Here is a 57,671-nt window from a genome sequence, read left to right on the forward strand (position 1 = left end):
GCCACCTCCCATGCCGATTCTTGTACCGAGATGATCACAAGCAAGTAATGGCATGATGAGTAAATCTAAATTTGAAACCGATTCACCTCGTCCAGCCATGGGTTCTTTCATCCCAAGAGGATGATGGGAAAAACGTTTGTTTTTATATTGGTTGGCGCTGATTTTTACCCAAACCAATTTTTGATTCATATTACAAATCATCGGGAGATAAACTTGTTTTTTGTTTCTGAAACAGAATTCTAAGATTTTATGTGTGTGAATTTCACCAAATGCATGTAAGTACAAACCAATTTTTGCTGCGGATTGAAATGTACTGAATTGCCGAAGCTGGTTTAAAATCTGTTGCTCGGCTTGTTTTTGTTGAAACTGAGAGAGTTGTCTTCTTTTTAAGCGAAGCTGTTTTCTTAGTGTATTTAGTTGATGACTCATGCTGTATAGAAAGTCGTTTTGATCGATAAATCATAACTGATTTGGAATCTCAATTGTTTATCAATATTTTCCTCTTTGGGTATTGAAATGCACTGGAGGCTGCCATTATTTGTTTTCTATCTTTTTTGAGTGGTTCTAACTACAACGCAAGCAACGGCTGAGATATTAGTCGTCCTTTAAATACATTGATTGAAAATTACAACTAGTCCGCTTTAAAACTTCATAATTACATAGTGGATTCATATCAGGAATGGTTAATCTTTGTAGCCTAAAAAAGTTGGATGGCAATTTTCCGATACTGCTAAATGCAGATAATTTCATGCAACTCGATTAAATTGTGCAAATTAATGCGTAAAATAAAATTAATGAGAACTGTCCTACAAAAAATGTATAATTGATCGAGAAATGATCTAAAATGCCCAGCAGATTTAACATCTTTAGATGTCAATTTTATGAATGTTATCTAGTTGTGATTGACTTGAAAGACATACACAAAATTTGCAGAACTGTTTTGAAGGGGAAAGCTATGTTGGAATCAAGAAATCTTATTGTCCTAGATCAAACGCTTATCTTAACGAAAGAGGGCAAAAATGATTTAGTATATGAAAATGACACATTACTAAAAGTCAAAATGATCTCAAATCAACATATTGTTGTGGAAGATGATCAACAGATTAGTTTTGTATTAAAACAGCAAGATGAAAATGTGATTTGGTCTTTTGTGTAAAAAGTTAAGCCTACCGGTTCAAATTATAAGATAAGCATCTTATCCTTGTGATGTTTGGATGCTTATCCTATTTAAGACATCAAATAGATTTTTTCAATTCTATTAAGATAGGACAACATTCATTCTCCGTGGTTTTACATTCATCTAACCATGTTGATAGGCGTTGTTTCAATCCTTGTAACTCTTGAATGCGCTCATCGATCTTATTCAAACGTTGTTCTATAACGTGGCGTACTTTTACGCGATCCTCTAAATTTAAGGTAAGTAACTCTTTAATTTCGTTAAGTTGTAAGCCAGCATCTTTAGCTTTTTGAATAAAACTCAAGGTTTCTATATCTTGTTGATGATAGTAGCGATAGCTTTGCGTACTTTCAGGTATACGCATTAAGCCAATCCGTTGATAGTATCGGATCGTTTCAACATTTATTTGGCATGCTTTTGCCAGTTTACCAATAGTGAGGTTCATTCACTGTTCCTCAGGAAAGTGATAAAAGTTGCTTGACTCTGTACCTAGGTACAGACTTTATCCTAAACCTATCAGAAAATAAAAGATAGGTGTAGCAATGGCGCATCAACAATCTCCATCATGTTGTTCAGGTAACAACTCAAAAATTATTTATGAATATATTGATCCTGTATGTGGGATGCAGGTTGCCGAAACATCTGAGCATTATTTTGACTATCAAGATATTCGATATTTATTTTGTTCGGTTGGCTGCCAGCAGAAATTTAGCGTGCACCCAGAAAACTACTTAAACGTGGATAAAGCTGAGCAAAATGCATCATCTTGCTGCTCTGAAGAAAAGCAGCAAAAGCAGTCAAGTTGCTGCGATACTCAGAAAGAAGAACTTACAGTTACAGAAACATCTTCTTGTTGTGCTCCAAAACCTGATGCATCTAAGGCAAGTACATGTTGTGATCATAAAACTCAATTACAGCCGACTAAACCAGAAGTGAAAAAATCTGCGTGTTGCGGTGGTGGACACGCACATCAAGTTACCGATGGAGAAACAGAGATTGATCCTGTTTGTGGTATGTCAGTGAAGACAACAACCGATTTAAAAACAGATTACCATGGCAAAACATATTACTTCTGTAATCCTTCTTGCTTAGAAAAATTTAAAAATGATCCAGAATTTTATTTGATCCCTGTCGATCAGCGTCCTGTGCCTGAAGGGGCTATGGATATGGATTATACCTGTCCGATGGATCCCGAAATTGTACAAAAAGGACCGGGAACCTGTCCGATTTGTGGTATGGCATTAGAACCAATGCAACCGACTTTGGATGAAGGTCCAAATCCTGAGTTAGTTGATTTTAGCAGGCGTTTTTGGACGACCTTGCCACTTAGTTTATTGGTTGTTGTTTTGGCAATGGGATCGCATATTCATGCTTTTATTTCTCCCCATATTCAACCATGGATTGAATTAATTTTAAGCTTACCTGTCGTACTTTGGGCAGGTTATCCGATTTTACAACGTTGTTGGGTGTCATATAAAACAAGACATCTCAATATGTGGAGTTTGATCGGTGTTGGTGTACTTGCTGCATTTATTTACAGTGTCGTGGCAACGATTTTCCCATCACTGATTCCAGTGGAAGCAAAAACAGGGCATGGTGTTGCCGTATATTATGAAGCCGCTTGTATGATTGTTTCACTGAGTTTATTGGGACAAGTTTTAGAACTGAAAGCGCGTTCGCAAACAGCGAATTCACTAAAAGCTTTATTACGTTTACAACCGAGTAAAGCGAAGTTAGTTCAAGATGATCAAGTGGTTGATGTTGATATTGCCATGATCAAACAAGGTGATGTATTACAAATAGCTTCGGGCGAGCAAATTCCTCTGGATGGTGTGGTGATTGAGGGGAAAACCTACGTTGATGAATCCATGATGACAGGTGAGCCCGTACCTGTGAAAAAGGAAAAGGATGATCAAGTGATCGGTGGAACCATCAATCAACAAGGTTCAATTCGTATCCAAACGACGGCTGTAGGTACCAATACAACTCTGGCAAAAATGATCCAAACCGTCGCTGATGCACAGCGTTCCAAAGCACCATTACAACGGATTGCTGACGTAGTCGCAAAATATTTTGTGATGGTGGTTCTCGCAATCAGTGTTTTGACATTTATTGCATGGATGGTGTTTGGTAAAGCGCAATTTGATTTGGCGTTAATGTGTGCGGTAGCAGTTTTAATTATCGCATGTCCTTGTGCTTTAGGTTTGGCAACACCGATGTCTGTGATGGCAACAACAGGTCGAGCCGCACAGAAAGGTGTTTTATTTAAAGATGCTGAAGCGATTGAAGCTTTGAGTAAGGTAAATACCCTAATTATTGATAAAACAGGGACATTAACTGAAGGAAAGCCAAGCTTAAAGAAAATTCAGCCATTGTCTAAGACATATACTCAAGCACAAATTGAATTGTGGATCGCATCCATTGAACAATATTCAACACATCCGATTGCGCAGACCTTAACCAAATTGGTTGAACCTACGCAATTATTAAATGTTATTGATTTTGAGGATGTTACGGGTTTTGGAGTAAGAGGGCAGATCGATGGTAAGACCTTGTATATTGGTAGCCAAAAACTTGTGGATCAACTTGGTTTAACCTTTAGTGAGAGTCTAACTAAGCAACTTGATCAGATGAGATCACAAGGTGATGTGATTAGTTTTCTGATGTCTGAACAAGAAGTGATTGCTTATGTATCGATCCATGATGCAATTAAACAAAATGCGAAAGCAGTGATTGACCAACTCCATGCAGATGGTATTGATGTCATTATGGCAACAGGCGATCATGAGAAAAATGCGCAGATGGTAGCAGAACAACTTGGGATTAATCAGGTCTATGGAAATTGTGATCCAAAGCAAAAACTTGAGATTGTGAAACAGGCGCAAGCCCAAGGGAAAGTTGTCGTGATGGCAGGTGATGGTATCAATGATGCGCCAGCACTTGCACAAGCTAACGTGGGTATTGCGATGGGAACAGGAACCGATATTGCCAAGCAAACTGCTCAAGTGACATTGGTAAAAGGGGATATTCAGGGCGTTGCACATGCGGTTCATATGGCAAAACTAGGCGTGAAAAACATGAAGCAAAACCTTGCTTTCTCATTTATATATAATGGATTGGGAGTACCTGTTGCAGCAGGATTATTCTACCCGTTAACAGGCTTATTGCTCACACCGATGTTTGCTGCTGTCGCAATGTCGTTAAGTTCCTTATCGGTTGTTGTGAATGCTTTGAGATTAAATCGCTCATAATACAAAGCTAAAATGTAAATAAACTCTAATTTTTTAGAGATAGGAAAAGCTGTCGTGATGGTGATCGACAGCTTTTTTATACGTTGTTTTGACTATTTTGACGGGATCAAAGCAACTCTGGTCAATTTTATTTGCGAGGGATTTACTTAGTGTAAGAATAATTCACAGGAGTGATAATGATGTTTAAACAACAAAAACAATTTAAATTGGGACATTTATTCAAATCTATATCCCTTACAGCTTCTTTGCTAACGCCGCTATTACTAACTACGACTGTTCAGGCAGCACCAGCCGAGAAGTTGGATCTCACACTATCCCAACACTCTCAAAATAAAATTAAAACGTTGTTAAATGATCCAAAAATTTGGCAGCAAATTCCAAAACAAGTGACCCTATGTGTTTACTCACCCAATGGTGAGCATGGTGAGGCATTCCAACAAGCCACCAGTTATATGAGTGAATTACCACGTATTGTGCGCATTGCAAAACAGTATGGGGTCAATATGAACATCACTCGACCTTCTAATTTACAACTTAAAATTGATATTGATTATCCTAAATTAAAGCAAACTGCTTCGACGATGGTGACGCTCAAAGTGTATACCAACGAAGGCGTATTAACTGAGGATTTTCGTAGCAAGCGTTGTGATGGAGCAGGGATTAGTAATTTAAGGGCGCGCCAGTTCAACTCTTTTGTTGGAAGTATTGATGCGATTGGAGCACTGCAAAACTATAAGCAATTAACTTCAGTAATTCAGTTGTTAGCAGATCCAAAATTTGATGAAAAAATGGTAAATAAAGATTATGAGGTGGTCGGAATTGTACCGCTTGGCGCAGCGTATATTATGGTCAGTGACCGAAATATCAATACGTTGGCAAAGGCTGCAGGGCGAAAAGTTGCGGTGTTTTCCTTTGATCCTACACAGAAAAAATTAGCACAAAATGTCGGTGCACAGCCTGTATCAGTAGATTTGGCGACAGTTGGCCCTAAATTTAATAACAAAGAAGTTGAGATTATTGCTGGTCCAGCAATTTTATTTGATCCTTTGGAATTGCATAAGGGCATGACCGATAAATCAGGTAAAGTGGCTGGAGGAATCATTCGTTTTCCTGTGGTTCAGGTAACAGGAACCTTAATCATGCATCGAAATAAGTTTCCTGCGGGAATGGGACCGATTGCACGCGAGATTATCTCTAAACAATTACAACCTGCCTTTGATTTTGTAGACAAAATTGAAAAAGATATTCCTGAAAAATACTGGATGGATATCCACGAAAGCGATAAGCCTGGTTATATGCGATTAATGCGTGAAGCGCGTATTCAAATGACCAAAGAGGGGTATTACAATAAAGAAATGATGAGACTACTTAAACAAGTTCGTTGTTCACAGCAACCGACTCATTTTGAATGTTCTTTGAATGATGAGTGATTTGAAATGATGCAAAAATAAAATGCTCCAGAGATGCCGCTGCATGGTCGTTACCCTGAACCCGATGAGTTCAAGGTGGAGGTGACGCATATTTAATGGGTTTCCTACTCGGAGGTAGGCATACACTCAAAATATACAGAACACATCCATAAATTTAAGTATCGGCAGGGGACTAGACGTACTGGCGAACACCCTAGAGACAGTATTAAGTATAACTGATCTTTATACGATGACAATCCTTGTGGATCACATATCTGTAACGATACTTACTAATTGATGGGACTTTGTGCAATTTTACTCAACAGTTTGTTCAACATCTTCTAAAATAGTTTGCAGCAAACGTTCGCAGTGCGCATATTGCTGTAAAGACTTGTTTAAACTAAAAACTTCCTGTGCCATTTGTAGAGCCACCATAATCACCAATTTATTATGTTCGACTCTCGGAGCACTACGACGCATATCATGAAATTTCTGATTCAATAGTTCCGCTGCACGCTCTAACTCTTCACGTTTATCCTCAGTCGTATTGAGGCGAAAAGTCTGCTCAATTAAACGGAGTTCAACGACAATAGTTTCACTCATGATTGTGACTCCTCTTGAGGTTCAGCAATAGGGTGGGCAAGCTGTTGGATTTCTTGTGCATTTTGATCTTGGGCCGTACCCAGAATCGCTAGACGCTGAATAATGGCTTCAACTTTCGATTTAGCCAGTTCATTCTTCTGCAATAGTCGATCACGATCTTGTTGTAGATCTTGGATCTCTTGCATGTTGTTACGCTGTTGGGCTTGTAACTTTTCTTTGATTACGCGTAAATCATTTCGCTCAGCCAAGATTTCTTGGAAACGATTTTTCAGATCAGTGGTACTTTTTTCCAAACGACTATAGCGCTCGGCTAAAGTTGTTGCATCATTATTCAGTTGTTTGAATTGATCTTGTAACTGAGTGAGTTGTTCAGTTAAGTTATCAACTTCATCCTGTTTTTGCGTGATGATGCTATTTTTTTGCACAATTTGTGCATGGTGATCAGTTGCAGCTAATTGTTTAGCTTCAGAAAGCGAGTTATTTTCTCGCTCTAAATGACTTAAGCGTGTTTTTAAAACACCAATATGCGCTTGTAGACGCTGTAATTGTTCTAACATAACGAAGGTCGCACAGAGTTGCAATCAAAGGTAATATATACAGCAGTATAGAGATTGGATAAACGAATGCAAGACGATATTTCAGGTTGGAACGAATGGAATGCTCATTTTGAGGGGATTGAAGAAATTTCAAGTCCAAGTGAGTTACATGGTTTGCTAACAGGTATAGTTTGTGTGACACAAGCACCAACTTCAGATGAATGGTCACAAATCTTAAACACCCTCAATGTACCTCCACTTTCACCCGAAGCCCTCAGAAGTTTGACTGATGAGGCCGAAGATGTAGCACATGCTTTATCCGATGATGAATTAGATTATTTACCAATGTTGCCAGATGACAGTCATGTATTGGCTGATCGAGTTCAAGCATTGGCAGATTGGTGTGCAGGAGTTGTACTTGGTTTTGGTTTAGCTTCGGGGCATATTCGAGGCGAAGAGCAAGAACTGATTGAACATTTACAAGATGTTGCAGCTGTTGAATTTGAAGATTCAGACAATGATGAAGAAGGCGAAGAAAGTTATCAGGAGTTGTATGAGTTCGTACGCTTAATTCCTGTTAGTCTTTCGATTGGACGAACAAAAGTTCCTGTTGCTGAAAGTTCATTATTGAGAAACTTCCATGCAAAAAGCCGTAATCAAGATGAGATGGTTTCAGATCCACAAACGATCGTTGAAATGTTTACGCCACATCGCCCAAGTTAATTGCATTAATTTTATAGATCCCTCTTCGGAGGGACTTTTTAGTCGTAGGATAATATGAAACTAACTCAAGCAGATTTTAAACAACGTCGAGATCGCCTTGCGGAACAAATGGGCAGTAATAGTATTGCGGTCATTGCGACACGAGCGGAAATGTACCGTAATCGTGATGCAGATTATAAATATCGTGCAGACAGTAGTTTTTATTATCTTACTGGATTTGCTGAACCTGAAGCTGTTGCAGTGATCGAGACTTTTGCTCAGGGTGAGGCATATCGTTATACGCTATTTTGTCGTGAACGTAACCGTGAAATGGAAATTTGGAATGGTTACCGAGCAGGAATAGAAGGTGCAGTCGAACAATATCAAGCAGATCAATCATTTGCCATCCATGAGTTGGATCAGAAAATTGTTCCTTTACTTTTAAATAAATCGAAACTCTTTGTTCGACTAGGACAAACGAAAAAGTTTGATGCTGAAGTGGGTGGGTGGTTACACAAAGCAAAAGCAATGCAACGTCAGGGTGGCGATGCACCTCAGCAAATTATTCAAATTGATTCGATTATTGATGAAATGCGTTTGAAAAAATCGGCGCAAGAAATTGAACTGATGCAGATCGCATCCAATATCAGTGCAGAAGCACATACGCGTGCGATGCAAACTGTAAAGCCAGATATGATGGAGTATGCACTTGAAGCAGAACTCAATTATATCTTCGGTAAAAATGGTTGTGTGCCTGCTTACAATAGTATTGTAGGCGGTGGTGAAAATGCCTGTATTTTGCATTACGTTGAAAATAATAAGCCGTTAAAAGATGGTGATCTGGTTTTAATTGATGCGGCTTGTGAGTATGAATGCTATGCCTCAGACATTACCCGTACATTCCCTGTAAATGGTAAATTTAGTCCAGAACAAAAAGCACTTTACAATATTGTTTTAGATGCTCAGCTTGCTGCGATCGACGCCACGCGTATTGGCAATAATTATAAATATCCGCATGAAGTTGCTGTAAAGATTTTAACTCAAGGTTTGGTTGATCTTGGTTTGCTGCAAGGTGATGTAGATGAGCTGATAGAGAGTGAAGCATTCCGTCAATTCTTTATGCATGGTACAGGTCATTGGTTAGGTATGGATGTGCATGATGTCGGTTCTTACAAAATTGATGAAGACTGGCGTGCTTATGAAGCTGGCATGGTGGTTACCGTTGAGCCGGGTTTATATGTTGCACCAGACGATGAAACGGTTGATGCAAAATGGCGTGGTATTGGGATTCGTATCGAAGACGATATTGTAGTCACTGAAAATGGACCGTTGGTGTTAACCAAGAATGTGGTGAAAACCGTTGAAGAGATTGAAAGCTTGATGGCAAGTCATTAAGTAGAGATTGAGAAAAAGGCTTATCGATTGATAGGTCTTTTTATTTACCCTAGGTTTTACTTAAATTTTTTCTAACTGATTGAAAAAATATCTTTGTGGAATCTTCTTGAGAAATTATCCAATTTTAGGATAAGCCGTCAGCTGGACCTACTTTTGTTTCGGCAAAAGTAGGCAAAACCATTGTCATCCGCAAAACTCGTTGATTGCCGTCAGCTAATTTAATGAGTCGCAGAAACAATACCTTATTAATGGAGTCCTGTCTCAAACAGTTGCGGATGACATTTCCGAGTATCATATTATTTTATTGTCGAACTCAAATTATTTAGTTTGATGCTCAAAACAACTTTTGAAGATCATTTATAAAAACACAGACCAAACAAAGTACAAATTCCCTTCCTGAGTTGAGTTAGAGTAAGATAGTCCCGAAACTTAAGTCATGAAAAACTGATAAGGAATAATATTATGCAGCAACAAGTCATCATTGTCGGTGGGGGTATGGTTGGACTCAGCCTTGCTTTAATGTTGGCAAAATCTAATATCGCAGTAAAGCTATTAGAAGCTGTGAAATATCCAAATTATGATGACGAAAACCTTGCGCCTTATCATTCTAGTTTTGATGCGCGTAACACCGCTTTGTCACGCCGTAGTGTGCAGATTTACCAAAAACTAGGTTTGTGGGATGCATTACAACAGCATGCGACTCCGATTTTACAAGTGCATATTACCGAGCAGGGCAGCTTTGGCAAGGCTCGCTTAGTGGCAGAACAAGAAAAAGTAGAAAGCTTTGGGCAAGTAATTGAAAATGCGTGGTTAGGTCGAGTATTGCTGACTCAAGTGCGCCAACAACCACTCATTGAGTTGATTGATGGGGTAAAGGTTACGGCTTTAACTCAAAATGCTGAGTTTGTTTATATCGAAGCGCAGCGTGGTGAGGAAAACCTACAGCTCAAATCAAAATTACTGATCGCAGCAGATGGTCGTGATTCGTTCTGTCGTCAGGCGATTGGCGTCGGTGTAGATGAACATGATTATGACCAAGTGGCGATTGTCACCACTGTGCAAACTTCTAAACCACATCAACAAGTTGGCTTCGAACGTTTTAGCGCCTTGGGACCGTTAGCACTTTTACCGTTACCGGGTGAATACCGCCGTTCAGTGGTTTGGCCTGTGAAGAAGGGTACGGAAGCTGAATGGTTAGGTGAAGAAAACGATCAGCACTTCCTTGATGCCCTACAGGAAACCTATGGTGATCGTGCGGGTAAATTTGAAAAAACTGGTAAGCGTTTTAGTTATCCATTGTCTCAAGTCTTGGCACATAAACAAGCAGTTGGGCGCGTAGTGTTGATGGGCAATGCTGCACACACCATTCATCCTGTTGCAGGACAAGGTTTTAATCTGTGCTTGCGTGATGCAGATGTGCTGGTTCGTTTCTTAATGGAACAATTGGCGAAGTCTGATGATATTGGTCAGCCAGATAATTTACTCGCTTATGAACAAGCACGTTTAAAAGATCAGCAACGTGTGATTAAGTTCTGTGATTCCGTGGTGCGTGGTTTTAGCAATCAAAATCCAATTTTAAAATTAATACGTAATACAGGATTGGTTGCCTTTGACGTGATTCCGGGCATTAAGCCGTTGGTTGCCAATTATGCAATGGGGCTAAAAGCATGAGTGAAATGTTAGATGTTGTCATTGTAGGAGGTGGCTTGGTTGGTGGCTTAACCGCCTTGCTATTGGCACAAGGTGGTGTGCAAGCAACAGTATTGGACGCTGCCCCTGTACTGGATCAAGAAAAAACACTTGCGGTGATGAATCCACGAGTACTTGCACTCAGTCAGGCCACTATTCATTTACTGAAAACGGTTAATGTTTGGGAGGATTTAGCCCGTCAGATGCCATATTCAGGTATGCAGGTCTGGAATAAAAATGGCTATGGCGAAATCAATTTTGGACATGCATCGGAACAGCGACCACATGCAGATCAAGCATTGGGTTCAATGGTGGAGCCGAGTGTCCTGAATGTTGCGATTCAACAAAAAATGTTGCAACAGCTTAAAGATTATCGCACTCAGGTGAAAGTGATTCGTATCGAGCAAATTCCACAAGGTTGGTCGATTCAGCTAGCAGATGGTACTACGCTGAAAACCAAACTGTTGATCGGTGCTGATGGGGCAAACTCGTTTGTACGTGAACAAGCTTATATTGATTTGGATGTCTTAGATTACAAACAAGCTGCAATCAGTTGTGCGATTAAAACCACTCAACCGAATCAATATGTGGCACGCCAAATTTTCCTACCAACAGGACCATTGGCTTATTTACCAATGGCGAGTTTGGACGCGCAAGACAATGGTTATTGGCAATCGATTGTGTGGACATTACCAGATGATTATGCTGATGAATATTCAGCACTCAGTGATCAGGAATTTATGCAATTGCTGACCCAAGAAAGTTTGAAAATGCTTGGTGAAGTGGTTGAAGTACGTTCAAGAGCACAGTTCCCATTGAAAGCTCGCGCTGCGCAACGGTATATCAAATCAGGTCTAGCATTGATTGGAGATGCAGCACATGTGATTCATCCTTTAGCTGGACAAGGTGTCAATATTGGTTGCTTAGATGCAGCGGTGCTTTGTGATGTTTTGCTGCACGATCTAAAACGTGGTGTGTGGGCAAATGAGCAGACTTTGTTACGTTACGAACACCAACGTAAAGGGCAGAACGACGCCATGATGCACAGCATGTCAGTGATAGGTTGGTTAGAAAGTTCAGAGTTATTCCCTTTTGTTTGGGCGAGAAATTTCGGTCTGAAACAGGTCGAACAACTGGATTGGCTCAAAGATGGTTTCATGCAGCAAGCCAATGGTTTGGGGGCGTTGAAAGAGACACGTTATGCATGCTAAAAAACAGTAGATATTTTTTAGACAATCATTTATAAATCAGAGTGAATTTGGTTAAAAAAAGCACAAATTGATAAATATTTTGCTTTGATAAATGAGAAGAGCTTGTTAAATTTCATCAAGTTCTGATGACCAAATAACGATGATGAAGATTTAGTCATTGTGGGGAGAGTAATATGACGGAAATGAATGATTACGACGAAAACACCGAAGATGCTGCTGTAGATGATGAGGAGGCGAAAGCTGCCGAAAGTGGTGCAGACAGTAGCGAAGAATCCATTGCAAATGATGCTGATCTCGCAGAAGCTGAAAGCCTCACTGTTACTGCTAAACAGAAACAACGCCAAGCTTTAGAAGATGAAGTTGCTGCGTTTCTAGCGCGTGGCGGACGTATTACTGAAGTTCCACCAGGCGAAACCCACGAATAAATAAAAGATTAAAAAAACACCACGATTGTGGTGTTTTTTGTTAAGTCTTGAAAATAACTAGAGGAGCAATGAAATTGCGATGCTCCACATCATACAACCAATCATAAAATCTAAGACCTTCCATGCCTTTGGGTTAGTAAATAATGGTTTTAACAGTCTAGAGCCATATCCCAGACTAAAAAAGAAAATCCATGATGCAACAATACTACCGAGCGCAAAACTGATCTTGTCCTCAAACTGTGTTGCTACAGATCCAATTAAAACAATTGTGTCTACATAGACATGTGGATTCAACCAAGTGAAAGCAAGACCTGTTAAAAGCACTTGAGTCAAGGTCTGCTTTTGATGGCTCATAAGTTCTATGCTTTGAGTGTTTTTAAAAGCTGCATGAAATGCTTTAGCGCCATAGACCAGTAAAAATGTTGCACCTAAATATTTAGCAATTGTTATTAACAGTGGTGACGTAGCCATGATCTCGGCAAAACCCAATACACCTAATGCAATTAAAATGGAGTCAGAAAGTGCACACAATAAGCATAGCCAAAATACATATTGTTGCTTTAAACCTTGTTTGAGAACGAAAGCATTTTGAGCACCAATAGCGACAATAAGACCGCTACCAATACCAAAACCTTTCATAAATACGCTAAGAGAGAACATAACAAATAAAACGGAAAATCTAGATGTGAGAATTATCTGACTTTTAAAGGTAAAATAAGTAATATTAAGAATAATTAGGTTTAGCTAAAAATAATTTAGGTGGGTGAGTGTTAGATAGTAAACAATGTGAAGCATTTCTTGCTGTAGCTGAAGCAGGAAGTTTTGATGCGGCAGGAGAACATTTATACATTACACCTTCTGCAGTATCGTTACGTGTACAAGCTTTAGAAAAGTATTTAGGACAAGTTTTAATTATTCGCGGACGACCATGTGTGCTTACTCAGGCTGGGCAAACTTTGTTGCAGCATTTGCGTCATACTCGGTTAATGGAACAAAATCTTTTACAAGGTTTGATGGGAAAATCTTCTGAATCGGAATTTTATAAGATTGCTTTGGCATCCAATGCGGATTCATTGGCAACATGGTTGTTGCCGAGTATTCAGTCCACATTGTTTAGAGAAAAAATTGTTTTAGAGCTTAAAATTGATGATCAATCGCATACCCATACATTATTAGAAACAGGACAGGTGAATGCCTGTATCACTGCCGAAGAGCAGGTTATGTCAGGTTGTTTAGCACAACCCCTAGGCAAAATGCGTTATAAAATGCTGGCTTCTGCCGACTTTGCAGCTCATTGGTTTAGGAAGGGTGTAAATAGAGAAAGTTTAAGAAAAACACCAGCAGTTATTTTTAATCATAAAGACTTAATGCATTCAGAGATTTTATTAAATGGGTATGGCTTACCGATGCAAAGTTATCCCTATAGTTTTATTCCAGCAACAGATGCTTTCGTCAAAGCAATTCAATTAGGTTTGGGCTATGGCATGGTGCCCGAGTTGCAGATTCAACCACTACTCGAAAATGGAACACTTGTTGATATTATGCCTGATGCCCAACTTGATATTCCATTATATTGGCATCATTGGAAACGACAGTCTAAACAACTGGATGTATTGACAGAATGTATTGTTCAAGCGGCTAAGCAAGCGCTGAAATGATGGAAATTTTTGATAATAGAGCAAGGTAATATCTCGTGATAATTACTTTGCATCCATGTTTAGAACTAAGCTTGAGTCAACTCTAAAGCTCGTTGATATGCTACTTTCTTTTTAATTCCAGTTAAATCTGCGGCAAGTTGAGATGCCGCTTTTACGGATAAATCTTGCAGTAAGCGTTTTAATAGCTCATCCAATTTATCTTGTGCCATATCTTTTTCAGTGGTTGCACCACCAACAACGAGGACAATCTCACCTTTCTCTTGGTTGTGATCATTTTGAATGAAATGAAGTAACTCTTTTAAAGTCATTTTTTTGATGGTTTCAAAGGTTTTGGTGATTTCACGGGCAAAACCTACTGGACGATCTTCGCCAAAAACTTGGACCATATCTTGAATACACGCCAAAATACGATGTGGAGCTTCATAAAAAATGAGTGTTTGTGTTTCATCTTTGAGTTTCTCAAGTTGGCTAATTCGTTGAGACGCCTTTGATGGTAAAAAACCTTCAAAACTAAAGCGATCACTCGGTAAACCAACTGCACTTAATGCAGCAATTGCGGCACATGCACCCGGGACTGGAATCACACGAATCCCATGTTCTTGAGCTGCACGAACAAGTTTAAACCCTGGATCACTAATTAAAGGTGTTCCAGCATCGCTGATTAAGGCAACTGTTTCTCCATTTAACATTCTTTGGAGAAGTTGATCAATTTTGTTACTTTCGTTGTGATCATGGCACGCAGTGAGCGGAGTTGAGATATTATAGTGTTTGAATAATTGAGCAGATTGTCTAGTATCTTCTGCTGCAACCACCGAGACTGATTTTAAAATATCGATTGCACGAAACGTCATGTCATCCAAGTGCCCAATCGGGGTTGCTACAACAAATAATTGAGCACTCATAAAAGGTAACTCCATAATGTATTCAAAAAAATATTGGCTGCTACTGAGTTTGGCAGCATTGATTAGTCCAGCTTATGCGGACGTGTTGGTCATTCTACCTGAATCAGGTCCTATGGCGCGAGCTGGTGAAAGTATTAAACGCGGTTTCATGAGTGCTTATACAGCATCGGGAAGTAAAGAAAAAATTATTTTCGTGGATTCTGCAAAAAGTAACGTAAATCAAATTTTTAAAACTAGGGTTAATAAAAATACGAAATTGGTTGTTGGGCCATTAGGCCGATCTGATATTGAGGCGGTGATTAAACTAAAACCGAAAGTTCCTGTGTTAGCACTAAACGATGTGAATACACAAACTGAAAATGTATGGCAATTTAGTTTGGCTAAACAGCATGACGCTGAAGCTTTAAATAAATTACTCATCAAGGATCAAATCCAAACTTTATTGGTATTGCGTGAAGCTGGGACTGAGTCTGCGACAGAACTATTTATGATGTCACTCATGTCTCAGTCACATGCTGCGATTGAAGTGATTCATGAATTACCTAAAAAACTACCTAAAAAAACAGGATTGTTACTATTAGGGGATCATGAGTGGATGATGGAGCTTGGTTCATTACCAAAACAGAATATTTATGCAACTCCGATGAGTATCGAAGAGGGGAAATCTATTCCCATCGGATTACGTTTCTGTGATACCCCCGCTTTATATAATGGACAATGGGCTGACCTAATTGAGGCTTACAAAGAACAACCAGAGAATATGGCATTTCAACGTTTGTTGGCATTTGGTGGTGATGCATGGACGCTTAGCCAGCAGTTCCTAGCCGGTGCTGATAACCAACAATTTTCTTTTGTTGGACGAACGGGGGCTATTGAGGTGAATTCGGGCAAAATCAATCGACAGCCTTATTGCTTTGAACAGCAGAAAAAACACATCCAAATTTTAAAATAAGATATCTCACGCATGGAACAGCAAACAAATTCTATGGGGCAATGGGCTGAGGAAGCAGCAAAGACATTGCTCCATTCTCATGGGTATCAATGTATCAGTCAAAATTATCATTCACGTTTTGGTGAAATTGATTTAATCGTTAGGCGTGGTCAAGAACTTGTTTTTGTTGAAGTAAAAGCCAGATCCTCTGGGAGTTATGCTCATGCTTATGAGGTGATTACCCAAGCGCAAAAGCGTAAAATTATTAAAACAGCCAAATTCTTTTTACAACGTTATCCTAGTTATTATGACTTTGATTGTCGTTTTGATGTGATTTGTTTTGATTTTCCACAGAAAATTGCAAAAACAGTACAACCAGATTTTTCAAAATTGAAGTATGATCAGCAATGGATTGAACATGCATTTACTTTAGACTAATTCTGGCAATATGATCTAAAAGTAGGTGTGGAAGATTGAGCAAATGTGTGAATAGGGAGTCTTGCCAAGTGTTAAAACGTTTATCGATCACGTTACTTTGCGCTGCAAGTTTATCGGGTTGTGCGAGCTTTATTTCTGGCGGAACAGGGACTGCACCTGTTGGCACAAATAGTGGTGATCGTAGTCTAGGACAAGTTTTTATTGATTCTTCAATCAAACGTACTGCAAATGTTAATTTATACAAATTAGATCATCGTTTTAGACAGTCTCGCATCAATATTGAAAGTTTTCACAGCAACGTGCTTTTGACAGGTCAAGTGCCTGATCCATATTTAAAGCAACTTGCTGAGGATAATGTACGTGCAATGAGTGATGTCAAAGCGGTACATAACTATATTACAGTAGGCGATAAAGTTGGTTATAGCACGATCATGCAAGATGGTACGGTCACTGCAAATACACGTGGCTTGTTGATGAGAGCGCCTGTCGTATCGGACAGTAAGGTTTTAGTTCATACTGAAAATGGCGTGTTGTATGTGATGGGGCGTTTAAATACGGCTGAGATTAGAGATTTAGATGATGTCTTACAAAAAGTCGGCAATGTGAGTAGAATTGTGACTTTGGTTGATAATATCGACCAAACAGCAGGGACTTCAACGGCTCGAGTAGGGACAGCAACAACACAGTCTCTGGTTGAAACACCTGTAGCGATTGATCCTGATCAAGCTGAGCCTGTGACTATTACCCCAACTAATCCCTAATTTATGAAACAACTTATTCAACAAGTTCAAGAAAATGTTATACGGGCGAAAGACTTTTATAAAGAATTTCGTCTGTATGATTTTGCAAGTTATTCGATTAACTATTTAACACCTAAAGATACTTTCGAAAAGGAAGAACACCTTGCTTATGGATTAAAAGCACGCCAACGTTTAGATCTATATCGAAGTAAAAATGCCAAGCCACAAAAACCGCTGATTGTCTTTGTGCATGGGGGATCATGGCAGCATGGCAATAAGCGAGATTATTTGTTTATCGGTGAAACATTTGCCCGTGAAGGCTATGATGTCGCTGTGATCAATTATCATCTTGCGCCTGAGCATATTTTTCCTGCTTTTATTGATGATATTGCACAGGCTATCCATTATCTGAATCAGAATCAAACGAAGTTAAAGATCTCAACAGAAAATCTGATTTTGATGGGGCATTCCGCTGGTGCATTTAATGTGATGTCTGTGGTTTATTCTGCTCAAGCGAAGAACTTTAAATATAAAGATCAAATCAAAGCGATTGTTGGATTGGCTGGTCCTTATCATTTTGATTATAAAGGTGATCCACTTGCAGAACATGCCTTTGATCTGAATATTTCTTATCAACAAGTTATGCCATATTATTTTATTGAGCCTAATCAAATTAAGCATTACTTGTTAATAGCTGAACAAGATCAATTAGTAGAAAGAAGAAATACGCTTGATTTGGATATTGCACTCAGGGAAAAGGGTAATCATAGCCATATTTCGATTATTCCCAAGACTGGGCATATTACCATTGTTGCCACATTGGCAAGTTTGATGAGCCATTATTTCAAGACGAAGCGGACTATTTTACATTTCTTGGACGAAGCATTGAATCCATGAAGTCATAAGAAAAGCATCGATTAGGATGCTTTTCTTTTTTCAGTCATCTGCATAATCATGCTATGAGCAATACTTCCTTTAAATGGGATCTGTGGTAACTGATCGAATTTAAAAAACTGAGCATCACTGATCTCTTCAAGTTGTAATTGGATCTCTCCAGACTCATATTCAGCATGAAAGGCAATCATCAAATTGCTCGGGAATGGCCAAGGTTGGCTAGACATATAACTTATATTTTTAAGCTTTAGGCCAACTTCTTCCATCGTTTCACGTTGTACTGCTTCTTCTAAAGTTTCACCAACTTCTACAAAACCAGCGATTAAACCATACATATTGCCTTTGTTATGGGCTGATTTAGCAAGTAATACTTCATTGCTACCGCGTGTGATAATGGTGATTATACAAGGCTGAACACGTGGATATTGATGATAACCACAAGCTGGACAAATCATGGCATATTCTTTGGCATGAATTTCAGTACGATGACCACAGTGACTACAGAACTTATGATTACGACGCCATTCAAGCAGTTGTACAGCGCGACTGGCCTGTAGGAAATCTGATGTTGACCAAGTCTGAATCAAATCACGGATAGGAACAAGTTGAAAGCCTTCCGGGATGATTTCGCCTTCTAACAGGTCACGTGCAATGACATGATCATTTGGATGTATGGGAAGATCACTTGCTAACTTTTCAACTTTAGGCAGTTGAAAATTTTCATCGACTAACAGTTTTTGGTGTTGGAAAATATAAGCAAGTGATCGTTGAGACATTAGGCTGCTATCGTTTGTAATTGCTGACTATTTGATAATGCCACATCAAACATAGATTGCAATACAGGTTGTTTATTCCTTAAGTTATCCACCAACAAATCTAAACCTGCTACGACATTGAGTAGACAATTGATTTGTTCAGCATCTAATGCTTGGTTCTGCGCAAGACGGTGTTGAGCAAAATCTGCTGCACCTAATAATGCAGTTTGTTGTGCGGTACTACCTAAGAATTGGGCTGCACCTGACAGTTCTTTGAGATAGTCAGGCAAAGCTTCAATGCTATGTGAGGTCGGATCTTGGGCATATAAGCTGAGAGTCTGCGTAAGCGTCTCGATTAATGTTTTCGTTTCAGTCAATAAAGCTTTATGTGCTTCATCTAAACGATCAAGTGAGATTTGTAGATTATTCACACGAAGCTGTAGACGGCTAGAGGTATAATTGCGCTCTAAAATACCAATTGAATTCATTGAAGCTAAAATACCATTCATTAATTGTTGAACTGAACTAGCGTCGGTCAGGAAATCAGAATGGCTTAGTTTTTCAGCTTGTTGTGTGATCTCTTTTGCAGCTTCATTTAAATTGAGAACTTTGAAAACATTGGCAAGTTGATTGAGCTTTTGCTGAATCTCTTGAGTTTTCTCTGTGGACATGTTTTGGTAGTTGTACTCAATTTCATTACGAATTTGGGCCATTTCATCCGTCATCAATCGGCTAACGGTATGAATGGTTTCATAGTCTGGACCATAAAGATGACGACTCAATACTTGAAGCTGGGTGTCACTCAGTAACTCGTCACCAATATTGAGTTGATCACGAATGTGATGCGAAATATTGTTTTCTTGGCTGATACAAATCGATAATACATCCGCAAGATCACTGAGTTCAGCTGTATATGTAGACGGCTGGTTTAAAAACTTAGCAATATTGGTTTCGATTTGAATAAGCGTTCGTAACCGAGCTTCGGTAATAGAAAGCTCATCAATTAAACCTAAAGCAACGTTGACTAATTGCCAATATTGTTGACTTGGTAGCTCGGTAGATAATCCAGCTAGATAAACACCTACAAGTTTAATGCCTTGTAAATCAAGAGGAGTTTCTGTCTGTTTAATCAGTTTATGCAAACATAACTTATAAAGCTGATGGATGTATTGAGATTTCTCTAGTGTTGGAGCAAGTGGCAGATTAAAACGAGGACTAATCAGACTCAGTAGAGGCTGAATTGTTTGACCTTCTTTGGTTAATGGCTTGCCCAAAGCTAGCTCTAAACGATTCAAGGTATCGAGTAAGAACTGAGGAACTTTAACTTCGCGTAAACAAATAAACTCAATATAGCGTTTCAGCATGGTCGTACCTTCACTCAACGCAACCACATCACTGGTTTTAATTTGTTGAGGTTGGGCCATGATCTTACGCATAAGTTCACTTGAGTATTGGGTAATTTGCGATAAATGTGGCATATCAATCAGTGCAAGTACCTGAGTGCATTGCTCAAACTGATTGAGTGCATCATCTATTCCGAAGGGTAAAGCTTGTTCTTCGGCAAGGGTATTGACCGCTGTTTCTACCAATTTAATCGAATTGTCGATTTCATTTTTTATTATTAATAATGCCGTTGGGTCGAAATGAATCGAGGTTTGGTAAGACATATGACCTACACCTTTCCTGAGTTGTTATATCCATGGACCTCCTTTTGAGGAGGTCTAAATCACTTACAGTTAATATAACTTAACTTTGAAGGCTTGAAATATAAAAAGCGACATTGATTCAAAAATTTATTTTGCGAAAAGGCAAGGTTCTCCGTGTTTTTCTTCAAATTGTTTGACCCACGTCTCATGTTCATTTAACTCATGTTCAGATGGACGAATCACAGCTAAGTCAATTTGGACACGTTGACGTGTGGTTTTATTTTGATTTTGTTCATGTTGAGATAATGCATCGATGTCAAATGAAACCTGTCCACCTGTCATCGCAAGGTAAACATCGGCTAAAATTTCAGCATCGAGTAATGCGCCATGGAAGGTACGATCTCGTGCTGGGATCTCATAGCGTCTAACCAATGCATCCAAAGAATTCTTTTGTCCAGGATGCTTATTCTTTGCGAGTGCTAAGGTATCTGTAACTTCACATACCTCTGAAAGTAAAGGTAAACCAACACGTTTAAACTCCATATCGAGGAAGTTCATATCGAATGTTGCGTTATGCGCAATGATTTCAGCACCTTTTAAATAAGCAAACAGGGCATCTGCAATTTCAGCATACTTTGGTTTGTCTTGTAGAAATTCATCAGTGATACCGTGCACATCAACCGAGTCGCCTACAGGTTTTTCTGGATTAATATAAATATGAATCGAACTACCCGTGAGTTTACGATTGATCATCTCAATCGCTCCGACCTCAATGATACGATCACCATCTTGATAATAGAAACCCGTGGTTTCAGTATCGAGGATAAGTTGACGTGGGCCTTGCAACTTTAATTTAGCTTCGGTCACAACAATGTGTGGATGTTGATTCGTTACCACTGATTCCATAGTTTGAACTGGATTTTCTGCTTCAGCTTCATCTAGCAGAGTCACTGACTCATTTTCAGTATCTAACTCATCATTCATTTCATCTGTATCGAGGTCTAAACCCAAAGGATCATTCAAAAGCCAATCGGCTTCAGACTTTTTTATATCAGCGTTAGCCTGTGTTGATGCTTTGAGTTGTTGAGCAGTTTGTTCAGCCCCTAAGTTTGCGAGTTGATCCGCCATTTCATTGCCAGCATGACCAGCATGACCTTTGATCCAATTCCATTCGATATCACGATTGGCGCAAACAGCATCTAATTTTTTCCAAAGATCTGGGTTTTTTACATCCTTCCAGTTTTTCTTCTTCCATCCATGAATCCATTCGGTAATCCCTTGTTTTACATAATTAGAATCTGTCCAAATGATAAGGTGTGCATCGATTGGGCAAAAAGAAATACCTTCAATTGCAGCTTGTAGCTCCATACGGTTGTTCGTTGTTTCTGCTTCACCACCGAACAGTTTATGTTCTTCTTGTTCTGTAATGATATATGCACCCCAACCACCTAAGCCTGGATTGCCTTTGCATGCGCCATCAACATAAAGAGTGATTGTTTGTGACATATTTGAACCTAAACAATATATGAGTAAAAAACTTGATCTATTTTGCAATAAAGTCAGCAAAAATAGCCGAAGAGAATATTAGCACTCCCTCGAATATCATGCATTGTAAAGCTAAAATCAGATGTTGTGAGTTACAAAACTCATGTTTTTTAATTTCTTGTAACATTTCCATGCAAATCACGTTAAATTATTGCCTTGTCTATGTAGCAGGCTTTACTACAATGGCTATCAAAGTAATAAACTAGCGTAAGTTGACTGGAAGATTTTATGTCTAAATCGAGCACATTGGTGTCGCGTACATCTGCAACATCATTATTCAAAATCACTGTACTCACTTCTGCTTTAGCTGCGCTGGGAATTACAACGGGCTGTTCTTCGACACCTCATTCTGCAAAAACCTCATCTTCTAAGCAACTTGGATCGGGTTATTTAGATGCGAGTAGCTTAGACTCGCTTGAAGATCTGTTATCTGCCACAGATATGCGTGCAGTAGAAGGTGATCGTCTACTCGTGTTGAAACATGGTGATGTGTGGAAGCGCATGACTGTGGGTTTCAAAATGGATTTGAATCGTTGGGACTCGCGTATTGAAGCTCAGCGTGGTTGGTTTATTTCGCGACAACCGTATTTGGATCGATTGAGTGCACGTGCTAGTCGCTATTTGTACCATACTGTTAAAGAAGCTGAACGTCGTGGCATGCCAACTGAATTAGCTTTGTTACCTGTTATTGAAAGCTCTTATGATCCAGCGGCAACAAGTAGTGCGGCTGCGGCAGGTCTATGGCAGTTTATCCCGAGTACGGGGCGTATTTATGGTTTACAGCAAACGAGTCTTTATGATGGCCGCCGTGATGTGGTGGAGTCTACACGCGCTGCCTACGAGTTCCTTGGGAGTTTATACAACCAGTTTGGTTCTTGGGAGTTAGCTTTAGCTGCTTATAACGCTGGTCCTGGTCGTGTACAACAAGCGATTAATCGAAATCGTGCTGCAGGTCTGCCGACTGATTATTGGTCATTAAAATTACCACAAGAAACCATGAACTATGTGCCTCGCTTCTTGGCAGTTGCACAAATTATTAAAAATCCAAGTGCGTACGGGGTGTCATTGCCTCCAATTGCGAATCGTCCACACTTTCGTGAGGTGTCATTATCTGGACCTATGGCATTGAGTGAAATTTCTACAATCACGGGTCTAAGTCGTGCTGAGTTATATGCATTGAACCCTGCACATCGTGGTGAAGTGATGGACCCAACGAGCCCGATGCGTATTTTGATCCCAGCAGATTTAAGCCCATCTATCGATGCTCGACTTCGTTCAAATAAATCATCTGGTGGTTTCTGGGCGAGTAAAACGCCACCACCAGCGATGAATACTTCATCAAATACAAGTACAACAGTTCGTACAACGACAAGTACGACTGCACCATCAAGTAACACCACAGTAAAAACAACACCAACGATGACGGCGAGTAGTACCACTACTCGTCCAAGTTCAACGACGACGAATACTAGAATCTCTACACCAAGAGGGTCTGATGCATTGGCTTCTTTTGCAGCAGCGGCAGATGTTCCAAGCGCACCACGTATTCCAGTAGCGGTTACACCAGCAGCCAATGTAAAACCAGTAAGCACCGAGCCACCGATTTCGGGCAAAGAACGTGAGCAAATTCTTGCAGCCATGAAAGCCGAAGGTCAGCAGAAATCAGTTACTCAAGTTTTAGAGCCGCAAGCCACACAAGCTGAAAAAGATCAGGTCGTTGCTGAAATCAAGGCAATTGCACCAAAGGGTACGGAGATCGTCGATCCGTTTGATGGAAAAATTAAGTTAACAGCGATTCAGACTAGCCAATCTGTAGCAGATGAAAAAGGACAAGAAGTAAGCAAAGGCTTTGCTTATCCAAGAAATCTAGTTGAAGATAAAGTTACTGCCAATAGCGAAGATGCAAAACGTAACCAAGGCAAACCTTATATTAGTACAGATACAGAAGTAGTTGTCGTCGCACCAAAAGGTAAGCGCAGTACTTATGTGGTACAACCAGGTGACACGTTGGCTGTTATTGCCCAAAAAAATAGTGTGAACTGGCGTGATATCGCAAAGTGGAATCAAATTGATCCTGCTGGTACTTTATTTGTGGGTACGAGCTTATATTTATATGATGCAAAGCCACAAGCTGAGACTACAAAAGCGACAGAAACTAAACCAGAAAGTTATGTGGTACAGTCTGGTGATAGTCTCACTAGTTTAGCCAGTCGTTTTGATTTAACGATCAAACAGTTGGCGGACTATAATAATTTATCTATTACGGATGGATTGTTGGTCGGTCAACGATTAACCTTAAAAGAACCAAAGAATAATCCCCGTACATCACAGCAAACTGCTCGTGCAACTGAAGCAAAAGCTGCGACCTCACAAAAAGTTGCGACTAAATCATATACGGTTAAACGTGGTGAGTATTTGAAACTCATTGCAGATCGTTATGCGTTGTCAAATCAAGAACTGGCAGATTTGACTGAAGGATTGTCGGCAACAAGTAGCTTGATGGTTGGACAGCGAATCAATGTCCCATTACAAGAAGTGGGGCAGACCGAAGAAACAACCAATACCAAGAATACTGTAAAACATGAAAATGTTACGGCATCAACCAGTTACAAGACAGAAAATTATACGGTGCAGCGTGGTGATACCTTGTCGAGTATTGCTACTCGATCAAAGATCACACTGAATGAGTTGGCGGAGTTAAACAATTTAAAAGCCAATAGTGGTATTCGCCTTGGACAAAGTTTGAAGATTCCTGCTGGCTCAACGGTGCCAGATCAGTATGTGGTTCAGTCAGGAGATAGCTTGAATGCGATTGCCAGCCGATATAATTTACAAGTAAGTTACTTGGCTGACTTGAATGGTTTAAAACCGACTTCAGGTGTGCGTATTGGACAGCGTCTGAAATTAACAGGTGAAGTCGCAAGTGTTGAAGCGCCAGCACCTGCGGAGCCAACGAGAAATAATTCTGCTGCTACAAGCAGTCGCAATACAAATACTGAGCAATATACCGTGAAAGCAGGTGAGTCTTTAAATAGTATTGCGAACCGTTTGGGAATGACAGGCCGTGAACTTGCTGACTTAAACCAGCTGCGTGCCAATACAGGTTTACAGCGCGGTCAAACCATCTTGATCCCGAAAACAGTAACTGAATATCGTGTTAAACGTGGTGATACTTTAATTGGGTTGGCAAGTCGCTATGGGATGCAAACCACAGCATTGGCTGAAATGAATGACTTGGCTCCGAATACACAGTTACGTATTGGTGACGTGATTAAAGTTCCAAATCTATAAGGATATATATGCACTTGTCTCATGGAAGAGCACAAACTCTCATCCTTTTATTTGGTCTAGGGTTGGGTAGTCAATTTAGTTTGGCTGCTCAACAAACGACGCCTTTTTTGGCAGTACATGCAACGCCTCAGTACACCCATTTAAAAGTGATGCCTTATGCAAATGTTGATGCACCTAAAGGCGGAATCTTAAGCCAATCAAGTAATGGAACCTTTGATAACCTGAATAGTATGAATGGCAAAGGCAGTTCAACGGATGGAGTCAATTATCTATTTGATACCTTGATGGATTCTTCGTTAGACGAACCGAATGTCATGTATCCATTGCTGGCAGAAAAGGCAACCTACGATCCACATAAGCCTAAATTTGTTATTTTCTATCTGAATCCTAAGGCTCGGTTTAGTAACGGTGATGTGCTGACTGCTGAAGATGTTAAATTTACTTTTGATACCTATCAGCAAAAAGCCAATCCTGGACTAAAGATGTATTTGTCTGATTTGGAAAAAACAGAAGTTTTATCTAAGTATCAAGTCAAATTTACTTTTCGATCTGATGATAATGCAGAAATGCCACTCATCGTGGCAAGTTTACCGATTTACTCCAAAAAAGACTGGCAGAATAAAGATTTTACCCGTGTAACGATGCAACCAATTTTAGGGTCAGGTCCTTATTTGATTGATCGGATTGATGCTGGGCGGAGTATCACCTATAAACGAAATCCAAATTATTGGGGTAAAGACCTTCCTGTCAATCGTGGACGTTATAATTTTGATCGCCTTAGATATGTGTACTATCGTAATTTAGATGTAACCTTTGAAGGGTTTAAATCTGGACAGTTCACACTGCATGAAGAGAATACGTCTCGTCGCTGGGTAACCGAATATAAATTTCCTGCTGTCCAAGCGGGACTTATCAAAAAATATAATGCAAATTTAGCCAAGCCTCTAGATTTTCAGAGCTTTGTATTTAATACAAGGCGAAAACCCTTAGATGATATCTATTTGCGTAAAGCTTTGAGTTATGCCTACGATTTTGAGTGGCAAAATAAGGCTTTGTTTTATGGACAATATCAACGTTTACAGAGTTATTTTGCAAATAGTGAGTTAGCTGCAGTTGGACGACCATCATCCGCTGAGCTTTCGGTCATCAATCCTTATTTATCAAAATTAAACCCATTGATGCAAAAGGGTTTTTTGGCTGATTGGAAATTTCCTGCATCAGATGCTAGTGGTTTCAACCGGAAGAATCTACTATCAGCTCGCCAAATCCTACAAGATGCGGGGTATTCGGTTCGCAATGGTCGTTTACTTGATCGTCAGGGTAAACCCATTGAAATAGAACTGCTAATTCATCAAGATGGTTTACAACGTACTTTGATGCCTTTTGTTCGCAATTTGAAGCGTTTAGGTATAACGGTAAATATTCGGCATGTTGATGTGCCACAGTATATAGAAAGAATGCGTCGTGGTGATTTTGATATGACCACGATGCGTTTACCGCAAACCATTACACCAGGGAAAGAACAAGCTCAGTTTTGGGGAAGTAAAGCGGCTGATGAAGAAGGGAATTATAATTTTGCAGGTATTAAAAATCCTGCCATTGATCAAGTAATCCAAAAAATTATTGCTGCTGAAAATCGTGAACAGGTTGTATTACATACGCGGGTATTGGATCGCTTATTGCGGGCAGGTTATTATCATATTCCAACTTATGGTAAGCCTGAAATATGGTTGGCATATTGGGATATGTACCAACAACCGAAGCAAAAACCAAAATTATCTATTGGTTTGGATTACTGGTGGGTAGATGCTGAAAAAGCGAAGAAAGTAGATCAATATTTACGTAGGAAATAATCAGTCTGGACAATAGGGATAAGATTGATGAGAACATATATATTAAAACGGCTATTACTGATTATTCCAACTTTGTTTTTTATTTTGTTGATTAATTTTGCAGTGATCCAAATTGCACCCGGTGGACCTGTCGAACAAGCAATCCAACAGGCACAAAGTTTTCAGGGAGTGGGTTTATCTGGAGGGGAAACTGCACAAAGTTCTCAGACACAGTATCAAGGTGCGCGTGGCTTAAGTGCAGAAATGGTTGAGCAGATTAAAGCTCAGTATGGCTTTGATAAGTCTGCACCAGAACGCTTCTGGTTGATGCTTAAGGGCTATCTTTCTTTTGATTTTGGGACAAGTTTCTTTAAAGATAAACCTGTTACTCAATTGCTCTATGAAAAAATGCCTGTGACGATTTCGTTGGGTTTATGGAGTACGCTGTTAATTTATCTAGTGTCTATACCTCTTGGCATACGCAAGGCCAAACAGCATGGCTTAATCTTTGATAAATCGACCTCGTTGTTATTGGCAGTGGGTTATGCTGTTCCATCTTTTGTCTTTGCGGTATTGCTCATTGTATTCTTTGCGGGTGGGAGTTATTTTCAGTGGTTCCCGCTACAAGGGCTGGTATCTGAAAACTTCGCTCAACTGAGCATGCTCGATAAAATTAAAGATTACTTCTGGCACATGAGCTTGCCACTATTGAGTATCGTATTGGGTGGATTCGCAGGTTTAACCTACCTTACAAAATATTCCTTTATGGAAGAATTAAATAAGCAATACGTACTGGCAGCACGTTCAAAAGGATTGACTGAAAACCGCGTGTTATATGGACATGTTTTTCGTAATGCCATGCTGATCGTGATTGCAGGATTACCTGAAGCATTGGTGGGGATTTTCTTTGTGGGTAATTTATTCATCGAGATTATTTTTAACTTAGATGGACTGGGGCTATTGGGGTTTGAGGCCATTGTCCAGCGTGATTACCCTGTGATTTTTGGTACGTTATTTTTATTTACCTTGCTTGGTTTAATTTTACGTTTGATCAGTGATGTGTTGTATCAGGTGATTGATCCTCGAATTAACTTTGATTCACGAGGAGTCAAATAATGTCACCAGTGATGAAAAGCCGTTTAACGCGTTTTAAAAAAAATAAATTGGGTTTCCGATGTTTTATTCTTTTTACCATTATTTTTATATTATCTCTGGCCGCAGAGTTTATTGCCAATGACAAGCCGTTATTGGTGAAATATCAAGATAGCTTTTATTTCCCTGTTTTTAAAGACTACCCTGAGACGACTTATGGTGGGGTATTTGAGACTGCAACGGATTATCAAGACCCTGCTGTACGTGAGTTAATCTCTGCACATGGCTGGATGATTTCACCGATTGTTCCATTTTCATACCAAAGTCCAAATTTGGAATTGACAGTGCCTGTCCCGTCTAAACCCACAGCACAAAACTGGCTGGGTACGGATGATCAAGGGCGCGATGTGTTGGCGCGAGTGCTGTATGGTTTGAGGGTGTCGTTGTTATTTGGTTTTGCTTTGACAATTTGTGCCGCAGTTTTAGGCATCATTGTGGGAGCGGTTCAGGGCTATTATGGTGGTTGGGTCGACTTGCTTGGACAGCGTATTCTTGAGGTGTGGGGTGGATTGCCAATGTTATTTATGGTGATGATCCTCGTGAGTATGTTTACACCCAATGTATATTGGCTATTTCTGATTATGCTGTTATTCGGCTGGACAGCTTTAGTGGGGTTGGTTCGTGCAGAGTTTTTACGCGCGCGAAATTTTGATTATGTGCGCGCTGCCCGAGCATTGGGCGTTAGGGATCGTACAATTATTTTTCGACATATTTTACCGAATGCCATGAGTTCAAGCTTGTCGCAATTACCATTTATGTTGACAGCGAATATTACAGCATTAACTGCACTGGATTTTTTAGGTTATGGTTTGCCACCAGATGCAGCTTCACTTGGTGAATTATTACTACAAGGGAAAAATAATTTAAACGCACCTTGGTTGGCATTGTCGGGCTTTTTTACCCTCGCAATTGTGTTGTCATTATTGATTTATATTGGGGAGGCAACACGTGATGCATTCGATCCAAGACAATGATTTAAAAAAAGATCATGTACTCAATGTTAAACAATTAACTGTTACGACAGAGACAGGCCAAGTTTTAGTTGATCAATTGAGTTTCGATTTAGCTGCGGGTGAAACAGTCGCAATCGTTGGTGAGAGTGGTTCAGGGAAATCAGTTAGCAGTTTGGCCTTGCTCGGATTGTTACCGAGCCATTTAAATATTCAGGGTCAAGCATGTCTGAACGATCAGGACTTATTGGCTTTAGATTCAATCGCATTACGTCAAATTCGTGGGCAAAAAATTGCCATGATTTTCCAAGAACCAATGACTGCTTTAAATCCTTTACATCGTGTTGAGAAAATCATTGGTGAAACATTATCGTTACAGGGGTGGCCAAAAACAAAAGTAAGAGAAAAGGTCATTGCCTTATTAAATGATGTGGGCATACCCGAACCTGAACAAAAATTACGTCGTTATCCCCATGAGTTGTCTGGTGGGCAAAGACAGCGCGTGATGATTGCTATGGCATTGGCACTTGAGCCAGACATTCTGATCGCCGATGAGCCGACAACAGCACTGGATGTAACTTTACAAACACAGATTTTAAACTTGCTTAAACAGTTACAGCAACAACGTAATATGGCAATGATTCTGATCAGTCACGACTTGAATCTTGTTAAGCGCTATGCAGATCATGTCATTGTCATGAATAAGGGAAAAGTAGAAGAGCAGGGTGCGATCACGGAAATTTTTACCCGACCTCAAGCGAATTATACACAACATTTATTGGATCATGATTTTGGCCAAGCCATCCCATATGTAGAGGGACAGGTTATTCTTCAATTAGAACAATTAGCCGTAAGATTTCCAATTAAACAAGGGCTGCTGAATCGCGTAAAAGATTATTTTACCGCAGTTGAGCCATTGAGTTTGAGGTTAGAGCAAGGAGAGTCTCTAGGCGTTGTAGGAGAAAGTGGATCAGGGAAATCGACTTTGGCCTTAGCAATTACCCGTTTGATTGAAAGTGATGGGCAAATTGTTTTCTTGGGGCAGGATTTGAATCAACTGAATGAAAAAAGATTGCGCCCTTTGCGAGCAGATTTTCAGATTGTGTTTCAAGATCCATTTAGCAGTTTGAACCCACGTATGACGATCGGGCAGATTATTGGTGAAGGATTGGCACTGAAAGTATTGGATCAAGCACTGGTAGATCAACAGATTGAAAAGACGTTGGAAAAAGTGGAATTGCCGATAGACTTTAAAAGTCGATATCCGCATGAGCTTTCTGGTGGGCAACGGCAACGCGTTGCTTTGGCACGCGCTCTAGTTTTACAGCCGAAATTGATGATCTTGGATGAGCCGACTTCAGCATTGGATCGCACAACACAGCGGGCGATTGTAAAGTTGTTGAGACGACTGCAACAACAAGAGCAAATTAGTTATATTTTTATCAGTCATGACTTACAAGTCATCAAAGCGATTTGCCAAAAGGTGATGGTGCTAAGACACGCAAAACTTTTGGAATATCAAACTACTGAGCTACTTTTTTCACAACCTCAAACTGAATATACCCGTCAGTTGATTGCCGCAAGTCAGTACTAGTCTTGTAATTAAATTGACATATGGTATTGTCAAATTATAGGAAGGTTATTTGACCACATGAATAATTAGATGAAGTTAGGGTATAAGCCCTAATTGGGATAGCAGAGGATGACCATGAGTCAGATCGCAGACAGTATTAAGATTCGTAATACGACATTTAAAAATCGCATCATCAAAGGGGCGATGAGTGAAGCATTAGCCAACCATGATGGACAGCCGAATGAGTTGCATATTGGTTTGTATGAGGCATGGGCGAAAGGTGGTTTGGGTTGTGCGATTACGGGCAATGTCATGGTCAACATTGCTGCAAAGAATGAACCTGGTGTTGTTGCTATCGAAACCGAACGCGATTTGGCTAAATTACAGCAATGGGCTGCGGTAGGTAAAAAATACGGTATGGTGCAATTGATCCAATTGTCTCATCCAGGTCGTCAATGTCCTAAGGGATTAAATAAAGAAACTGTTGCGCCATCAGCTGTTCCTTTTAGTCCAATGTTAGCCACAATGTTTGGTACGCCTCGTGAACTCAGACATGACGAAATCTTAGATATTATTCAACGCTTTGCAACAGCTGCTGCAATCTGTGAGAAAGCTGGTTTTGAAGGCGTGCAGTTACATGGTGCTCATGGCTATTTGATCAGTCAATTTTTATCACCACTGACCAACAAGCGTACTGACGAGTGGGGTGGTTCTATCGAGAATCGTATGCGTTTCTTGTTAGAGATTTATAAAGCTGTTCGTGCAGCGACATCTGATGATTTTATTATTTCTGTAAAACTCAACTCTGCCGATTTCCAGCGTGGAGGAATCACCGAAGAAGATGTGATCAATGTATTTAAGTCTATTGATGCCGCTGGCATTGATATCATTGAAATTTCAGGTGGTACTTATGAAGCGCCAGCGATGGCAGGTGCGAAAGCAGAGAAACGAAAAGCAAGCACGATTGCACGTGAAGCTTATTTCTTGGAGTTTGCTGAGAAAATACGTCAGCACGTGTCTTGTAAGTTGATGGTTACTGGTGGTTTCCGCACTGTAGAAGGGATGAATGCTGCGCTTGAAAGTGGTGCATGTGACTTTATTGGTATTGCTCGTCCACTGGCCGTTGAAACAGATTTAACTGATCGTTTGATCGCAGGGCATGACGTGCGCTACGCCGTAAATCAAATTAAAACGGGTATTCCTTTTGTCGATAAAATGGCAATTATGGAAATCATTTGGTATGCAGCACAGTTCAAAGCGATTGGACAGGGCAAAAAACCAAATCCTAAATTATCACCATTACTGGTATTCTTAAATTATGCAAAAGGGAATATTAAAGCGGTGGTCAAAGGGCGCGTGAATTCTCGAAAATCAGCATAGTATTTGGGACTCTTCGGAGTCCTTTTTAATTTTTTATAAATAAAAAAGCCACTGTCGGTATGATGCAGTGGCTTTTTTGAATTTGGCGTCCCTACGGGGATTCGAACCCCGGTTACCGCCGTGAAAGGGCGATGTCCTAGGCCTCTAGACGATAGGGACTTCTTGAGGTGGGTGTATATTAGGGTTCTGTCACCAAACTGTCAAGAAGGTGAGGAGACAGTTTGTTCAAAATATAGCAAAACAGTTCAGCCGTCTTTTGAGTATCGTACAGAGCAGAGTGTGCTTCTTTACCATCAAACTCAATACCCGCTTGAATACATGCTCTTGCTAAAACTGTTTGACCAAACATGACCGCACTCAGTGTCACCGTATCAAAGACTGAAAAGCTATGAAATGGATTCTGATTTTTAGTGCCAGAACGCGCAATCGCGGCTTGTAGGAAACCAAGATCAAAGTGAGCATTATGACCAACCAATACCGCATGTGTGCAATGTTGCGCTTTTCGTATTTCATTGAGTGATTTGAAAATACGGCGTAATGCTGAACGCTCATCTTCAGCCATTGCAACGCGCATAGGGTTAAATGGGTCAATACCAATAAAGTCGAGTGAGCGACGGTCTAGATTAGCCCCTTCAAAAGGGTTGATATGCGCCTGAAATGAGGGACCCGGTACAAATTGTCCATGTTCATCATAGACAATTGGAATACAGGCGATTTCAAGTAGGGCATCAGTTTGGCAGTTGAAACCTGCTGTTTCTACATCAACAACAACAGGTAAAAAACCACGAAAACGCTGACCAATTACGGGAGCTTTGTTTTCTTCTGTCACACTTTTCTCCATTGCAGTGTTTTGCCTGCATGAAGTGGAATAATTTTTTGGTCTTCTAGGTAATCAAAAGACTCAGCGACGGTGTGTTCTTCTTTGACCAAGGTAATGGTTGACGTATTACGTGGTAAACCGTAGAAGTCAGCACCAAATATGCTGGCGAAGCCTTCTAAACGTTCTAACTTGCCTACTTGATCAAAAGCTTGAGCATATAGTTCAATCGCATTTGGTGCGCTATAGCAACCTGCACAGCCACATGCATTCTCTTTAGCATTTTGTGCATGTGGAGCACTATCTGTACCTAAGAAGAATTTCGGACTGCCGCTCGTTGCCACTTCCAATAAAGTTGTTTGGTGTGTTTGACGTTTTAAAATTGGTAAGCAATAAAAATGCGGTTTCACGCCTCCTACCAACATATCATTACGGTTAAACAATAGATGTTGGGGAGTAATCGTTGCGGCAACATTACGATCTTGTTCAAGAACAAAATTTGCTGCATCGCTGGTTGTGATATGTTCAAGTACGATTTTAAGTTTTGGAAATTGTTTGAGTAGTGGTGAGAGAATTTCGTCTAAAAATCTTTTTTCACGATCAAAGATATCAACATGGTTGTGAGTTACTTCACCATGTAATAACAATGGAACTTGATGCTCTTCAAGCTGTTCAATCACCGCATAAACTTTGCGAATGTCACTTACACCACTATCGGAGTTTGTTGTTGCCCCAGCAGGATAAAGTTTGATGGCATTGACATGATCAGATGCTTTGATTTTTCGAACTTCATCAGGAGAGGTGTGATCAGTAAAATACAGCACCATACGTGGATCAAAATGAAGACCTTCTGGAACATGGGCAAGAATACGCTCACGATACGCTAAAGCTTCATCCACAGTTTTGACAGGTGGAACCAAATTTGGCATACAAATTACGCGGGCAAATTGTTTTGCTAAATCAGGAACTGTACGTTTTAAAGCTAAACCATCACGCAGGTGTGCGTGCCAATCATCGGGTTGTAAAAGAGTAAGTGTATTCAAGGTGCACTTCAAACTTAAAAATAATACAAATAATAATGCATAAAGTGTGAAAATGGTAACTACAATTACGGATAAGTGGTTAAGTAAAGTTCATGACAAAATGAGAATTTGTGTTATTTTTATGCGGCATAAGGATGCCGAATTATAAGAAGAGTAAAAAGGATGGAAAATCAATATGATCTTGAGCAGTTAAGGAGGTCCAAAGAAGCACTTGAACAGCTTGTTGCTCAGCATTTTAAATCAGGACGGACACATCATGCTTTACCTCCAAAATTAGAACATGATTTTTGGAAGTTTAATCTTGAGCGGACACGTATCAACGCCATTCAGTTTTTTGGTCAGGGCGTAATTACTTATACGATTTTTGTTCTGCTGATTTTACCGTCTAACTATATCGTCATCCAAGGCACTGAAGATTTTCTCTCAGACTTTGTATATAGCATACTCAGTTTGATTGTCGTTGGTTTGGCTTTATTTCTATTTTGGGCATTCGCTCGATTCAGAAAGTTTAGCCGCCTATTTTATCCAGCAGTCTGCACACTGGTTTTTTGTACAATTGTTTTTACATCTATTTTGATGATGAGTGTATCCAATGTCGTACTTCAAAATCAGGCAATGGTGTTGATTGCTTTTCTGTATATGCTTGGTTTTATTCTTAGCGGTATTAAACCATTACATATGCTGATCATAGGAACTTGTGCGGCAATCGTTATTCTATTTTTCCTCTATTTATTTGATGTTTCTTATGATTTATTGATGATTGGTCGAACCTTTATTGGCAGTATTTTGTTGGGGTTTTCGATTAGCGTGATGTTGACTTCGAAAGAGCGTCGGATTTTTATAAAATCAAAAATTTCTGAGATTGATGAGAAAATATTACGCTTGCAGGCTTCAGAACTTTTACATTTAAGCCAACATGACGATCTAACCAATGTTTCCAATCGCCGTACTTTTGAAGAGATGTGTATATATTATTATGACTTAGCATGCCAAGAACAAAAACCACTGGCTGTGTTATTTATTGATATTGATTATTTTAAAAACTATAACGATTTTTATGGACATCAAATGGGCGATCATGCGATCTCTGAGATTGCCAAGACAATCAAAGGTTCCATTCGACATATGGATTTTATTGCACGTTATGGTGGGGAGGAGTTTGTGGTACTTTTACCTGAAACACCTGCACAAGGTGCATATGCTGTAGCTACAAATATTTATCGTGCAATTGATCGGTTGATGATTCCACATGCAAAGTCCTTGGTATCTAATCATGTGACGATCAGTTTAGGTATCACCGTATTCAACGGTAATCGAGCGATTAGCCAAGAGCTGCTCATTGATACGGCAGATAAAGCACTCTATAGAGCAAAGCAATTGGGACGTAATCAGATTTATTATCAGCCTTTACCTAATCTTCAAGAGCATCTACAAAAATAAAAAACCGAATATCAGTGTTGATATTCGGTTTTTTTAATATTTTTGGATGATACAAATTATTCTAAGAAGCGAACTGTTACACCAGCACGTACTTTATTACCAAGATCATTTGCGTCCCAGTTGGTTAGACGAATACAACCATGTGAAGCATTTTTAGAGATCATTGATGGATTTGGAGTACCGTGGATGCCGAATGATTTTTTGCTCAGACCAATCCAAATGTTACCTACAGGGCCATTTGGACCCGGTGGCAGTGACAATGGTTTAAGGTTTTTACCTTGGACAAAGTTAGATGGTGAGTAGCTATACCATGGGTTTTTAGCAACACCAGTTACTTTGTAAGTACCTGTTGGAGAAGGAGTGCTTGTACTGCCAATTGTTGCAGGAAACGAAGCGATCATTTGATTGCGACTGTTAAATAAATACAGTTGTTTTGCACCTTTGTGTGCAACGATTAAATGAATATCTTCAGGTAAATCATTACGGACATTGGCTACAACAATTTTTTCACCCACCTTGTTAAAGTTTGCTCTAGGATTAAGCTGTCTTAGAAAACGCTCATCCATATGGAACTTTTCACCTAACATTTCAGTTACGCGGGTGTAATACAATCCTTTCATTTTCGCTTGTAAGGCATAGTCTGTTGGAATTGATTCAGCATAGGGACCTTTGAGGTCCGCTTCTGTAATTGTATATTCAACATAAGCAGGTTTAGTTTGTTTCGCTACTAAGGCATCCCACGTTTCTTTGGTGAGTTGTCCTGTAGGTGTTAAACCATTCATCTGTTGAAATGATGCAATTGCTTTTAACGTGTTTTGACCATTCGAACCATCGATTGCACCTGGTGAAGCATGTGCGTTATTCAACATAACATGAGCACGCGCATACACAGGTAACTGGCGTCTAGGCATGTCTTCATACCATTCAGCCGAATTAATTGCATCCATAGTCCAAGATGCAGGAACTTCAGGCGCTTGAGATGGTGTTTTAGTCGCTGTTGTCGCTGTGTCTAGCGTAGCTTCGCGTGCTGGTGCAGCTGTTACAGGTACTTCAGGCGTGTTTTCTATTGTTTGAGCAACATTGGCTGCTGGATTTGGGCTAAGCTGTGGCTCAGATGCAGCAGAAGAAACAGCACTACTGCTTGATGCGGTATAATCAATTGCCAAAGGATCAATCGGATCTTGGACTGCGGAAATTTTTTGCGGTTTTAATGGTTGCTCAGTTGTTGGCGCAGCAAAAGCAACATTAGCAAGAATACAACTTAAACTCATAGCGAGTAATGAGCGAACAAACATGTAATTCAACCTTAAGAATTATTCATATTGAGATATAAGACTTTGCAAGTATTACAGAAAATACTCAAGCTTGCAGTAGCAATTTTGTGACCAGACAATTTTTTCGTCATCAAAATGGATCAACGGTATACGTGGTTATATATCTTAGGTGATTTTTGTTATCATGCCTTTCACATGAAAGATTATAGAGATTGGTAATGACAACGTTGAAAAATGATCGTTTCTTACGAGCTTTGCTACGTGAACCTGTAGACACCACGCCAGTATGGATGATGCGTCAAGCAGGGCGTTATTTGCCAGAATATCGAGAAACTCGTGCAGAGGCAGGGGATTTTCTTTCTTTATGTAAAAATACGGATTTTGCTTGTGAAGTGACATTACAGCCTTTACGCCGTTATGCACTTGATGCTGCAATTTTATTTTCAGATATTTTAACTGTACCAGATGCTTTGGGTTTAGGCTTATATTTTGAAACAGGTGAAGGTCCGAAGTTTCATAAAACAGTGCGTACTGAACAAGATGTCGCGAATTTACCTAAATTAAATGCAAAGTCTGATCTTGCTTATGTAATGAATGCTGTCTCAACAATTCGATCTGCTTTAAATGGACAAGTACCATTGATTGGTTTTTCTGGTAGTCCATGGACTTTGGCAACCTACATGATTGAAGGTGGATCGAGTAAAGAATTTCGTTTTACCAAGCAAATGATGTACGCACAACCTGAAGTGCTACATGCATTGCTTGATCACCTTGCAGATTCAGTCATTGATTATTTAAATGCACAAATTGATGCGGGTGCTCAGGCAATCCAAATTTTTGATAGTTGGGGTGGCGCACTTGCGCATCGTGAGTATGTTGAATTTTCATTGAATTATATGACCAAGATTATTGCTGGGCTTCAACGTGAAAAAGATGGACGTCGTATTCCAATTATCGTTTTCACCAAAGGTGGGGGACAATGGCTGGAAACTATGTTAACGACAGGTGCTGATGCTTTTGGTCTTGACTGGACAACACCGTTGTATACAGCTCGTGATGTTGTTGCTGGTCGTGCAGCCTTGCAAGGAAACTTAGATCCTGCGGTACTTTATGGCTCTGCTGCTTCTATTGAGAAATCTGTTAAAGCGATGCTTGATGATGCATATCAAAATGGTGAAAAGACAGGCTATATTGCAAATCTAGGTCATGGAATCACACAGTGGGTTGATCCTGCTCAACCCAAGATTTTTGTTGATACAGTGCATGAATACAGTGCGAAATATTTGGGTTAAATGATTAGAGGCTGAAATGCCATCAAATCCTAATCATTTTTGAAAGGTTTATTTTGTGCCGTTATTTTTAATCTCACTCGATTTCATGACTAAGGCAGCTTCTGCTGCCTTATTTGGTATATTACTTTTAATTGCTTTCGCAGTCACAGCACCGATGGGAAGCCATGAATATTATGGCTTTTTTCGTTATGACTATTTGTTATTTTATGCATTGATTATCCAAGTTTGTTTGATCTATTTAAAGTTGGAATCATGGGCAGAAGCAAAAGTGATTGCTTTATTTCATATCCTTGCAATGGGGATGGAAATATTTCTTACGCACCCTGCAATTGCTTCTTGGCAGTATCCACAGCCTGCAGTATTTAAATTACTGACAGTTCCTTTATTTGCTGGCTTTATGTATTCAGCCGTGGGAAGTTTCTTTGCACGTTCTTTACGACTTTATCAAGTTTCTTTTGAAAACCTGCCCACTTTTAGCAATATGTTGTTATTGGCAGTCTTGTCTTATCTCAACTTTATGACAAAATTTTTCATTCCAGATATTCGTATAGGGCTGTTTATTTGGAGTGTGATTATCTTTTGGAAAACGAAAATATATTTCCAACTAAAGCAACACCGTTTCAATGTCCCGATGTTGCCAATTTTATTATTGCTCGCATTTATCATTTGGGTTGCTGAAAATATCAGTACCTTTTACAAAATTTGGCTATATCCAAGTCAAGTCGATGCTTGGCATATGGTTGGATGGGGTAAATTAGGCTCTTGGTATCTATTATTGTTATTGAGTTTAGTACTTGTACTTAAAATATTAGGTGTTCGTGATCGAAAAGGAGTTTGGAAATTACATTAATACATTTTTTCAGTTTGTATAATGGATAATATAGATATTCAAACGTTGATTTATTAATATTTCAGTAATATTAAAAATTTTATTTGCTAAAAAACCTGAACCTCGCTATTTTAATCTGTGTCTGTGAGATGTCACAGCACATTAGTAATAACAAATACTAAAGAATAATTGATACTGGAGACTTTTCCGATGTTAAAAAAAATTGCATTAGCTGCATTACTCGCTGCTGGTTCAACTGTCGCAATGGCTGATAATGATGTAGGTTGTGGTGTTGGTACACAAGTATGGGCAGGTAAAAAAGGTGTGGGTCCTAAAATCCTTGCTGCAACGACCAACGGTATTTTTACTAACCAATTACTCGGTATTACTTTTGGTACATTGGGCTGCCGTCAAGGTGGAACAGTGACTGCACAAGTGGTTCAGTTCACCAATGAAAACTCTGAATCTTTGGCGCGTGATATGGCAGTTGGTCAAGGCGAAAGCTTAAATGTCCTTGCTGAACTTATGCAAATTAAATCTGAAGACAAAGCACGTTTCTTTGCAGTTTCTAAAGCAAACTTTGCTGAGATTTATTCAAGCAAAAACCAAAACACACTCCAAGTTTTGGATTCTTTACAAAACGTAATGTCAAATGATGATGTATTAAAAGCTTACGTTTAATCTATCGCATTTAAAAACCCTGTCCCTGTGACAGGGTTTTCTTATACCTAATCTGAATTATATTTAAAATATTTGTTGCTGAATGAAATTTTTAACTTTTGCGATTACTGTTTTTTTATCTCATATTGCACATGCCGCGATTGAGCCAAATATCAATAATTACCAGCAACTTGCTGAACAGAAAAAATTAGACCAACATATTACGTGGCAGCGTTTAATGTATGCTGAGCAGGCCAAAAAAAGCGAAGTCACATATACAGGATATTTTTATGCCAATGATGGACAGATAAACTTACTCAATGAATTGAAAGCAGATATTCAGGCCTTATTTATAGCATCTGATGATAATCAATCCATTCGTTGTAAATTTCCTGCACGAAGTCGTTGGTTGATACAACAGTTAAACATCGACTCAAAACAGCTTCCAGCGGTGAATTGTCCTGAATTCGATGAATGGATCAATCAAATTAATCCTCATAAAGCAACCTTGATCTATGCAACTGATTTTATGGGGAATCCGAGCTCTATGTTTGGACACACCTTATTGCGTTTAGATCCCAAAGATCAACAACAATTAAACTTAGTCTCTTATGCAATTAATTATGCAGCAACGGTAAATAATCAAGACAATTGGTCTTATGCATGGAAGGGTCTAACTGGTCAATATCCCGGCGAATATTCTTTGATGCCATATTACCGTAAAGTAAAAGAATATGGTGATTTTGAAAGTCGTGATTTATGGGAATATGAGCTCAATTTGACACCAGAAGAAACACGATTCTTAGTTGAGCATATTTGGGAAATGCAACATGTAAGTTTCCCTTACTATTTTGTGAGTGATAACTGTGCCTATCGTTTACTCGGGCTAATTGACTTAGTCCGCCCAAATCTTAATCTAAAAGCTCAATTTAATTATGCAGCGATTCCAATTGAGACACTTAAAGCGGTCGATCAGCAGAAATTAGTAAAAGAAGTTGTTTATCGTCCAGCATTAGAAACACAGTTATTGTCTCAAGCAAAACAACATGGAAACAGTTTGGCAAAAGTTGCTCACAAAGTTGCATTCACACCGATAGAGCAAGTGTCTGAAATTTTGCAACCTTATGAAATGCGCGATCAAGCCAAAATTCTTGAAATGGCTTATGATGATTTATATCTAAAATATATTAGTCATAAAGCCGATGCTGATTTTGCACCTATACATTTGCGCCAGTTACTCGCAAAGCGTAGTCAGATTCAGATAGATAAGCAACGTCAAGAACCACAAAGACCTTCGATCCAGCCTGTTGAAGGACATCATGCTCGAAATATTTCTGTGAACGTTGGAGAGGTGCAGGGCAAAACCTTTATTGAGCTCGGTCATCGTCAAGCTTATCACGACTTAATTGATCCATCGGGTGGTTATCGTTTAGGAACTCAATTACTTTTTCTAAATGGTGCGCTGCAATATCGAGAGGATAAACTTAAACTTGAGCATTTAGATTTGCTCGCTGTTAATTCATATAATCCAATTCAACCCTTTAAAGCGCCTTTAACTTGGGGTTTTAATTTAGGTTGGAAACAAGAGGCGATTGAGCAAGGTGATTTTACAGATCAATCCCAACATGGCGTCATGAATTTAAATATGCAAGTGGGCTACAGTTTAGCGGATGATGATCGTAAACACTTGTGTTATGCACAAGTACAAGGGCATTTACAGGGTGGTAAAGCACTTGAAAAAGGTTGGCGGATAGGGGTAGGGCCAACACTTGGGTGTATGAATCAGTGGACCAATCAAGTCAATAGCCTATTGCAAGTCGAGCTACCGTACTGGGAAGATCAAAATCAATGGGGACTGAGGGTAGGAACACAAGTTCAGTACAGTTTAAATGCCAATAACGCCATCCGCTTAAATTGGAAATATGAACAACAAGATCATAAAGACTGGAATAAATTGGGTATGGCTTTTATTCGTTTCTTTTAAAAAGATAATTGTTGAAGTGTGATCCTTAGGGATGCTTACACTTCAACAATTACATAGTATTTTTTAACTGTTTCAACCACTTCAAATGTACCTACAAATGCAGGAGGAATAATGCCTGCATTTCCAGCAGTCACTTCAACAAATGAAGCTGTTTTGGCATCGTGGATTCGCACGACACCTTCAATGACTTGAAAGAACTCTTGTTTATTGTCCGCAAACTGGATATTCCAAGCTCCCACCTCACACTGCCAAATTCCACAATCCATATGAGGATGCTCATATAGACTATAAGTCAGGCGTTTTGGATTTCCCGTGACCAGACGATCGGGACGTGGGTAATCAATACTCGCTTCAGGTTGAGATAATTCACCAAAACCTGCTAAGTGAAGAGATGACATGATTAATGCTCAGCTTAATAACTTTCTGGAACGGCACTTAAAAATTCACGACGTGCATCTTTGTCTGTTTTAAAATCACCGACAAAAGAAACGGTACGTGTGGTTGACTCCTGTTTGCCAACACCACGCATCATCATGCACATATGCGCTGAGTCGATCACTACAGCTACACCACGCGCTTGAGTGACTTCTGCAACCGCTTCGGCAATTTGCTGAGTTAAATTTTCCTGAATCTGTAAACGACGTGCAAACATTTCAGTAATACGTGCAAATTTTGATAAACCGAGAACCTGACCTTCAGGCAAGTAGGCAATATGCACACGCCCATAAAATGGAAGCAGGTGATGCTCACAAAGTGAATAAAATTCGATATTTTTAACCAATACCATTTCATGGTTATCGGATGGAAAGACAGCACTATTTGTCACTTCAGCAAGCGTTTTGCTATAGCCAGAAGTTAAAAATGAGAAAGCTTTAGCCGCACGCATAGGTGTATCTTGTAGACCTGGGCGAGTAAGATCTTCACCAACGGCAGTTAAGATATTTGCGTACGATTGCTGCATAGACATAACAATGTTCACTTAGGTGGGTTGAACAAAACGGGAATTGTATCAGAAAACCGCTAGAAAAATTAACTTTGATCTAAGTACCGATTATTGTTTGTACTTTGGGTTCTTTTCTGCACGTTTTAATAGTACTAAAACTGCGCCAGTACCACCTTGGTTTTCAGGGGCGCTGACAAATGCCAGTACATCACGGTGTTGTCTGAGCCAACCGTTTACATAGGTTTTTAAAATCGCTTCCGGGCCTTTTCCATGTACGATTTTGATGACATTTTGATTTTCGTCTTTAGCCATCTGAATGATTTGCAAAACCGCTGCGCGTGCTTGTTCAACGGTACAACCGTGTAAATCCACTGCTTCAAACCAGCGAATTTTACCTGCTTTTAAATCTTCAAATACTTTGTGCTGTAGTGTCGCAATGCGATAACTAAGAGCAGCTTGGCTTGCCACAGGATTTAAAATCGCTTGAGTATCCGAAATCTCAGTAAGTTCTTGCTCAGCACCACCTTCTGCTGCTGCGCGCTTTGCCAAAATTTGGGCATCTACTTTCTTTGAAGGTTTAGTCCGAAGCTGTGCGATATTGCCATTATCAATCGGTTTTACACCCGACAGTGCTTTTTTAAAAAGCTCGGTATCTTCCAATTCTTCTTCAACCGCCTGAGCTTTTTTTGACTCAGCTTGTTGACTAAGTTTGCTGGATTGAGGATTTGAGATCTGCTTTTTAAAGGCTTTCAGTAAATTAAACTGATCTTTAGAAAGCGATGAATCATGTTTACTCATAATTTTATGGAAATATGCAAGATACGAGAGAGGTGTAAAATTATAGTCCGAATCTACTGGAATTTGAACTAAATACATTCATGGAGGTTAATATTACATTTGAGAGAAAATCAAAAATCTAAGTTAAAATATTGACTTAATTGTATGTAGTCTACTTTATTCAGTTGGGCTTATATAATCTATATCGGATAAAAAGTTGATTATCTATTGTGACTTCACCATCAAATTTGAACCCTAATAAATAAATCGCTTTTAGTTTATTTCTTGAAGGTGGGAGCAAAATCGTGATGGAGTTAAATTTATATTCATTAAAGGCTATATTAACAATTTGCTTGAAAATTTTCTTGCCAAGCCCCCAATATCGTGGATGCAGAACTAAAGCTAAATCTGGATCACCATTTTCAAACTGTAGTCCTCCCCAACCAACAAAATTATCGCCAAGCAAGAATGCCCAAATACCATAACCGTATTCATCCCAATGCTTTTCTTTAGCCTTCACCCAAGCAATGCATTGTTGGTGGTCGAAAACAATATCTTGTGCTAAAGGCATTTGTTCAAGCACACGTTCATTCGTGTTTATTTCAATAATATCTTTGATGTCAATATGGTTTAAACGTTCAAAATGGATACTCAAAATTTTCTCCTATAGATATTAAATTTAAAAGATATTATGAGGTGTTAAAAATAAAAGATAGCTTCTTATTTATTTGGATCATCACTTAATGTTAAATATTATTTATTATGAGTGTTTATCTTTACTGCTATTCATTGTGTTGTGTAATGTTTAAGGATCAGGGCAAGAATCTTTACCCTGAACCATTAAAACTTAAACTTGCTCAGGCTTCCCGAACAATTCACCAAATGCCACATCAGGACGAGGCTGTTTCATAAAACTTTCACCAACAAGGAAAGTATGAATATCATTAGCTTGCATCATTTCAACATCAGCAGGCGTGGCAATTCCACTCTCAGTGACCAAAACACGAGAAGTAGGTAGTAATTTTTTCAAACGCAAGGATGTATTTAAATCCACATCAAAAGTTTTTAAATTACGGTTATTCACACCCAAAATACATTGCTCAGAAAGCTTTAACGCACGTTCGAGTTCAGCTTCATCATGCACTTCAACCAATACATCTAGTTGATGTTCAAATGCAGTTTTTGACATTTCCTCGAGCTGTTGATCCGATAAACATGCCACGATTAATAAAATACAATCGGCATGTAAAGCTCTTGCTTCAACGACATTATAGGGATCAATCAAGAAATCTTTACGTAATGCAGGCAGGGCACAGTGGTTGCGTGCAATCGCAATATTTTCATCTGCACCTTGGAAGAAATCTACATCGGTCAGAACAGAGAGACATGCTGCACCTGCTTGTTCATATTGTTGAGCAATTTCAGCAGGATTAAAGTCTGCACGAATGATGCCTTTAGATGGAGAGGCTTTTTTAATTTCAGCAATCACAGCAGGACGTTTATGCTGCAAAGCCTTGGCAAAACCACGAACAGGTGTTGCTTCTTTTGCCCATTGTTCAACATCATGCAAGCTACGTTGTTTTAAACGTGCAGCAAGTTCCTCATGTTTGCGGTCAACAATTTTACCGAGAATGGTATTTTGAATATCGATCATGAGAAATCCTTAGTCTGCCTGATATTGTTTCAATGTTTTGGTAAATTCAGCCAAAATACTCATTTTTTCTAGGGCTTGACCGCCGTAAAGAATATCTTGAGCCAGTTCAACTGCTTGTTTGTAGGTGTTGGTAAGACCAGCAACATATATGCCTGCGGCTGCATTCAGCGCGATCATATTTGCAGCTTTTTCACCGATTTCAGATTTATCACGACCCAAAGCATCTTTAATCAATTTTAAGCTTTCTTCAGAACTGCTGACGACTAAACCTGTCAGTGTTTGTGATGGAATGCCAACATCATCAGGGGTGAGTGTCCACTCTGTGATTTCGCCATCTTTTAATTCAGCTACGGCTGTAGGCGCAGCGAGACTGATTTCATCTAGGCCATCTCTTGAATGTACAACCAATACATGGACAGCACCGAGTTGTTTCAGAACTTCCGCAATAGGGCGACAAAGCTCATCTGAAAATACGCCAATCACGAATCGATTCACGCCTGCAGGGTTGGTTAACGGACCGAGTAAATTGAAAATGCTTCGAATCCCAAGCTCACGACGTGGTGCAACAGCATACTTCATGGCTTTATGGTGATTCGGTGCAAACAGAAAACCCACACCCATTTCACGAATGCAGCGTTCAGTTTGTTGCATGTCTAAATCAAGTTGAATGCCCATTTTTTCAAGTACATCCGATGATCCAGATTTACTTGAAACACCACGATTACCATGCTTTGCAATCGTTGCGCCAGCGGCGGCAATCACAAAGCTTGAGGCTGTAGAAACATTAAATAAATTTTGTCCGTCTCCACCTGTTCCCACAATATCCACAAGATGAGGGATATCACTCACATCAATCTTGATTGCAAACTCTCGCATGATCCGTGCTGCTGCGGTGATCTCATCAATGCTTTCACCTTTCATACGTAGGCCCATCATCAATGCGCCAATCTGAGCATCGGTTGCTTCGCCTTGCATGATACTTCGCATGACATCTTCCATTTGTGTTTGAGTCAAATGGATATTTTTTGTAATGTGATTAAGTGCCTGTTGAATATTCATAATTTGGATATAGCATTCATGCTCTAATGTTTTGAAGGAATGTGGTGAATGACGGTATTCATGACTACTGACTTACATACGTCAGGCGTTATGTTATCAGAAAATAGTTTAGATTTTATAGGGTAGGTTGATATTTCACTTACTTGTTCAGACATAAAACGGCATGGCTGCTAAACTTTAGTTTAGTTGTTATAATTTTGAATCATTATAAAAAGATATTTGTCATAACCCTGCTTCATTGTTTTTTAATTATTCTAACTGTTCTTAAAGGTATTTCATCGTGCATGTGAGTCAATTTTTTCATTATCCAGTCAAATCATTACGTGGTAACGCACTAACTGAGATGGAAATCGATTCTTTTGGACCAAAATGGGATCGTAGGTGGATGCTAGTTGATCATGAAGGACGTTTTATCACTCAACGTCAGTGCGCGATTATGGGACAGATCAGTGTCAAGGTATTTGCGGAGAAAGTACGTTTTGAATTCCAAGGCGATGAGGTAACTTTAAGTCTTGAGGAAGCACAAGGACAGGTTGATGATCGTCTGATCACAGTATGGCAAGATCAATTGCAAGGCAACCGTATAGATCATCCTGTAAATCAATGGTTCAGTCAGATATTAGGGCGGGAAGCGTGTTTGGTCTTTATGCCGCAGAGAACCTTGCGACAAGTCGATTTGGAATATGCACAGCAAGGTGATCGCGTTGGTTTTGCTGATGGTTTTCCTTTTCTAATTATTGGTGAGGCTTCGGTAGAATTTCTTGCTGAAAAAGTTGGATTTCCATTAGATGTGCAACGGTTTAGACCTAATATTGTGATTTCAGGTTGTGAAGCATTTGCTGAGGATCATTGGAAACAGATTCAGATTGGTGAAATTAAATTTGATTTGGTTAAGCCATGTTCTCGTTGTGTTATTCCTACGATTGATTTAAAAACCAGCCAAAAACAACCTGAAGTTATGCAAGCCATGCTGGCGTATCGGAAGCAAGGTAATAAAGTCATGATGGGACAAAATGCATTGCATCGTGGGATCGGATTGATTTCACTTGGACAAGAAATTCAAATTTTAAAATAATAATATCTTAAACCTATCTTTTTATTGATCTTCAAAATGAAAAATGCCAATCGATATCGATTGGCATTTTTACTAGAATTAGAGTTGATGACGTTATTGCTGACCGTCTACTGGTTCTCTCACGCCAAGCAGTTGACTGGTAGCGGTACCAGCAGTCATTGAACCATTTACATTTAATGCAGTACGCCCCATATCAATCAGTGGTTCAATCGAAATGAGCAGGGCAACCAGTGTAACTGGAAGTCCCATAATCGGTAGAACAATCAGTGCTGCAAATGTTGCACCACCACCCACACCAGCTACGCCAATAGAACTGAGTGTCACAATAATCACCAATTGTGCAATCCATAAGGGGTCGAGTGGGTTAATACCGACAGTGGGAGCAACCATTACCGCCAACATCGCTGGATATAAGCCTGCACAACCATTTTGCCCAATGGTCGCACCAAACGAAGCTGAAAAACTGGCAATACCTTCAGGTACACCGAGTTGCTTTGTTTGTGTTTCTATATTTAAGGGAATACTCGCTGCACTAGAACGGCTGATAAATGCAAAGCTTAAAACAGGGAATGCTTTTTTGAAAAAGTCGATTGGGTTAACGCGTATAAACAATAGAATCAGTGCATGTACCAGAAGCATGATGATCAGCCCCAAATAAGAGGCGATTACAAATTCACCGAGTTTGATGATGTCGGCGAGGTTTGCCGTTACCACCATTTTGGTCATCAATGCAAGTACACCATAAGGCGTGAATTGCATAACTAAGCGAACTAGACTGATAATTAATGCTTGTAATGCCTCGATCCCGTGTCGAATTCGCTCCCCATTAATTTTGTCTTTCTCCATGAGCTTTAAGGCTGCAACACCTAAGAACGCAGAAAAAATAACCACACTAATGATTGCGGTAGGGCGAACACCTGTTAAATCCGCAAATGGATTCTGCGGAAATAATGAAAGCAGCAGCTTCGGAATATCGAGATTGGCAACTTGTCCAATATACTGGCTTTCAATCGCCGCTAAACGTTCTGTTTCACGAACGCCTTGGACCAAACCTTCTGCTGTTAAACCAAAGAGATTGGTAACGCTGATTCCTACAAAGGCAGCGATCGCTGTGGTGAAGAGTAAAATACCAATCACTAAAATGCTGATTTTTCCCAATGAGGTGGTCTGATGTAGTTTAACAACAGCACTTAAAATCGAGATGAAAATAAGTGGCATAACCACCATCTGTAACAGTTGTACATAACCATTACCAACGATGTTGAACCATGCCACCGATTGATCGAGTACAGTGCCTTCACCGTAAATGGTTTTGAGACCTAAACCGAAAATGATACCAATCAGCATTCCGATCAATACTTTTTTGGCTAGACTCCAGTCATGGCGATTGGTAAAAAATAATCCAGCCAAAAGCAAGATAAAAACAAGAATATTCAATAAAACGAGTGTATTCACAAGAGGTGTCCTGATAGATGATTCAGGGAGCCAGAAGCTATAAATAATGATTTTAATTTTAGCATCGTGTTACCCTGAAAGCTTAATCATTCCTATGACTATAGTTAATCGAAAAAATTAAAAAGCACTTTTTAGACGCTTGGTGATGGCTTTAATTAATTTTCTTTTTTAATGTGAAAAATACATTAATTATTGAAATAGAATGATTTGTTCTAAGTTAATACAGGCAGTATGTTAATTTTAAAATATAAAAAATTATTGATAGAGAGTAGTTGTTTATTGTTTTTAGATGTTTAAAATTAAAACAGCCTATTCAAGATGAATAGGCTGTCAGACTTATGCACGAAATTCTTTTACAGTTTTAAGCATAGATATCTAAGAAATTTTTGAAAATTTGATGCCCGTGTTGGCTCAAGATAGATTCAGGATGGAACTGAACACCTTCAACAGGGAGGGTTTTGTGCTTAACACCCATAATCTCTTCAATCGTGCCATCGGCTTGGTTGGTCCAACACGTCACTTCTAGGCATTCTGGTAAGCTTTCTTGTTCGATCACAAGAGAGTGATAACGCGTTGCTGCAAATGGAGAAGGAAGGTGGCTAAAAATTCCTTTATCACTATGGTGCATATCAGACAAACGACCATGCATCACTGTTTTGGCACGTATGATGTTACCACCAAATGCTTGACCAATCGCTTGATGACCTAAACATACACCGAGTAAAGGTATTTTTCCTGCAAAGTGGTTGATTGCAGGAATTGAAATTCCTGCTTCACTTGGTGAGCATGGACCAGGACCAATAACGAGGTATTTCGGCTGCCATCGCTCAATATCCTCTAATGTGACTTGATCATTACGAACAACTTTTACTTCTTGATTCAATTCACCAAAGTATTGAACGATGTTGTAAGTAAAGCTGTCATAGTTGTCAATCATTAGAAGCATGATTATAACCTTTTTGAAAATAAGCACTTTTGTGCGATTGAATTCTAAAAAATAATCTCGGTATCAATGTTCAGCCACCAACAATGTCTAAGTATGGAGGGTGATCAAGATAGTGGGAAATCATCATACCAAAAACCGATGGTCAATGCTGAATATTTCAGGCAGATAGGAAAATCAAAAAATTAATTAATTAAAAAAAACTCTTAAAAAACCACAAGAATTATTTCAAATTGAATACTTTGTCAAAATAAGCAACAAGTGAATCAAAAGTCTAAATGAATTGATTGGATTGATGTTGAAAAGAATGATATAAAAAGTCAATTTTATGCAAACGATACGTGGCATAAATAGCACTACAATAGTTCTTTGTTACATGTATTGCACTATTTTGGTTCAATAAGCCTTTTTTAGGGACGGCTTAAAATATAAATGTGTGAATATGGTGCATTTGCGATTGCAGACATGCGAATAGACATAGGACATGGAGCTTAAAATATTTTTTCTACAAAGAATTTCAATGTTTTAAGTATGCTTTAAATTTGTTGGTATGGTAATTGCTTATTATAAACCAACAGCTAACACGCACTTAACAAGTGCATATAAATTTCATTGGAGCAAATGAGCATGGCGAACAAGGTCCTTCAACTCATCAAAGAAAGTGGCGCAAAATGGGTCGATTTTCGCTTTACTGATACTAAGGGTAAAGAGCAACATGTAACTTACCCAGCAGATACAATTGATGAAGATACATTTGAAGACGGTAAAATGTTTGATGGTTCTTCAATCTCTGGTTGGAAAGGCATTGAAGCTTCGGACATGATCTTACGTCCAGACGCTGAAACAGGTTTCCTTGACCCGTTCTTTGCTGAGCCTACAGTTGTTGTGACTTGTGACGTAATTGAGCCATCTACTGGCCAAGGTTACGAGCGTGACCCACGTTCGATTGCTCGTCGTGCAGAAGAATACTTAAAATCTACTGGTATCGGTGATACTGCATTCTTTGGTCCAGAACCAGAATTCTTTGTTTTTGACGAAGTGAAGTGGGACATCGACATGTCTGGCGCTCGTCATACGCTGATCGCTGAAGAAGCAGCTTGGTCTACTGGCAAAGATTTCGAAGCTGGTAACTCAGGTCACCGTCCTCGTGTTAAGGGTGGTTACTTCCCAGTTCCTCCAGTTGATTCTCATCAAGACATGCGTGCTGAAATGTGTGCACGTATCGAAGACATCATGGGACCTGGTCGTGTAGAAGTACATCACCACGAAGTTGCATCTTGCCAATTAGAAATTGGTGTGAGCTTCAATACAATGGTTCGTAAAGCAGACGAAGTTCAACAGTTCAAATATGCTGTTTGGAACGTTGCTCACCAATATGGCAAAACAGCAACTTTCATGCCTAAGCCAATGGTAGGTGATAACGGTTCTGGTATGCACGTTCACATGTCTATCTCTAAAGATGGCAAGAACTTGTTTGCTGGTGATGAATATGCTGGTTTATCTGAAATGGCATTGTTCTTCATTGGTGGTGTAATCAAGCACGCGCGTGCATTGAATGCGATTACTAACCCATCTACAAACTCTTATAAGCGTTTGGTTCCTCACTACGAAGCACCAATCATGCTTGCTTACTCAGCACGTAACCGTTCTGCATCTATCCGTATTCCATACGTTTCAAGCCCTAAAGGTAAGCGTATCGAAGCTCGTTTCCCTGATCCAATGATGAACCCATACTTAGGTTTTGCGGCATTGTTGATGGCTGGTCTTGATGGTATCCAAAACAAGATCCACCCAGGTGAAGCTGCTGATAAGAACTTATATGATCTTCCTCCTGAAGAAGAAGCAAAAATCCCAACAGTTGCTCATAGCTTAGATATGGCTCTTGAAGCGCTTAAAGCTGATCACGAGTTCTTGTTGAAAGGCGGTGTGTTCACTAAAGAAATGCTTGATGCATATATCGAACTTAAAACTGAAGATGTACGTCGTCTTAACACGACTACTCACCCAGTTGAATTTGATATGTACTACAGCCTGTAATACATCCCAAATAAAAAAACTCGCTTCGGCGAGTTTTTTTATGCTGTTGATAGAAATTGAATTTCATACATTATTACGAAAAAATTCATGTAAACTAGTCGCGATGTTTTTAGTGAGTTAAGCATGCGAAATATACAACCTAGTAGAATAAAAGGAAAAGATATTCCTACTGCATTAAAAAAATGGTTGTATGCATCAGGTTCACTTACTCAGCAACTTACAGATCTCGGTGGTGGTGAGTTTCATGTTGAGCGTATTAGAGAGCATTATCAGCGTTTAGCATTTGCTGATAGCAAATGGATGAATATGCCTGCACATCATATTGCATGGGTGAGAGAAACATATCTTTATGGCTCTGAGTCACAAGCTTGGGTGAAAGCAAAGAGTATTTTTCCGATTCTCAGCCTACAAAAAAAAGCCAGAATATTTAAATACATCCGAAATAAGCCAATTGGTTGGTTTCTATTTCAACGTACGAATCCTGTCTGTGAAAGACGAATTATTTATACCGAAGAGGGTTGGGCGCGGCAAAGTTGTTATACTTGGCATGGGTGTAAATTTATCGTACAGGAAACTTTCCTGCCTAGATTTGAACAGTTTATTGAACAGCATTGACTCTAAGGATTCGCATGGATATGGTGCAACAAACTACATGGCGACAGCGTTTAGAAGCCTATTATTATTTATGTCGTTTTGATAAACCCATTGGTACAGAATTAGTGTTTTGGCCAACGATGTGGGCCTTGTGGGTTGCATCCAAAGGAATTCCTGATTTAAAAATACTGCTCGTGATGTCGCTAGGGGTTTTGTTTATGCGGGCTGCAGGCTGTGCGATTAATGATTTTGCAGACCGTAAAGTGGATGCTCATGTTGAGCGTACAAAAACTCGACCGCTAGCGACAGGTGTGATTCGAGCGAGAGAGGCTGTATTTGTTTTTTTAGCTTTAGTTGCCGCTAGCGCCTGTTTGTTATTTTTCTTACCAATTGAAACGTTTTATTGGTCATTTGGTGCATTGTTTCTAGCGTTTATTTATCCTTTTATGAAACGCTATACTCACTTGCCTCAAGTGTTTTTAGGTGCTGCTTTCTCGTGGTCTATTCCCATGGCTTATACGGCTGTCGGGCAAACACCTGATTTAATATGTTGGTTATTATATTTTGGTAATTTGGCATGGACGGTTGCATATGATACGCAATATGCCATAACTGATCGTGAATATGATTTGAAAATTGGTGTGAAATCTACCGCAATTTTATTCGGTCGTTATGATATCCAAATCATTGGTTTACTTCAGGCCCTAAGCTTGGTTTTGATAGGCGCAGCACTATATTTAGAAAACCTACTTATACCTTTTGGTCTGCTTGCATTGTTTGTTGTCGCAATAGATTTTGTATATCAAGCATTAAAAACTAAAGATCGTGACCCTCAGATTTGTTTTTGGGCATTCCGTCACAATCGTTGGGCTGGAATGATAATTTTTATTGGAATTTTTTTAAGCTTCATATTTTAAAATGACTTATTAGTTGAAAAGTGTCCTATGCAGGGCACTTTTTTTATGCCTTAATAGAACCGCATGTAGTTTCATGCACAAAAAAATGACAAAGACTAAAAGGATATTTTATGAAACGGTCAAATATTGCTTTGGCGGTAACATTCTCTATTTCAGCATTATTTTTATCAGCATGTAATGATGATAAAGATTCAAACTCAAAAGTTGATCAGAATAGTAAATCTTTTGTTTCTGAAGCATCTTACACCTATGAGTCGGAAGGCTTGGTTGATTTAAGTGCGGCTAGTTCAATCAAAGTAATGAACTATAAGATGCCAAATGTATTGGGGAAGACGGTTGAAACTTCTGCTTTGGTATTGTTTCCAAAAATCGCAAAACCTAAAGATGGTTATCGAGTTGTAGTGTGGGCTCATGGAACTTTGGGGGTTGCAGATAAATGTGCACCAACCAATACACCATTAAATGCTAATTTTAAAAACTATACAGCAAAGAATTTGTTAGAGCAGGGATATGTAATTGTTGCGCCAGATTATGAAGGTTTAGGCGGAGAGGGTGAGCATCCTTATCTGAACATTCCAAGCCAAGCACGTTCAGCATTATATGCGGTTAAAGCAGCTAAAGAGCACTATGGTAATCAATTACAAGGCTCATGGATGTCTGTAGGGCAATCACAAGGCGGGCAAGCATCCTTGGGAATAGCTGAATATGCAAATAATGATGCGACTTATAAAGGGGCAATTGCAGGAGCACCAGCATCAAGTTTGGGTAAAATAATTTTGGAAGTGGCTCCAACAGCAATTAACTTATTGCCGCAGTCTGCTGCGATTGAGACGTATGCAACTTTGTTGTCTTATGCTGCTTTGGCTGGCGTGGGGATTACGGCTTACGAGCCTTCATTCAATTATCAAACAATGTTTGGTAGTGATAAGGCTAAAGAAATCGCTGGTTTAGCAAAGCAAGAATGTTTATCTGAACTGGTGGGGGTTTATAAAGAAGATATTCAAGCTTATATTGAAGAAAATCCAACAGCTAAGGTAACGGAGTATCCGGGTATAAATGCTGAAGCATTTCAGAAAGATGCTACGATTCAAAAATTTTTAACTGACTATAGTCAGCCAACAACCAAGAAATTGGATAAGCCTATTTATATTATCCAAGGTGTATACGATACCAACGTTCCATATGTAATTACAGAAGCACTATACAAAGCAATGTATAATTCTGGAACAGATGTGGCTTTAAAGGCTGTTGATATTGTACCAAGTCCTGCTAATCCTGTTGTGAATGGATCACATACTGGAGCAATTCTTGCAGCAAACGAGAGTGGGGAGCTAGTACAGTTTATTAAGCAAAATATGCCAGCCCAATAGCTCATTGATTAGTAAAAGAGTCTCTTTATTGAGGCTCTTTTTTTGTTATAGTGTCGCCTCGTTTGAAATATTACTTTTTGGAATCGGCTATGAGTCAAAATGCTGTTGAAAAAAGATCTGTACCATGGGTTTTGATGGGGTTGGGGTTGTTGATTCCAATTTTTATCGTTGGCATGGCCTTTCTAGCGGCGAAAAGTGATGCTAAAACTAAAAGAGAATATGAGCAGCAACGTGCTGAAATAGCAAAAAGATTTGAGCAACAAAAAAATGCAGAGCAAGAAGCTGCAACTTTGGAAAAATAATTCTCAATCAGTTTAGTTTAGCGAATATCCATCTGTAACTGCTTTATAGATGGAATTTGCGTATAACGTTGTACTAAATAACCTGCTTGTTGCAACATGTGATCACGCTTTTTGTCTTCTAATTCTTTACCTATATGGCTAGGATCATCTAACTCTATAATTGCAATCACTTGCATATCTTTGTCTAAAATTACAAAGTCTGTGACTTTACGATTAAAGCGGCTTCGAATCTTGTAATGATCACTGGTAATTAATGCACTAAAAGCAACCTGCGCCAAAATATGATGTTGTGGAAAAGCCTGCTGCAACCTTAAAAACATTTGTGATTCAAAGCTGGTGATGACAGGGCGAGCAAAAAACTGTTGTTTAAAAAAGTATGGGCGTAAGCAACTGACTAATAATAGTAGGGCACTAATACTGCCAATAATTAAAAATATGAGCTGACTGGATTCAAACATTTTAGATCAGGTGTCAATAAAAAACCCACTCGAAAGGAGTGGGTTTTTAGAATCTTGGCTCTCCCACCTGGGCTCGAACCAGGGACCTGCGGATTAACAGTCCGTCGCTCTACCGACTGAGCTATGGGAGAATCTGGATATGCATTTTATGCATGTCACTTTTAACGGTCAAGCTATTCACTTAAGAATTTGGCTCTCCCACCTGGGCTCGAACCAGGGACCTGCGGATTAACAGTCCGTCGCTCTACCGACTGAGCTATGGGAGATTAGCTTGGCTCTCCAACCTGGGCTCGAACCAGGGACCTGCGGATTAACAGTCCGTCGCTCTACCGACTGAGCTATTGGAGAATCTGATGCGCATTTTAGGCATGAAATATTCATGCGTCAACAAGAATAGTAAATAAAATGAATCGTTTGCTTGATAAATATTCTTTTCGGATTTTATTCATAAAAAAACTGCCCGAGGTGGGCAGTTTTTATGCAAGAAATAAAAGATTATTTCTCAACGCCTGCTGGTTGACCTGCAAGTTTTGCATTTGCATAGTCCCAGTTCACTAAGCTTTCTAAGAAAGTTGCGATGTATTTAGGACGTAAGTTACGGAAATCGATGTAGTAAGCATGTTCCCAAACATCAATCGTCAATACTGCAATTTGACCATGAGCAAGTGGTGTGTCTGCATTGGCAGTTTTAGTAATTGATAATTTACCATTTACTTCATCAGCTACTAACCAAGCCCAACCTGAACCAAATTGAGTTGTTGCAGCAGCAGTAAATTCTTCTGCAAATTTTTCGTAGCTACCAAAAGCTTCATCGATTTTAGCTGCAATCGCGCCAGTTGGTTTACCACCACCATTTGGCTTCATGCTGTTCCAGTAGAATGTGTGGTTCCATACTTGTGCAGCATTGTTGAAGATACCTGCTTTAGATGCATCACCAGCAGACGCTTTGATGATTTCCTCTAAAGTTTTACCTTCAAGGTCAGTCCCTTTGATTAAGTTGTTCAAGTTAACAACATATGTATTATGATGCTTATCGTGATGATATTCTAAAGTTTCGCGAGTGATGTGTGGCGCTAAATCATCATAGCCATATGGAAGTGCAGGTAAAGTAATGGTTGTCATGTTTCATTCCTTGCAAATTTGCTGGGTTTTACATCAAGTGCCTTTATTGTAAATGATTCTATGGACAATAGGGCAGTCTTTTAATACACAAAATATGCAAAAAATTTCTTTATGAGACATATACGATACAACAATGATTAGAGTCTTTAGTTCGTTTAGTGAACGTTCTAAAAGGCTCTAACCCGTTTTTTAGAGGTGTAGATTTAAGTTAATTGACCAAGAAAATTACTGAGCTTTAGTTTGTAATGCATCATGATAACGACGATTCACTTCATCCCAATTTACAACATTGTAAAACGCAGCAATATATTCAGGACGGCGGTTTTGGTATTTCAAATAATATGCATGTTCCCATACATCTAAGCCCAGAATAGGCGTATTGCCATACATCAATGGTGAGTCTTGATTCGCGCTACTTTCTACTATCAGTTTATGCTCAGGGGTAACGCTGAGCCATGCCCAACCGCTACCAAAACGACTAATTGCAGCCTTGGTAAAAGCATCTTTAAAAGCATCAAAACCACCAAGTTGTTGATCAATTGCGTCTGCAACAGGCCCTGTGGGTTTGCCGCCACCTTGTGGACTCATGACTGTCCAAAATAGTGAGTGATTGGCATGGCCTCCTGCATTGTTGATTGCCATGTTTTTAAGGTTGGCAGGGAATTCATTCACTTTTGCAACCAATTCTTCTACTGGGAGTTTTTCCCATTCTGTACCTTCAATGGCACCATTAATATTATTGATGTAGGTCTGATGATGTTTACTATGGTGAATTTCCATTGTTTTGGTATCAATATTGGGTTCAAGTGCATCGTAAGCATAAGGTAGTGCTGGTAGAGAATAAGCCATGTGTTTGATTCCTTTTAATCAAAATGATTTTATTGGTATAAAGTGAAGCGCTTTCATTATTCATTTAAAAGTAAATGAGAATCAATATCTTTTAATTTGCTTTTATCTATAGATGAAGAGATAAAAAATAAATTTTATTTATGATTGGTTATATTGAGGATTAAGTTGGTGTAGCAAAGTGAAGACGTATTCGATTCTTAGCGTATATGAAAGAGCTAGAAGGGTTGTCAATAGAAGTCCTTATGACTTCAATAACTCAATATGAATAGATACAGTTATAAGAAGACGAGGGAAAGGAGTGAAAAGCATTTCACTCCACTCAGAAGATGGATTGGGTTAAATCGGATTGTTGAGTTCAAAATACTCAGTTTTAATCGAAAATTGATTTGCAATCGCTTGAGCTAAACGCTGTACACCGTAACGTTCTGTGGCATGGTGTCCACATGCAAAATAATGGACATCCAGTTCTTTAGCTTGATAAAAAGTGCGCTCGCTCACTTCACCAGAGATATAAGCATCACAATCTTCCAACGCAGCTTTTTCGATAAAGTCTTGAGCCCCGCCTGTACAGAAACCTACTTTTTGGATAGCAGATTTACTACAAGGCAGATGAAGAATAGAAAAGTCAAAAATTGTTTGTAGCTTTTCTTTGAACTGTTCAGGACTTATCGCATGTTCTAAATAACCAATAT

Annotated in this window: 54 protein-coding genes, 4 tRNA genes and 1 other RNA gene (1 of these 59 cut by a window edge); 30 read left to right on the forward strand and 29 right to left on the reverse strand. The window is 39.4% G+C overall.

Going from position 1 to position 57,671, the window contains the following annotated elements:
- Window positions 1-429 (reverse strand): 5-formyltetrahydrofolate cyclo-ligase (locus HMPREF0023_RS00995; RefSeq protein ID WP_008940942.1); only part of this gene is annotated, 429 nt, incomplete at its 3' end.
- Between the two features lie 526 nt (window positions 430-955).
- On the opposite strand from HMPREF0023_RS00995, the gene HMPREF0023_RS01000 reads away from it, so the two are divergent.
- Window positions 956-1,156 (forward strand): hypothetical protein, encoded by a 201-nt coding sequence (locus HMPREF0023_RS01000; RefSeq protein WP_005081942.1) that lies wholly within the window; start codon window positions 956-958, stop codon window positions 1,154-1,156.
- 79 nt (window positions 1,157-1,235) lie between these two features.
- On the opposite strand, the gene HMPREF0023_RS01005 is transcribed toward HMPREF0023_RS01000, so the two are convergent.
- Window positions 1,236-1,622: a MerR family transcriptional regulator gene (locus tag HMPREF0023_RS01005; RefSeq protein WP_005091066.1), complete on the reverse strand. Its 387-nt coding sequence runs from the start codon at window positions 1,620-1,622 to the stop codon at window positions 1,236-1,238.
- A gap of 97 nt (window positions 1,623-1,719) precedes the next feature.
- Between HMPREF0023_RS01005 and HMPREF0023_RS01010 the strand changes: the two genes are divergently transcribed.
- Window positions 1,720-4,428: a heavy metal translocating P-type ATPase gene (locus HMPREF0023_RS01010; protein ID WP_005091064.1), complete on the forward strand. Its 2,709-nt coding sequence runs from the start codon at window positions 1,720-1,722 to the stop codon at window positions 4,426-4,428.
- A 179-nt stretch (window positions 4,429-4,607) separates the two neighbouring features.
- Window positions 4,608-5,858, forward strand: coding sequence for a putative solute-binding protein (locus HMPREF0023_RS01015; RefSeq protein WP_017396690.1), 1,251 nt, complete (start codon window positions 4,608-4,610; stop codon window positions 5,856-5,858).
- A 20-nt stretch (window positions 5,859-5,878) separates the two neighbouring features.
- Here HMPREF0023_RS01015 and ssrS read toward each other — a convergent pair.
- The 3 genes from ssrS to HMPREF0023_RS01025 all read right to left on the reverse strand — a co-directional run bounded on the left by ssrS (window position 5,879) and on the right by HMPREF0023_RS01025 (window position 6,997).
- Window positions 5,879-6,061: non-coding RNA, 6S RNA (gene ssrS / locus HMPREF0023_RS16100), on the reverse strand.
- Between the two features lie 91 nt (window positions 6,062-6,152).
- Window positions 6,153-6,440 carry a cell division protein ZapA gene (locus tag HMPREF0023_RS01020; protein WP_004638418.1) on the reverse strand — a complete coding sequence of 96 codons (288 nt, stop codon included), beginning with the start codon at window positions 6,438-6,440 and terminating at the stop codon, window positions 6,153-6,155.
- Window positions 6,437-6,997 carry a hypothetical protein gene (locus tag HMPREF0023_RS01025; protein WP_004638419.1) on the reverse strand — a complete coding sequence of 187 codons (561 nt, stop codon included), beginning with the start codon at window positions 6,995-6,997 and terminating at the stop codon, window positions 6,437-6,439. The genes HMPREF0023_RS01020 and HMPREF0023_RS01025 overlap by 4 nt, the downstream gene beginning before the upstream one ends.
- A gap of 66 nt (window positions 6,998-7,063) precedes the next feature.
- Between HMPREF0023_RS01025 and HMPREF0023_RS01030 the strand changes: the two genes are divergently transcribed.
- The 5 genes from HMPREF0023_RS01030 (at window position 7,064) to HMPREF0023_RS01050 (ending at window position 12,398) form a co-directional block, all read left to right on the forward strand.
- Window positions 7,064-7,699, forward strand: a complete 636-nt coding sequence (locus HMPREF0023_RS01030) for a UPF0149 family protein (protein ID WP_004638420.1) — start codon at window positions 7,064-7,066, stop codon at window positions 7,697-7,699.
- Between the two features lie 54 nt (window positions 7,700-7,753).
- Window positions 7,754-9,073: a Xaa-Pro aminopeptidase gene (gene pepP / locus HMPREF0023_RS01035; protein WP_005091060.1), complete on the forward strand. Its 1,320-nt coding sequence runs from the start codon at window positions 7,754-7,756 to the stop codon at window positions 9,071-9,073.
- A gap of 462 nt (window positions 9,074-9,535) precedes the next feature.
- The gene (gene ubiH / locus HMPREF0023_RS01040) at window positions 9,536-10,744 is read left to right on the forward strand and encodes a 2-octaprenyl-6-methoxyphenyl hydroxylase (protein WP_005091059.1); all 1,209 of its coding nucleotides are present in this window, start codon (window positions 9,536-9,538) and stop codon (window positions 10,742-10,744) included.
- Entirely contained in the window at window positions 10,741-11,973 is a 1,233-nt protein-coding gene (locus HMPREF0023_RS01045) for an FAD-dependent monooxygenase (RefSeq protein ID WP_005091057.1), read from the forward strand. The genes ubiH and HMPREF0023_RS01045 overlap by 4 nt, the downstream gene beginning before the upstream one ends.
- 173 nt (window positions 11,974-12,146) lie before the next feature.
- Window positions 12,147-12,398: a hypothetical protein gene (locus tag HMPREF0023_RS01050; RefSeq protein ID WP_004638425.1), complete on the forward strand. Its 252-nt coding sequence runs from the start codon at window positions 12,147-12,149 to the stop codon at window positions 12,396-12,398.
- A 57-nt stretch (window positions 12,399-12,455) separates the two neighbouring features.
- Here the strand turns inward: HMPREF0023_RS01050 and HMPREF0023_RS01055 are convergent, their stop codons facing one another.
- Complete coding sequence (locus HMPREF0023_RS01055; RefSeq protein WP_005091056.1) at window positions 12,456-13,058, reverse strand: LysE/ArgO family amino acid transporter; 603 nt, start codon at window positions 13,056-13,058, stop codon at window positions 12,456-12,458.
- A 107-nt stretch (window positions 13,059-13,165) separates the two neighbouring features.
- Here HMPREF0023_RS01055 and HMPREF0023_RS01060 point away from each other — a divergent pair, with 107 nt between their 5' ends.
- Window positions 13,166-14,056 (forward strand): LysR family transcriptional regulator ArgP, encoded by an 891-nt coding sequence (locus tag HMPREF0023_RS01060; RefSeq protein WP_005091053.1) that lies wholly within the window; start codon window positions 13,166-13,168, stop codon window positions 14,054-14,056.
- A 65-nt stretch (window positions 14,057-14,121) separates the two neighbouring features.
- Here the strand turns inward: HMPREF0023_RS01060 and rsmI are convergent, their stop codons facing one another.
- A complete protein-coding gene (gene rsmI / locus HMPREF0023_RS01065; RefSeq protein WP_005091051.1) occupies window positions 14,122-14,958 on the reverse strand; it encodes a 16S rRNA (cytidine(1402)-2'-O)-methyltransferase in 837 nt (278 codons plus the stop codon).
- A gap of 16 nt (window positions 14,959-14,974) precedes the next feature.
- Between rsmI and HMPREF0023_RS01070 the strand changes: the two genes are divergently transcribed.
- From HMPREF0023_RS01070 to HMPREF0023_RS01085, 4 genes are all read left to right on the forward strand, one after another.
- The gene (locus HMPREF0023_RS01070; RefSeq protein ID WP_005091048.1) at window positions 14,975-15,910 is read left to right on the forward strand and encodes a penicillin-binding protein activator; all 936 of its coding nucleotides are present in this window, start codon (window positions 14,975-14,977) and stop codon (window positions 15,908-15,910) included.
- A 12-nt stretch (window positions 15,911-15,922) separates the two neighbouring features.
- Complete coding sequence (locus HMPREF0023_RS01075) at window positions 15,923-16,327, forward strand: YraN family protein (protein ID WP_005081968.1); 405 nt, start codon at window positions 15,923-15,925, stop codon at window positions 16,325-16,327.
- 68 nt (window positions 16,328-16,395) lie between these two features.
- On the forward strand, window positions 16,396-17,088 hold the full coding sequence (locus tag HMPREF0023_RS01080) for a BON domain-containing protein (RefSeq protein ID WP_004638431.1): 693 nt from the start codon (window positions 16,396-16,398) through the stop codon (window positions 17,086-17,088).
- A 3-nt stretch (window positions 17,089-17,091) separates the two neighbouring features.
- On the forward strand, window positions 17,092-17,964 hold the full coding sequence (locus HMPREF0023_RS01085; RefSeq protein WP_004638432.1) for an alpha/beta hydrolase: 873 nt from the start codon (window positions 17,092-17,094) through the stop codon (window positions 17,962-17,964).
- Between the two features lie 20 nt (window positions 17,965-17,984).
- Here HMPREF0023_RS01085 and nudC read toward each other — a convergent pair whose 3' ends face one another.
- The 3 genes from nudC to dnaQ form a co-directional block, all read right to left on the reverse strand.
- On the reverse strand, window positions 17,985-18,737 hold the full coding sequence (nudC, locus tag HMPREF0023_RS01090) for an NAD(+) diphosphatase (protein ID WP_005081970.1): 753 nt from the start codon (window positions 18,735-18,737) through the stop codon (window positions 17,985-17,987).
- Window positions 18,737-20,383 carry a hypothetical protein gene (locus HMPREF0023_RS01095; protein ID WP_005091045.1) on the reverse strand — a complete coding sequence of 549 codons (1,647 nt, stop codon included), beginning with the start codon at window positions 20,381-20,383 and terminating at the stop codon, window positions 18,737-18,739. Before HMPREF0023_RS01095 ends, nudC begins: the two co-directional genes overlap by 1 nt.
- Window positions 20,384-20,509: 126 nt before the next feature.
- The gene (dnaQ, locus tag HMPREF0023_RS01100) at window positions 20,510-21,868 is read right to left on the reverse strand and encodes a DNA polymerase III subunit epsilon (protein ID WP_008940948.1); all 1,359 of its coding nucleotides are present in this window, start codon (window positions 21,866-21,868) and stop codon (window positions 20,510-20,512) included.
- A gap of 267 nt (window positions 21,869-22,135) precedes the next feature.
- Here dnaQ and HMPREF0023_RS01105 point away from each other — a divergent pair, with 267 nt between their 5' ends.
- The 6 genes from HMPREF0023_RS01105 (at window position 22,136) to HMPREF0023_RS01130 (ending at window position 32,085) form a co-directional block, all read left to right on the forward strand.
- On the forward strand, window positions 22,136-25,198 hold the full coding sequence (locus HMPREF0023_RS01105; protein ID WP_005091042.1) for a lytic transglycosylase: 3,063 nt from the start codon (window positions 22,136-22,138) through the stop codon (window positions 25,196-25,198).
- Between the two features lie 8 nt (window positions 25,199-25,206).
- On the forward strand, window positions 25,207-27,051 hold the full coding sequence (locus tag HMPREF0023_RS01110; protein ID WP_005091040.1) for an extracellular solute-binding protein: 1,845 nt from the start codon (window positions 25,207-25,209) through the stop codon (window positions 27,049-27,051).
- 27 nt (window positions 27,052-27,078) lie between these two features.
- A complete protein-coding gene (locus HMPREF0023_RS01115; protein ID WP_004638439.1) occupies window positions 27,079-28,146 on the forward strand; it encodes a microcin C ABC transporter permease YejB in 1,068 nt (355 codons plus the stop codon).
- Entirely contained in the window at window positions 28,146-29,156 is a 1,011-nt protein-coding gene (locus HMPREF0023_RS01120; protein ID WP_005091037.1) for an ABC transporter permease, read from the forward strand. The genes HMPREF0023_RS01115 and HMPREF0023_RS01120 overlap by 1 nt, the downstream gene beginning before the upstream one ends.
- Entirely contained in the window at window positions 29,134-30,726 is a 1,593-nt protein-coding gene (locus HMPREF0023_RS01125) for an ABC transporter ATP-binding protein (protein ID WP_005091035.1), read from the forward strand. The genes HMPREF0023_RS01120 and HMPREF0023_RS01125 overlap by 23 nt, the downstream gene beginning before the upstream one ends.
- A 114-nt stretch (window positions 30,727-30,840) precedes the next feature.
- Window positions 30,841-32,085: an NADH:flavin oxidoreductase/NADH oxidase family protein gene (locus HMPREF0023_RS01130; RefSeq protein ID WP_005091034.1), complete on the forward strand. Its 1,245-nt coding sequence runs from the start codon at window positions 30,841-30,843 to the stop codon at window positions 32,083-32,085.
- Window positions 32,086-32,168: 83 nt separating this feature from the next.
- On the opposite strand, the gene HMPREF0023_RS01135 is transcribed toward HMPREF0023_RS01130, so the two are convergent.
- The 3 genes from HMPREF0023_RS01135 to pyrC all read right to left on the reverse strand — a co-directional run bounded on the left by HMPREF0023_RS01135 (window position 32,169) and on the right by pyrC (window position 33,945).
- Window positions 32,169-32,244 (reverse strand) — tRNA-Glu (locus HMPREF0023_RS01135).
- Window positions 32,245-32,263: 19 nt separating this feature from the next.
- Window positions 32,264-32,926, reverse strand: a complete 663-nt coding sequence (rnt, locus tag HMPREF0023_RS01140; protein WP_004638443.1) for a ribonuclease T — start codon at window positions 32,924-32,926, stop codon at window positions 32,264-32,266.
- Window positions 32,911-33,945 carry a dihydroorotase gene (gene pyrC, locus HMPREF0023_RS01145; protein ID WP_004638444.1) on the reverse strand — a complete coding sequence of 345 codons (1,035 nt, stop codon included), beginning with the start codon at window positions 33,943-33,945 and terminating at the stop codon, window positions 32,911-32,913. Before pyrC ends, rnt begins: the two co-directional genes overlap by 16 nt.
- A 162-nt stretch (window positions 33,946-34,107) precedes the next feature.
- Here pyrC and HMPREF0023_RS01150 point away from each other — a divergent pair, with 162 nt between their 5' ends.
- Complete coding sequence (locus HMPREF0023_RS01150; RefSeq protein WP_005091032.1) at window positions 34,108-35,385, forward strand: GGDEF domain-containing protein; 1,278 nt, start codon at window positions 34,108-34,110, stop codon at window positions 35,383-35,385.
- 56 nt (window positions 35,386-35,441) lie between these two features.
- On the opposite strand, the gene HMPREF0023_RS01155 is transcribed toward HMPREF0023_RS01150, so the two are convergent.
- Entirely contained in the window at window positions 35,442-36,680 is a 1,239-nt protein-coding gene (locus HMPREF0023_RS01155; RefSeq protein ID WP_004638446.1) for a L,D-transpeptidase family protein, read from the reverse strand.
- Between the two features lie 197 nt (window positions 36,681-36,877).
- Here HMPREF0023_RS01155 and hemE point away from each other — a divergent pair, with 197 nt between their 5' ends.
- The 4 genes from hemE to HMPREF0023_RS01175 all read left to right on the forward strand — a co-directional run bounded on the left by hemE (window position 36,878) and on the right by HMPREF0023_RS01175 (window position 41,424).
- Window positions 36,878-37,951, forward strand: a complete 1,074-nt coding sequence (gene hemE / locus HMPREF0023_RS01160) for a uroporphyrinogen decarboxylase (protein WP_005091031.1) — start codon at window positions 36,878-36,880, stop codon at window positions 37,949-37,951.
- Between the two features lie 85 nt (window positions 37,952-38,036).
- On the forward strand, window positions 38,037-38,801 hold the full coding sequence (locus tag HMPREF0023_RS01165) for a DUF817 family protein (RefSeq protein ID WP_008940950.1): 765 nt from the start codon (window positions 38,037-38,039) through the stop codon (window positions 38,799-38,801).
- A gap of 189 nt (window positions 38,802-38,990) precedes the next feature.
- Entirely contained in the window at window positions 38,991-39,461 is a 471-nt protein-coding gene (locus HMPREF0023_RS01170) for a DUF3015 family protein (RefSeq protein WP_004638449.1), read from the forward strand.
- 82 nt (window positions 39,462-39,543) lie between these two features.
- A complete protein-coding gene (locus tag HMPREF0023_RS01175) occupies window positions 39,544-41,424 on the forward strand; it encodes a DUF4105 domain-containing protein (protein ID WP_005091029.1) in 1,881 nt (626 codons plus the stop codon).
- 35 nt (window positions 41,425-41,459) lie between these two features.
- Here the strand turns inward: HMPREF0023_RS01175 and HMPREF0023_RS01180 are convergent, their stop codons facing one another.
- The 6 genes from HMPREF0023_RS01180 to trpD all read right to left on the reverse strand — a co-directional run bounded on the left by HMPREF0023_RS01180 (window position 41,460) and on the right by trpD (window position 45,857).
- Window positions 41,460-41,822, reverse strand: coding sequence for a cupin domain-containing protein (locus tag HMPREF0023_RS01180; protein ID WP_004638451.1), 363 nt, complete (start codon window positions 41,820-41,822; stop codon window positions 41,460-41,462).
- Between the two features lie 14 nt (window positions 41,823-41,836).
- Window positions 41,837-42,385, reverse strand: coding sequence for a GTP cyclohydrolase I FolE (folE, locus tag HMPREF0023_RS01185; RefSeq protein ID WP_017394508.1), 549 nt, complete (start codon window positions 42,383-42,385; stop codon window positions 41,837-41,839).
- A 90-nt stretch (window positions 42,386-42,475) separates the two neighbouring features.
- Entirely contained in the window at window positions 42,476-43,165 is a 690-nt protein-coding gene (locus HMPREF0023_RS01190; protein WP_026056331.1) for a Smr/MutS family protein, read from the reverse strand.
- 160 nt (window positions 43,166-43,325) lie between these two features.
- Window positions 43,326-43,799: a GNAT family N-acetyltransferase gene (locus HMPREF0023_RS01195; protein WP_005091021.1), complete on the reverse strand. Its 474-nt coding sequence runs from the start codon at window positions 43,797-43,799 to the stop codon at window positions 43,326-43,328.
- 192 nt (window positions 43,800-43,991) lie between these two features.
- On the reverse strand, window positions 43,992-44,798 hold the full coding sequence (gene trpC, locus HMPREF0023_RS01200) for an indole-3-glycerol phosphate synthase TrpC (protein WP_005091020.1): 807 nt from the start codon (window positions 44,796-44,798) through the stop codon (window positions 43,992-43,994).
- Between the two features lie 9 nt (window positions 44,799-44,807).
- Window positions 44,808-45,857 (reverse strand): anthranilate phosphoribosyltransferase, encoded by a 1,050-nt coding sequence (trpD, locus tag HMPREF0023_RS01205; RefSeq protein WP_005082005.1) that lies wholly within the window; start codon window positions 45,855-45,857, stop codon window positions 44,808-44,810.
- Between the two features lie 280 nt (window positions 45,858-46,137).
- On the opposite strand from trpD, the gene HMPREF0023_RS01210 reads away from it, so the two are divergent.
- Complete coding sequence (locus HMPREF0023_RS01210) at window positions 46,138-46,932, forward strand: MOSC domain-containing protein (protein ID WP_005091019.1); 795 nt, start codon at window positions 46,138-46,140, stop codon at window positions 46,930-46,932.
- Window positions 46,933-47,025: 93 nt separating this feature from the next.
- Here the strand turns inward: HMPREF0023_RS01210 and HMPREF0023_RS01215 are convergent, their stop codons facing one another.
- A complete protein-coding gene (locus tag HMPREF0023_RS01215; RefSeq protein ID WP_005091018.1) occupies window positions 47,026-48,387 on the reverse strand; it encodes an L-cystine transporter in 1,362 nt (453 codons plus the stop codon).
- A 361-nt stretch (window positions 48,388-48,748) separates the two neighbouring features.
- A complete protein-coding gene (locus HMPREF0023_RS01220) occupies window positions 48,749-49,333 on the reverse strand; it encodes an anthranilate synthase component II (protein ID WP_005082008.1) in 585 nt (194 codons plus the stop codon).
- A 618-nt stretch (window positions 49,334-49,951) separates the two neighbouring features.
- On the opposite strand from HMPREF0023_RS01220, the gene glnA reads away from it, so the two are divergent.
- From glnA to HMPREF0023_RS01245, 5 genes are all read left to right on the forward strand, one after another.
- Entirely contained in the window at window positions 49,952-51,367 is a 1,416-nt protein-coding gene (gene glnA / locus HMPREF0023_RS01225; protein WP_171055742.1) for a type I glutamate--ammonia ligase, read from the forward strand.
- Window positions 51,368-51,490: 123 nt separating this feature from the next.
- The gene (locus tag HMPREF0023_RS01230; RefSeq protein ID WP_005091017.1) at window positions 51,491-51,982 is read left to right on the forward strand and encodes a chorismate--pyruvate lyase family protein; all 492 of its coding nucleotides are present in this window, start codon (window positions 51,491-51,493) and stop codon (window positions 51,980-51,982) included.
- Window positions 51,983-51,996: 14 nt separating this feature from the next.
- On the forward strand, window positions 51,997-52,878 hold the full coding sequence (gene ubiA / locus HMPREF0023_RS01235; RefSeq protein ID WP_005091016.1) for a 4-hydroxybenzoate octaprenyltransferase: 882 nt from the start codon (window positions 51,997-51,999) through the stop codon (window positions 52,876-52,878).
- Between the two features lie 110 nt (window positions 52,879-52,988).
- Window positions 52,989-54,248 (forward strand): alpha/beta hydrolase family protein, encoded by a 1,260-nt coding sequence (locus HMPREF0023_RS01240; protein ID WP_004638463.1) that lies wholly within the window; start codon window positions 52,989-52,991, stop codon window positions 54,246-54,248.
- 89 nt (window positions 54,249-54,337) lie between these two features.
- Window positions 54,338-54,550 (forward strand): hypothetical protein, encoded by a 213-nt coding sequence (locus HMPREF0023_RS01245; protein WP_004638464.1) that lies wholly within the window; start codon window positions 54,338-54,340, stop codon window positions 54,548-54,550.
- 17 nt (window positions 54,551-54,567) lie between these two features.
- Here the strand turns inward: HMPREF0023_RS01245 and HMPREF0023_RS01250 are convergent, their stop codons facing one another.
- The 7 genes from HMPREF0023_RS01250 to HMPREF0023_RS01280 form a co-directional block, all read right to left on the reverse strand.
- Window positions 54,568-55,008 (reverse strand): DUF2726 domain-containing protein, encoded by a 441-nt coding sequence (locus HMPREF0023_RS01250; protein ID WP_005091014.1) that lies wholly within the window; start codon window positions 55,006-55,008, stop codon window positions 54,568-54,570.
- 55 nt (window positions 55,009-55,063) lie between these two features.
- Window positions 55,064-55,139, reverse strand: a tRNA-Asn gene (locus HMPREF0023_RS01255).
- Window positions 55,140-55,198: 59 nt separating this feature from the next.
- Window positions 55,199-55,274 (reverse strand) — tRNA-Asn (locus HMPREF0023_RS01260).
- 6 nt (window positions 55,275-55,280) lie between these two features.
- Window positions 55,281-55,356 (reverse strand) — tRNA-Asn (locus HMPREF0023_RS01265).
- Between the two features lie 147 nt (window positions 55,357-55,503).
- Window positions 55,504-56,130, reverse strand: coding sequence for a superoxide dismutase (locus tag HMPREF0023_RS01270; RefSeq protein WP_004638474.1), 627 nt, complete (start codon window positions 56,128-56,130; stop codon window positions 55,504-55,506).
- A 225-nt stretch (window positions 56,131-56,355) separates the two neighbouring features.
- Window positions 56,356-56,979, reverse strand: coding sequence for a superoxide dismutase (locus HMPREF0023_RS01275; RefSeq protein ID WP_008940951.1), 624 nt, complete (start codon window positions 56,977-56,979; stop codon window positions 56,356-56,358).
- A gap of 336 nt (window positions 56,980-57,315) precedes the next feature.
- A protein-coding gene (locus HMPREF0023_RS01280; protein WP_008940952.1) for a Nif3-like dinuclear metal center hexameric protein crosses the window boundary here: on the reverse strand, window positions 57,316-57,671 show its final stretch. It continues 403 nt past the right edge of the window; the window shows 356 of its 759 coding nt (coding positions 404-759); its start codon lies off the right edge, out of view; its stop codon occupies window positions 57,316-57,318.

Source organism: Acinetobacter sp. ATCC 27244 (genome assembly GCF_000156555.1).
Lineage (GTDB): Bacteria > Pseudomonadota > Gammaproteobacteria > Pseudomonadales > Moraxellaceae > Acinetobacter > Acinetobacter haemolyticus.

What these genes read in the sequence shown, in the direction of transcription:
- HMPREF0023_RS01275 (WP_008940951.1), bottom strand. Translation starts at nt 56,979, where the DNA reads ATGGCTTATTCTCTACCAGCACTACCTTATGCTTACGATGCACTTGAA.
- HMPREF0023_RS01170 (WP_004638449.1), top strand. Translation starts at nt 38,991, where the DNA reads ATGTTAAAAAAAATTGCATTAGCTGCATTACTCGCTGCTGGTTCAACT.
- HMPREF0023_RS01155 (WP_004638446.1), bottom strand. Translation starts at nt 36,680, where the DNA reads ATGTTTGTTCGCTCATTACTCGCTATGAGTTTAAGTTGTATTCTTGCT.
- HMPREF0023_RS01150 (WP_005091032.1), top strand. Translation starts at nt 34,108, where the DNA reads ATGGAAAATCAATATGATCTTGAGCAGTTAAGGAGGTCCAAAGAAGCA.
- hemE (WP_005091031.1), top strand. Translation starts at nt 36,878, where the DNA reads ATGACAACGTTGAAAAATGATCGTTTCTTACGAGCTTTGCTACGTGAA.
- HMPREF0023_RS01180 (WP_004638451.1), bottom strand. Translation starts at nt 41,822, where the DNA reads ATGTCATCTCTTCACTTAGCAGGTTTTGGTGAATTATCTCAACCTGAA.
- pepP (WP_005091060.1), top strand. Translation starts at nt 7,754, where the DNA reads ATGAAACTAACTCAAGCAGATTTTAAACAACGTCGAGATCGCCTTGCG.
- nudC (WP_005081970.1), bottom strand. Translation starts at nt 18,737, where the DNA reads ATGTCTCAACGATCACTTGCTTATATTTTCCAACACCAAAAACTGTTA.
- HMPREF0023_RS01220 (WP_005082008.1), bottom strand. Translation starts at nt 49,333, where the DNA reads ATGCTTCTAATGATTGACAACTATGACAGCTTTACTTACAACATCGTT.
- HMPREF0023_RS01270 (WP_004638474.1), bottom strand. Translation starts at nt 56,130, where the DNA reads ATGACAACCATTACTTTACCTGCACTTCCATATGGCTATGATGATTTA.
- HMPREF0023_RS01240 (WP_004638463.1), top strand. Translation starts at nt 52,989, where the DNA reads ATGAAACGGTCAAATATTGCTTTGGCGGTAACATTCTCTATTTCAGCA.
- HMPREF0023_RS01005 (WP_005091066.1), bottom strand. Translation starts at nt 1,622, where the DNA reads ATGAACCTCACTATTGGTAAACTGGCAAAAGCATGCCAAATAAATGTT.
- HMPREF0023_RS01000 (WP_005081942.1), top strand. Translation starts at nt 956, where the DNA reads ATGTTGGAATCAAGAAATCTTATTGTCCTAGATCAAACGCTTATCTTA.
- HMPREF0023_RS01085 (WP_004638432.1), top strand. Translation starts at nt 17,092, where the DNA reads ATGAAACAACTTATTCAACAAGTTCAAGAAAATGTTATACGGGCGAAA.
- rsmI (WP_005091051.1), bottom strand. Translation starts at nt 14,958, where the DNA reads ATGAGTGCTCAATTATTTGTTGTAGCAACCCCGATTGGGCACTTGGAT.
- folE (WP_017394508.1), bottom strand. Translation starts at nt 42,385, where the DNA reads ATGCAGCAATCGTACGCAAATATCTTAACTGCCGTTGGTGAAGATCTT.
- HMPREF0023_RS01020 (WP_004638418.1), bottom strand. Translation starts at nt 6,440, where the DNA reads ATGAGTGAAACTATTGTCGTTGAACTCCGTTTAATTGAGCAGACTTTT.
- HMPREF0023_RS01095 (WP_005091045.1), bottom strand. Translation starts at nt 20,383, where the DNA reads ATGTCTTACCAAACCTCGATTCATTTCGACCCAACGGCATTATTAATA.
- dnaQ (WP_008940948.1), bottom strand. Translation starts at nt 21,868, where the DNA reads ATGTCACAAACAATCACTCTTTATGTTGATGGCGCATGCAAAGGCAAT.
- trpD (WP_005082005.1), bottom strand. Translation starts at nt 45,857, where the DNA reads ATGAATATTCAACAGGCACTTAATCACATTACAAAAAATATCCATTTG.
- rnt (WP_004638443.1), bottom strand. Translation starts at nt 32,926, where the DNA reads ATGGAGAAAAGTGTGACAGAAGAAAACAAAGCTCCCGTAATTGGTCAG.
- HMPREF0023_RS01075 (WP_005081968.1), top strand. Translation starts at nt 15,923, where the DNA reads ATGGAACAGCAAACAAATTCTATGGGGCAATGGGCTGAGGAAGCAGCA.
- trpC (WP_005091020.1), bottom strand. Translation starts at nt 44,798, where the DNA reads ATGATCGATATTCAAAATACCATTCTCGGTAAAATTGTTGACCGCAAA.
- HMPREF0023_RS01015 (WP_017396690.1), top strand. Translation starts at nt 4,608, where the DNA reads ATGTTTAAACAACAAAAACAATTTAAATTGGGACATTTATTCAAATCT.
- HMPREF0023_RS01190 (WP_026056331.1), bottom strand. Translation starts at nt 43,165, where the DNA reads ATGAGTAAACATGATTCATCGCTTTCTAAAGATCAGTTTAATTTACTG.
- ubiA (WP_005091016.1), top strand. Translation starts at nt 51,997, where the DNA reads ATGGATATGGTGCAACAAACTACATGGCGACAGCGTTTAGAAGCCTAT.
- HMPREF0023_RS01165 (WP_008940950.1), top strand. Translation starts at nt 38,037, where the DNA reads ATGACTAAGGCAGCTTCTGCTGCCTTATTTGGTATATTACTTTTAATT.
- HMPREF0023_RS01105 (WP_005091042.1), top strand. Translation starts at nt 22,136, where the DNA reads ATGTCTAAATCGAGCACATTGGTGTCGCGTACATCTGCAACATCATTA.
- HMPREF0023_RS01050 (WP_004638425.1), top strand. Translation starts at nt 12,147, where the DNA reads ATGACGGAAATGAATGATTACGACGAAAACACCGAAGATGCTGCTGTA.
- glnA (WP_171055742.1), top strand. Translation starts at nt 49,952, where the DNA reads ATGAGCATGGCGAACAAGGTCCTTCAACTCATCAAAGAAAGTGGCGCA.
- HMPREF0023_RS01115 (WP_004638439.1), top strand. Translation starts at nt 27,079, where the DNA reads ATGAGAACATATATATTAAAACGGCTATTACTGATTATTCCAACTTTG.
- HMPREF0023_RS01055 (WP_005091056.1), bottom strand. Translation starts at nt 13,058, where the DNA reads ATGTTCTCTCTTAGCGTATTTATGAAAGGTTTTGGTATTGGTAGCGGT.
- HMPREF0023_RS01070 (WP_005091048.1), top strand. Translation starts at nt 14,975, where the DNA reads ATGTATTCAAAAAAATATTGGCTGCTACTGAGTTTGGCAGCATTGATT.
- HMPREF0023_RS01030 (WP_004638420.1), top strand. Translation starts at nt 7,064, where the DNA reads ATGCAAGACGATATTTCAGGTTGGAACGAATGGAATGCTCATTTTGAG.
- HMPREF0023_RS01245 (WP_004638464.1), top strand. Translation starts at nt 54,338, where the DNA reads ATGAGTCAAAATGCTGTTGAAAAAAGATCTGTACCATGGGTTTTGATG.
- HMPREF0023_RS01010 (WP_005091064.1), top strand. Translation starts at nt 1,720, where the DNA reads ATGGCGCATCAACAATCTCCATCATGTTGTTCAGGTAACAACTCAAAA.
- HMPREF0023_RS01045 (WP_005091057.1), top strand. Translation starts at nt 10,741, where the DNA reads ATGAGTGAAATGTTAGATGTTGTCATTGTAGGAGGTGGCTTGGTTGGT.
- HMPREF0023_RS01250 (WP_005091014.1), bottom strand. Translation starts at nt 55,008, where the DNA reads ATGTTTGAATCCAGTCAGCTCATATTTTTAATTATTGGCAGTATTAGT.
- HMPREF0023_RS01130 (WP_005091034.1), top strand. Translation starts at nt 30,841, where the DNA reads ATGAGTCAGATCGCAGACAGTATTAAGATTCGTAATACGACATTTAAA.
- HMPREF0023_RS01125 (WP_005091035.1), top strand. Translation starts at nt 29,134, where the DNA reads ATGCATTCGATCCAAGACAATGATTTAAAAAAAGATCATGTACTCAAT.
- HMPREF0023_RS01230 (WP_005091017.1), top strand. Translation starts at nt 51,491, where the DNA reads ATGCGAAATATACAACCTAGTAGAATAAAAGGAAAAGATATTCCTACT.
- HMPREF0023_RS01175 (WP_005091029.1), top strand. Translation starts at nt 39,544, where the DNA reads ATGAAATTTTTAACTTTTGCGATTACTGTTTTTTTATCTCATATTGCA.
- ubiH (WP_005091059.1), top strand. Translation starts at nt 9,536, where the DNA reads ATGCAGCAACAAGTCATCATTGTCGGTGGGGGTATGGTTGGACTCAGC.
- HMPREF0023_RS01110 (WP_005091040.1), top strand. Translation starts at nt 25,207, where the DNA reads ATGCACTTGTCTCATGGAAGAGCACAAACTCTCATCCTTTTATTTGGT.
- HMPREF0023_RS01025 (WP_004638419.1), bottom strand. Translation starts at nt 6,997, where the DNA reads ATGTTAGAACAATTACAGCGTCTACAAGCGCATATTGGTGTTTTAAAA.
- HMPREF0023_RS01120 (WP_005091037.1), top strand. Translation starts at nt 28,146, where the DNA reads ATGTCACCAGTGATGAAAAGCCGTTTAACGCGTTTTAAAAAAAATAAA.